Source organism: Arthrobacter sp. Soil736 (assembly GCF_001428005.1).
In the GTDB taxonomy this organism is placed as follows: Bacteria; Actinomycetota; Actinomycetes; order Actinomycetales; family Micrococcaceae; genus Arthrobacter.
On sequence record NZ_LMSB01000045.1, the window covers coordinates 115,343 to 173,013 of the forward strand.

The 57,671-nt window shown below is 65.1% G+C and carries 52 protein-coding genes, 1 other RNA gene and 1 riboswitch (2 of these 54 running past the window's edge); of the genes, 34 read left to right on the forward strand and 19 right to left on the reverse strand.

Going from position 1 to position 57,671, the window contains the following annotated elements; all coding sequences use genetic code 11:
- From ASG92_RS21670 to ASG92_RS21715, 10 genes are all read left to right on the forward strand, one after another.
- A protein-coding gene (locus ASG92_RS21670; RefSeq protein ID WP_056633230.1) for a nucleotide sugar dehydrogenase crosses the window boundary here: on the forward strand, positions 1-675 show its 3' portion. Its footprint begins 615 nt before the window's first position; 675 of the gene's 1,290 nt are visible here — the last part of the coding sequence; its start codon lies off the left edge, out of view; it ends in the stop codon at positions 673-675.
- A 61-nt stretch (positions 676-736) separates the two neighbouring features.
- The gene (locus ASG92_RS21675) at positions 737-1,336 is read left to right on the forward strand and encodes an acyltransferase (RefSeq protein WP_056633233.1); all 600 of its coding nucleotides are present in this window, start codon (positions 737-739) and stop codon (positions 1,334-1,336) included.
- Positions 1,333-2,424, forward strand: coding sequence for a DegT/DnrJ/EryC1/StrS family aminotransferase (locus ASG92_RS21680; RefSeq protein ID WP_056633236.1), 1,092 nt, complete (start codon positions 1,333-1,335; stop codon positions 2,422-2,424). Before ASG92_RS21675 ends, ASG92_RS21680 begins: the two co-directional genes overlap by 4 nt.
- The gene (locus ASG92_RS21685; protein WP_056633239.1) at positions 2,424-3,419 is read left to right on the forward strand and encodes a Gfo/Idh/MocA family oxidoreductase; all 996 of its coding nucleotides are present in this window, start codon (positions 2,424-2,426) and stop codon (positions 3,417-3,419) included. Before ASG92_RS21680 ends, ASG92_RS21685 begins: the two co-directional genes overlap by 1 nt.
- Positions 3,416-4,591 (forward strand): glycosyltransferase family 4 protein, encoded by a 1,176-nt coding sequence (locus ASG92_RS21690; RefSeq protein ID WP_056633242.1) that lies wholly within the window; start codon positions 3,416-3,418, stop codon positions 4,589-4,591. The genes ASG92_RS21685 and ASG92_RS21690 overlap by 4 nt, the downstream gene beginning before the upstream one ends.
- Positions 4,592-4,765: 174 nt before the next feature.
- Complete coding sequence (glf, locus tag ASG92_RS21695) at positions 4,766-5,950, forward strand: UDP-galactopyranose mutase (RefSeq protein ID WP_056633244.1); 1,185 nt, start codon at positions 4,766-4,768, stop codon at positions 5,948-5,950.
- A complete protein-coding gene (locus tag ASG92_RS21700) occupies positions 5,947-7,980 on the forward strand; it encodes a glycosyltransferase (RefSeq protein ID WP_056633248.1) in 2,034 nt (677 codons plus the stop codon). The genes glf and ASG92_RS21700 overlap by 4 nt, the downstream gene beginning before the upstream one ends.
- Positions 7,977-8,882 carry an ABC transporter permease gene (locus tag ASG92_RS21705; protein WP_200952049.1) on the forward strand — a complete coding sequence of 302 codons (906 nt, stop codon included), beginning with the start codon at positions 7,977-7,979 and terminating at the stop codon, positions 8,880-8,882. Before ASG92_RS21700 ends, ASG92_RS21705 begins: the two co-directional genes overlap by 4 nt.
- The gene (locus tag ASG92_RS21710; RefSeq protein ID WP_056633250.1) at positions 8,882-9,610 is read left to right on the forward strand and encodes an ABC transporter ATP-binding protein; all 729 of its coding nucleotides are present in this window, start codon (positions 8,882-8,884) and stop codon (positions 9,608-9,610) included. The genes ASG92_RS21705 and ASG92_RS21710 overlap by 1 nt, the downstream gene beginning before the upstream one ends.
- Before the next feature lie 81 nt (positions 9,611-9,691).
- Positions 9,692-11,683: a DUF6541 family protein gene (locus tag ASG92_RS21715; protein ID WP_056633253.1), complete on the forward strand. Its 1,992-nt coding sequence runs from the start codon at positions 9,692-9,694 to the stop codon at positions 11,681-11,683.
- A gap of 106 nt (positions 11,684-11,789) precedes the next feature.
- On the opposite strand, the gene wecB is transcribed toward ASG92_RS21715, so the two are convergent.
- Positions 11,790-12,854 (reverse strand): UDP-N-acetylglucosamine 2-epimerase (non-hydrolyzing), encoded by a 1,065-nt coding sequence (gene wecB, locus ASG92_RS21720; RefSeq protein ID WP_056633257.1) that lies wholly within the window; start codon positions 12,852-12,854, stop codon positions 11,790-11,792.
- Positions 12,855-12,966: 112 nt separating this feature from the next.
- Here wecB and ASG92_RS21725 point away from each other — a divergent pair, with 112 nt between their 5' ends.
- Positions 12,967-14,085, forward strand: coding sequence for a glycosyltransferase family 4 protein (locus tag ASG92_RS21725; RefSeq protein WP_157372379.1), 1,119 nt, complete (start codon positions 12,967-12,969; stop codon positions 14,083-14,085).
- 12 nt (positions 14,086-14,097) lie between these two features.
- Complete coding sequence (locus tag ASG92_RS21730) at positions 14,098-15,201, forward strand: glycosyltransferase (protein ID WP_157372382.1); 1,104 nt, start codon at positions 14,098-14,100, stop codon at positions 15,199-15,201.
- A 105-nt stretch (positions 15,202-15,306) separates the two neighbouring features.
- Here ASG92_RS21730 and ASG92_RS21735 read toward each other — a convergent pair whose 3' ends face one another.
- The 4 genes from ASG92_RS21735 to ASG92_RS21750 all read right to left on the reverse strand — a co-directional run bounded on the left by ASG92_RS21735 (position 15,307) and on the right by ASG92_RS21750 (position 21,591).
- The gene (locus ASG92_RS21735; RefSeq protein WP_056633266.1) at positions 15,307-16,407 is read right to left on the reverse strand and encodes a glycosyltransferase family A protein; all 1,101 of its coding nucleotides are present in this window, start codon (positions 16,405-16,407) and stop codon (positions 15,307-15,309) included.
- On the reverse strand, positions 16,407-18,194 hold the full coding sequence (locus tag ASG92_RS21740; RefSeq protein WP_056633269.1) for an ABC transporter ATP-binding protein: 1,788 nt from the start codon (positions 18,192-18,194) through the stop codon (positions 16,407-16,409). Before ASG92_RS21740 ends, ASG92_RS21735 begins: the two co-directional genes overlap by 1 nt.
- A gap of 135 nt (positions 18,195-18,329) precedes the next feature.
- Complete coding sequence (locus ASG92_RS21745) at positions 18,330-19,295, reverse strand: hypothetical protein (RefSeq protein WP_056633272.1); 966 nt, start codon at positions 19,293-19,295, stop codon at positions 18,330-18,332.
- 169 nt (positions 19,296-19,464) lie between these two features.
- Positions 19,465-21,591 carry an acyltransferase family protein gene (locus tag ASG92_RS21750; RefSeq protein WP_157372385.1) on the reverse strand — a complete coding sequence of 709 codons (2,127 nt, stop codon included), beginning with the start codon at positions 21,589-21,591 and terminating at the stop codon, positions 19,465-19,467.
- Positions 21,592-21,789: 198 nt separating this feature from the next.
- Here ASG92_RS21750 and ASG92_RS21755 point away from each other — a divergent pair, with 198 nt between their 5' ends.
- From ASG92_RS21755 to ASG92_RS21770, 4 genes are all read left to right on the forward strand, one after another.
- Entirely contained in the window at positions 21,790-22,428 is a 639-nt protein-coding gene (locus tag ASG92_RS21755) for a glycosyltransferase family 2 protein (protein ID WP_056633278.1), read from the forward strand.
- Between the two features lie 4 nt (positions 22,429-22,432).
- The gene (locus tag ASG92_RS21760) at positions 22,433-22,843 is read left to right on the forward strand and encodes a DUF2304 domain-containing protein (protein ID WP_056633280.1); all 411 of its coding nucleotides are present in this window, start codon (positions 22,433-22,435) and stop codon (positions 22,841-22,843) included.
- The gene (locus ASG92_RS21765) at positions 22,840-23,937 is read left to right on the forward strand and encodes an acyltransferase family protein (RefSeq protein WP_056633283.1); all 1,098 of its coding nucleotides are present in this window, start codon (positions 22,840-22,842) and stop codon (positions 23,935-23,937) included. The genes ASG92_RS21760 and ASG92_RS21765 overlap by 4 nt, the downstream gene beginning before the upstream one ends.
- Before the next feature lie 94 nt (positions 23,938-24,031).
- Positions 24,032-25,174, forward strand: coding sequence for a glycosyl transferase (locus ASG92_RS21770; RefSeq protein ID WP_056633286.1), 1,143 nt, complete (start codon positions 24,032-24,034; stop codon positions 25,172-25,174).
- Between the two features lie 71 nt (positions 25,175-25,245).
- Here the strand turns inward: ASG92_RS21770 and ASG92_RS21775 are convergent, their stop codons facing one another.
- Positions 25,246-28,629: a GH25 family lysozyme gene (locus tag ASG92_RS21775; protein ID WP_082579657.1), complete on the reverse strand. Its 3,384-nt coding sequence runs from the start codon at positions 28,627-28,629 to the stop codon at positions 25,246-25,248.
- 250 nt (positions 28,630-28,879) lie between these two features.
- Between ASG92_RS21775 and galE the strand changes: the two genes are divergently transcribed.
- The 15 genes from galE (at position 28,880) to ssrA (ending at position 40,710) form a co-directional block, all read left to right on the forward strand.
- The gene (gene galE, locus ASG92_RS21785) at positions 28,880-29,899 is read left to right on the forward strand and encodes a UDP-glucose 4-epimerase GalE (protein WP_056633813.1); all 1,020 of its coding nucleotides are present in this window, start codon (positions 28,880-28,882) and stop codon (positions 29,897-29,899) included.
- Positions 29,900-30,051: 152 nt separating this feature from the next.
- Positions 30,052-31,275 carry an ATPase, T2SS/T4P/T4SS family gene (locus ASG92_RS21790; protein WP_056633295.1) on the forward strand — a complete coding sequence of 408 codons (1,224 nt, stop codon included), beginning with the start codon at positions 30,052-30,054 and terminating at the stop codon, positions 31,273-31,275.
- A complete protein-coding gene (locus ASG92_RS21795) occupies positions 31,275-32,129 on the forward strand; it encodes a type II secretion system F family protein (protein ID WP_056633298.1) in 855 nt (284 codons plus the stop codon). The genes ASG92_RS21790 and ASG92_RS21795 overlap by 1 nt, the downstream gene beginning before the upstream one ends.
- The gene (locus ASG92_RS21800; protein WP_056633300.1) at positions 32,126-33,067 is read left to right on the forward strand and encodes a type II secretion system F family protein; all 942 of its coding nucleotides are present in this window, start codon (positions 32,126-32,128) and stop codon (positions 33,065-33,067) included. Before ASG92_RS21795 ends, ASG92_RS21800 begins: the two co-directional genes overlap by 4 nt.
- A gap of 131 nt (positions 33,068-33,198) precedes the next feature.
- Positions 33,199-33,405: a hypothetical protein gene (locus tag ASG92_RS21805; RefSeq protein WP_082579671.1), complete on the forward strand. Its 207-nt coding sequence runs from the start codon at positions 33,199-33,201 to the stop codon at positions 33,403-33,405.
- Between the two features lie 13 nt (positions 33,406-33,418).
- A complete protein-coding gene (locus ASG92_RS21810; RefSeq protein ID WP_056633303.1) occupies positions 33,419-33,817 on the forward strand; it encodes a TadE family protein in 399 nt (132 codons plus the stop codon).
- Complete coding sequence (locus ASG92_RS21815; protein ID WP_240987249.1) at positions 33,798-34,403, forward strand: hypothetical protein; 606 nt, start codon at positions 33,798-33,800, stop codon at positions 34,401-34,403. Before ASG92_RS21810 ends, ASG92_RS21815 begins: the two co-directional genes overlap by 20 nt.
- 62 nt (positions 34,404-34,465) lie before the next feature.
- Entirely contained in the window at positions 34,466-34,879 is a 414-nt protein-coding gene (locus tag ASG92_RS21820) for a pilus assembly protein TadG-related protein (protein WP_056633819.1), read from the forward strand.
- Positions 34,880-34,977: 98 nt separating this feature from the next.
- Positions 34,978-36,093, forward strand: coding sequence for a peptide chain release factor 2 (gene prfB / locus ASG92_RS21825; protein ID WP_056633309.1), 1,116 nt, complete (start codon positions 34,978-34,980; stop codon positions 36,091-36,093).
- A 187-nt stretch (positions 36,094-36,280) separates the two neighbouring features.
- Positions 36,281-37,081: a cell division ATP-binding protein FtsE gene (gene ftsE / locus ASG92_RS21830; protein ID WP_056633312.1), complete on the forward strand. Its 801-nt coding sequence runs from the start codon at positions 36,281-36,283 to the stop codon at positions 37,079-37,081.
- Positions 37,078-37,992 (forward strand): permease-like cell division protein FtsX, encoded by a 915-nt coding sequence (ftsX, locus tag ASG92_RS21835; RefSeq protein ID WP_056633315.1) that lies wholly within the window; start codon positions 37,078-37,080, stop codon positions 37,990-37,992. The genes ftsE and ftsX overlap by 4 nt, the downstream gene beginning before the upstream one ends.
- A gap of 2 nt (positions 37,993-37,994) precedes the next feature.
- Entirely contained in the window at positions 37,995-38,252 is a 258-nt protein-coding gene (locus tag ASG92_RS28635; RefSeq protein WP_157372388.1) for a hypothetical protein, read from the forward strand.
- Positions 38,246-39,634 (forward strand): M23 family metallopeptidase, encoded by a 1,389-nt coding sequence (locus tag ASG92_RS21840; protein WP_056633318.1) that lies wholly within the window; start codon positions 38,246-38,248, stop codon positions 39,632-39,634. The genes ASG92_RS28635 and ASG92_RS21840 overlap by 7 nt, the downstream gene beginning before the upstream one ends.
- Before the next feature lie 144 nt (positions 39,635-39,778).
- The gene (smpB, locus tag ASG92_RS21845) at positions 39,779-40,249 is read left to right on the forward strand and encodes an SsrA-binding protein SmpB (protein WP_056633321.1); all 471 of its coding nucleotides are present in this window, start codon (positions 39,779-39,781) and stop codon (positions 40,247-40,249) included.
- 92 nt (positions 40,250-40,341) lie between these two features.
- Positions 40,342-40,710: a transfer-messenger RNA gene (gene ssrA, locus ASG92_RS27715) on the forward strand.
- 105 nt (positions 40,711-40,815) lie between these two features.
- On the opposite strand, the gene ASG92_RS21850 is transcribed toward ssrA, so the two are convergent.
- Positions 40,816-43,230, reverse strand: a complete 2,415-nt coding sequence (locus tag ASG92_RS21850; RefSeq protein ID WP_162256351.1) for a DUF2156 domain-containing protein — start codon at positions 43,228-43,230, stop codon at positions 40,816-40,818.
- Positions 43,231-43,331: 101 nt separating this feature from the next.
- Positions 43,332-44,657, reverse strand: coding sequence for an alpha/beta hydrolase-fold protein (locus ASG92_RS21855; protein WP_056633325.1), 1,326 nt, complete (start codon positions 44,655-44,657; stop codon positions 43,332-43,334).
- 276 nt (positions 44,658-44,933) lie between these two features.
- Between ASG92_RS21855 and ASG92_RS21860 the strand changes: the two genes are divergently transcribed.
- Together ASG92_RS21860 and ASG92_RS21865 are read left to right on the forward strand one after the other, a co-directional pair.
- On the forward strand, positions 44,934-46,391 hold the full coding sequence (locus ASG92_RS21860; protein WP_056633328.1) for an alpha/beta hydrolase-fold protein: 1,458 nt from the start codon (positions 44,934-44,936) through the stop codon (positions 46,389-46,391).
- A gap of 135 nt (positions 46,392-46,526) precedes the next feature.
- Positions 46,527-47,510, forward strand: coding sequence for a trypsin-like peptidase domain-containing protein (locus tag ASG92_RS21865; RefSeq protein ID WP_056633330.1), 984 nt, complete (start codon positions 46,527-46,529; stop codon positions 47,508-47,510).
- A 75-nt stretch (positions 47,511-47,585) separates the two neighbouring features.
- Here the strand turns inward: ASG92_RS21865 and ASG92_RS29350 are convergent, their stop codons facing one another.
- The 11 genes from ASG92_RS29350 to ASG92_RS21915 form a co-directional block, all read right to left on the reverse strand.
- Complete coding sequence (locus ASG92_RS29350; RefSeq protein WP_200952050.1) at positions 47,586-47,723, reverse strand: hypothetical protein; 138 nt, start codon at positions 47,721-47,723, stop codon at positions 47,586-47,588.
- Between the two features lie 100 nt (positions 47,724-47,823).
- Entirely contained in the window at positions 47,824-48,186 is a 363-nt protein-coding gene (locus ASG92_RS21870) for a hypothetical protein (RefSeq protein WP_056633333.1), read from the reverse strand.
- Positions 48,187-48,295: 109 nt separating this feature from the next.
- Positions 48,296-48,661, reverse strand: a complete 366-nt coding sequence (locus tag ASG92_RS21875; protein ID WP_056633336.1) for a CrcB family protein — start codon at positions 48,659-48,661, stop codon at positions 48,296-48,298.
- Positions 48,658-49,077: a CrcB family protein gene (locus ASG92_RS21880; protein ID WP_056633822.1), complete on the reverse strand. Its 420-nt coding sequence runs from the start codon at positions 49,075-49,077 to the stop codon at positions 48,658-48,660. Before ASG92_RS21880 ends, ASG92_RS21875 begins: the two co-directional genes overlap by 4 nt.
- A 98-nt stretch (positions 49,078-49,175) precedes the next feature.
- A complete protein-coding gene (locus ASG92_RS21885) occupies positions 49,176-49,889 on the reverse strand; it encodes a metal-dependent transcriptional regulator (protein ID WP_056633339.1) in 714 nt (237 codons plus the stop codon).
- A 31-nt stretch (positions 49,890-49,920) separates the two neighbouring features.
- Positions 49,921-50,679 carry a class I SAM-dependent methyltransferase gene (locus ASG92_RS21890; protein ID WP_056633342.1) on the reverse strand — a complete coding sequence of 253 codons (759 nt, stop codon included), beginning with the start codon at positions 50,677-50,679 and terminating at the stop codon, positions 49,921-49,923.
- A 94-nt stretch (positions 50,680-50,773) separates the two neighbouring features.
- Positions 50,774-52,183 carry an aminotransferase class V-fold PLP-dependent enzyme gene (locus ASG92_RS21895; protein ID WP_056633345.1) on the reverse strand — a complete coding sequence of 470 codons (1,410 nt, stop codon included), beginning with the start codon at positions 52,181-52,183 and terminating at the stop codon, positions 50,774-50,776.
- 34 nt (positions 52,184-52,217) lie between these two features.
- A riboswitch (SAM riboswitch) is annotated at positions 52,218-52,331 on the reverse strand.
- A gap of 170 nt (positions 52,332-52,501) precedes the next feature.
- Entirely contained in the window at positions 52,502-53,314 is an 813-nt protein-coding gene (hisN, locus tag ASG92_RS21900) for a histidinol-phosphatase (protein ID WP_056633348.1), read from the reverse strand.
- 66 nt (positions 53,315-53,380) lie between these two features.
- Positions 53,381-54,496 carry a ribosome small subunit-dependent GTPase A gene (locus ASG92_RS21905; RefSeq protein WP_056633825.1) on the reverse strand — a complete coding sequence of 372 codons (1,116 nt, stop codon included), beginning with the start codon at positions 54,494-54,496 and terminating at the stop codon, positions 53,381-53,383.
- Positions 54,480-55,874 carry a 3-phosphoshikimate 1-carboxyvinyltransferase gene (gene aroA, locus ASG92_RS21910; protein ID WP_056633351.1) on the reverse strand — a complete coding sequence of 465 codons (1,395 nt, stop codon included), beginning with the start codon at positions 55,872-55,874 and terminating at the stop codon, positions 54,480-54,482. The genes ASG92_RS21905 and aroA overlap by 17 nt, the downstream gene beginning before the upstream one ends.
- Positions 55,875-55,880: 6 nt before the next feature.
- Positions 55,881-56,429, reverse strand: coding sequence for a DoxX family protein (locus tag ASG92_RS21915; RefSeq protein ID WP_056633354.1), 549 nt, complete (start codon positions 56,427-56,429; stop codon positions 55,881-55,883).
- A 516-nt stretch (positions 56,430-56,945) separates the two neighbouring features.
- Here ASG92_RS21915 and ASG92_RS21925 point away from each other — a divergent pair.
- A protein-coding gene (locus ASG92_RS21925; RefSeq protein WP_240987250.1) for a sigma-70 family RNA polymerase sigma factor crosses the window boundary here: on the forward strand, positions 56,946-57,671 show its 5' portion. 18 nt of this gene lie beyond the right edge of the window; the window shows 726 of its 744 coding nt (coding positions 1-726); it begins with the start codon at positions 56,946-56,948; its stop codon lies beyond the right edge, outside the window.

A 57,671-nucleotide genomic window follows, 5' to 3' on the forward strand; every position in this document is an offset into this window, starting at 1 on the left:
GTCTGGGACCTGGGGTCCGCGGAGGCGTCCGAGCTGGCCAAGCTGGCCGAGACGACGTACCGGGACGTCAACATCGGACTGGCCAACCAGTTCGCGCGTTTCGCCGCCACGGCCGGCATTGACATCTACCAGGTCATCGAAGCCTCGAATTCCCAGCCCTACAGCCACATCCACCAGCCGGGCATTGCCGTCGGTGGCCACTGCATCCCCGTTTACCCGCGCCTGTACCTCTGGAATGATCCGGAGGCCACCGTCGTCCGGGCTGCCCGCGCTGCCAACGCCGACATGCCGGACTACACGGTGGGCCTCCTCGAAGGTGCGTACGGTGACCTGACTGGCGCCCGCGTCGTTGTCCTGGGTGCCGCGTACCGCGGCGGCGTGAAGGAGACAGCCTTCTCCGGCGTCTTTGACGCTGTCACGTCGCTTGAGAAGCGCGGCGCCGAGGTGTCGGTCCACGACCCGCTGTACACGGATGCGGAACTGGACAAGCTCGGCTTCGCGGCGTACCACCTTGGAGAGCCCGTTGATGCGGCCGTGGTCCAGGCCGACCACGCCGAGTACAGGGAATTGTCGCCCGCTGACCTGCCGGGCATCAAAGCGTTTATTGACGGCCGTCGCGTGAGCTCCGCTGACCGGTGGGCCGGGGTCACCTACCGCGTCATTGGCAAGGCCTGACCGTCTTGCTGCTGCGGCCCTGGCGGGCTGCGGCGTCAGCACTCTTGAGAGGAACCAAACTATGACTACGACCATTGCTCCGAGCGCCGACGTTTCGGACCAGGCAATACTCGGCGAGGGCACGAAGATCTGGCACCTTGCCCAGGTGCGCGAACAGGCCAACCTTGGCAAGAACTGCATCGTGGGCCGCGGCGCGTACGTCGGCACCGGCGTGCAGATCGGTGAGAACACGAAGATCCAAAACTACGCCCTGGTCTACGAGCCGGCCAAGCTCGGCAAAGGGGTTTTCATCGGCCCTGCAGTGGTGCTGACCAATGACACGTACCCGCGTTCCGTCAGCCCGGACGGCTCGCTGAAGAGCGCCCACGACTGGACGCCTGTGGGCGTCACCATCGAAGACGGCGCCTCGATCGGTGCCCGGGCCGTGTGCGTCGCGCCGCTGACGGTCGGTCGCTGGGCAACGGTTGCGGCCGGCGCCGTGGTCACCAAGGATGTCCCGGCGTTTGCCCTCGTGGCGGGCGTCCCTGCGCGCCGCCTCGGGTGGGTCGGGAAGGCAGGCGAACCGCTGCGGCAAGAGGGCGCCTTCTGGGTGTGTCCTGTCACCGGCGCCAAGTACATTGAAGACGGAAATTCCCTGAAAGAATCTGAGGAGAACGCATGAGCTACGACTTTATCCCTGCCGCGAAGCCGATCATCGGCGACGACGAGCGGGCCGCCGTCGACGCCGTTCTGGCAACAGGAATGCTCGCCCAAGGCACGCAGGTCGCGGAGTTCGAGAAGGAGTTCTCCGAAGTTCTCCTGGACGGCCGCTCCTCCGTAGCCGTGAACTCCGGCACCTCCGGACTGCACCTTGGCCTTCTTGCCTCCGGCGTCGGACCCGGCGACGAAGTCATCGTTCCCTCCTTCACTTTTGCCGCAACCGGCAATTCCGTCGCGCTGACCGGTGCCACCCCCGTGTTTGCCGACATCGAACTGGACCACTACACGCTGGACGTGGACCACGTGGCCTCCCTCATCACGGACAAGACCAAGGGCATCATGCCGGTCCACCTCTACGGCCACCCGTTCGACGTCGAGGGCTTCACCAAGCTCGCTGCGGAGCGCGGCATCGACCTCTACGAGGATGCCGCCCAGGCCCACGGCGCCAGCTTCAAGGGGAAGAAAGTCGGAACGTTCGGCAAGTTCGCCATGTTCAGCCTGTACCCGACCAAGAACATGACCTCCGGCGAGGGCGGCATGGTCTCCACGCCGGACGCCACCGTGGAACGGAACCTGCGGCTCCTGCGGAACCAGGGCATGGAAAAGCAGTACGAAAACGAACTCGTCGGCTTCAACGCCCGGATGACGGACCTACACGCCTCCATCGGGCGCGTGCAGCTCAAGAAGGTTCTCGGCTGGACGGAACAGCGCCAGCAGAATGCCGCATTCCTGACGGACAACCTCGAAGGTGTGGGCACGCCCAAGGTCGCCGAAGGCGCCTCGCACGTCTACCACCAGTACACGATCCGCGTCACCGAGGACCGCGACGGCCTGGCCAAGGCCCTGCGCGAGGAGTACAACATCGGCACCGGCGTGTACTACCCGGTCCCCAACCACCGTCTTCCCTCGTTCAACCGCACCGAGGACCTGCCCAACACCGAAACCGCGGCCCAGGAAGTCCTGTCCCTGCCGGTCCACCCGTCCCTGAGCCAGGCAGACCTGGAACGCATCGTCACGGCGGTCAACAAGCTCGTCCAGGCAGGCGCCTGATGGGAAACCTTCGCGTTGGCCTGATCGGCCTGGGAATGATGGGCCGTCACCACGCCCGCGTGATCCGGGAGCTCGACGGCGTTGACCTGGTGGCCGTCGCGGATTCCTACGGGGATCCCCACGGCGTTGCCGGCCAGCTGGGCTTGCTGTCCTCCGTTGAGGAACTCATCGCCGCGGGCATCGACATGGCAGTCGTTGCCGTGCCCACCGGACTGCACGAGGAAGTGGGGCTGGCGCTGGCCGAGGCCGGCGTCCACACGCTGGTCGAAAAGCCCATCGCCTCGACCACCGAAGCCGGGCAGCGGATGGTTGATGCGTTTGCAGCCAAAGGGCTTGTCGGCGCCGTCGGCCACATCGAGCGGTTCAACCCCGCCCTGCAGTCCCTGCGCAAAAGGATTGAGGCCGGCGAGCTCGGCGAGGTCTACCAGATCGCCACCCGTCGCCAGGGGCCGTTCCCGGCCCGGATTGCCGACGTCGGCGTGGTCAAGGACCTCGGCACGCACGACATCGACCTGACGGCCTGGCTGGCCCAGAGCCGGTTCCAGTCCATATTTGCCCACATCACCACCCGCAGCGGCCGCCCGCACGAGGACATGGTCGCTGCCACCGGACACCTCGAAAACGGCGTCATCACCAACCACCTGGTCAACTGGCTTTCCCCGATGAAGGAACGCCTGACGATTGTCACCGGTGAAAAGGGGGCCTTCGTGGCCGACACCATCACCGCCGACCTGACGTTCTTCGAGAACGGGACCGTCGCCACTGAGTGGGAATCGATGGCCGCCTTCCGCGGAGTCTCCGAGGGCAACGTCACGCGCCTTGCGATCCCCAAGCCCGAACCACTGCGGACCGAACACGAAGCTTTCCGCGACGCTGTCCTCGGGCTGCGGAGCGACGTGGTCACCATGCAGGAAGGTCTGGACACCCTCCGGGTCGCCGAAGCCGTGCTGGAATCAGCCACGAGCCGGCAGATCGTGGAGATTGCCGCTTCGTGACTGACAAGAGACCCCTCAAGGTCACCGTAGCCTCACGGCTGTTCACGCCCGAGGTGGGCGCGGCATCATTCAGGCTGCAGGCGCTGGTGGACGGACTGGTGGCAAACGCCGCGGAGGTCAGTGTGCTGACCACGCGGCCGCCACACGGCTCGCCGGCCTTCACGGCGCCGTACAAACTTTCCCGGTGGCCGGTGCTGCGCGATCCAGGCGGCAACGTGCGGGGCTACGTGCAGTACATGAGCTTCGATCTGCCGGTATTCTTTCGTCTGTTGTTCTCCCAGGCGGATGTCGTGGTCTCCGAACCGCCGCCCACCACGGGGGTCATGGTGGCCTTGAGCTCCGCGCTCAGGCGCAGGCCGTTTGTGTACTACGCGGCCGACATCTGGACTGAAGCATTGTCCGCCACGGACGTGCCGGGCATTGTCATCCGAGTGATGAGGGCTGCCGAAGGCTTCGCGCTGCGCCGTGCCGCCAAGGTCATCGCCATTTCCGACGCCGTCGCGGAGAAGGTCGAGCAGTTTGGCGTCTCCGCGGACCGTGTAGTTGTCGTTGGAAATGGCATTGACACGTCCGTCTTTGGTCCGGCCGGCGAGTCTGCCGGGTCCGGCGATCCGTACTTCGTCTACACGGGAACCATGTCCGAGTGGCAGGGCGCGGACATCTTCATCCGTGCGCTGCCGGCAGTGTTGGCCGAGCACCCCGGCGCCAGTATCCGCTTCTTCGGACAGGGGGCCGATGAGCCCCACCTGAAGGAACTCGCGGAGAAGACAGTTCCGGGCCGCGTGCACTTCGGCGGAGTCATTCCTCCGGCTGAAGCGGCGCGCTGGATCCGCGGGGCATCGGCGGCTCTGGTCAGCATCAAGCCGGACCAGGGCTATGACTTCGCGAAGCCGACCAAGATCTATGCCGCCGCCGGGTGCGGCACCCCTGTGATCTTCGCCGGAACCGGCGATGGCGCAGCGCTCGTCGACGACAACGGACTCGGCGAAGCGGCAAAGTACGACGTTGACAGTGTTGCCGGAGCCATGCGCCGCGTCCTGACATCTCAAAACAACGGCGACGACGACGGCCGGGACGCCAGGGCCGGCTGGGTGGAGCGGCACGCGTCGCTGGCAAACGCCGGTCGGCATGCTGCCGCCGCAGTTCTGGCGGCGGCGAGGTCCGGGCGGTAAAGGGTGGTCAGGGAAGCGCCACGGGCTGCTTTTTCGACGGCCGGCACGGGCTCCGGAGCCACTCGGCCCGCGCTCCGCAGCCACCCCGGAATGCGGGACAAATTTTAACTTCGGGTAGTCTAGACCCGGCAGATAGGGCTGTCTATCCCTGCCACCAAAACACACAGGAGAGTTGTGAACGCTGATCTCGTCGTAGTCGGTTCGGGTTTTTTTGGCCTGACAATCGCGGAACGCGCCGCCACGGAGCTTGGACTTAAGGTTGCGGTCCTGGACCGCCGCCACCACATCGGTGGAAACGCTTACAGCGAAAATGAGGCCAAAACGGGCATCGAAGTCCACCGCTACGGCGCCCACCTCTTCCACACCTCGAACGAGCGGGTCTGGGAGTACGTGAACCGCTTCACTGCGTTCACGAACTACCAGCACAAGGTTTACACCAGCCACAAAGGCGAGGTGTACCAGATGCCCATCAACCTCGGCACCATCAACCAGTTCTTCCGGGCCTCGATGGGGCCGGCGGAAGCAAGGGCGCTGATCCAGGAGCAGGCCGGGGAGCTCGCGGGCACGGACCCGCAGAACCTGAACGACAAAGGCATTCAGCTGATCGGCCGGCCCCTCTACGAGGCGTTCATCAAGTACTACACCGGCAAGCAGTGGCAGACGGACCCGAAGGACCTCCCGGCGGAGATCATTTCCCGCCTCCCGGTCCGCTACAACTACGACAACCGCTACTTCAACGACACCTATGAAGGCCTGCCGGTGGACGGCTACACCGCGTGGATTGAGCGCATGGCCGACCACCCCAACATTGAGGTTCACCTCAACACCGATTTCTTCGACGGCGGCGCGTTCGGCCAGGCGTCGGTGCGCGGCCAGGTTCCCGTCATCTACACGGGACCGGTAGACCGCTACTTCAACTACGCCGAAGGTGACCTCTCCTGGCGCACCATCGACCTTGAGGAAGAGGTCTTGCCCATGGAGGACTTCCAGGGCTGCGCCGTGATGAACTACCCGGACGAAGACGTCCCGTATACCAGGATCCATGAATTCCGGCACTTCCACCCCGAACGTGACTACACGAAGGACGCCACGGTGATTATGCGGGAGTTCTCCCGTTTTGCCGAGAAGGGCGACGAACCGTACTACCCGGTGAACACCGCCGTCGACCGTTCGAAACTGCAGGCATACCGGGACCTGGCCCGCGGCGAGGACTCAGTGCTGTTCGGCGGCCGGCTGGGCACCTACAAGTACCTTGACATGCACATGGCCATCGGATCGGCCCTGAGCATGTTTGACAACAAGATCAAGCCCCACTTCAGCGGCGGGGCGAAGCTGGAAAGCGGAGGAGTAGACGCATGAGCGTAGCGACAGAGTTCCGGCAAGGAACCGGATCCACCACCGACGACACCGTCTGGAAGACAGTTCACCGCGTGGTCTTCCCGGTCGACGGCGACACCGACACCCTTCCGCTGTACGTGGACTTCGACGCCGCGCGCCGCGTCGTCGAAAAGCAGGACTCGAGCTCCAAGCGGGGCATGGCGACCGCATATCCGGTGGCCGCGCAGCGCAGTCAGGTCCGCTCGGACTTCATCCTCGGCCGCCGCCAGCTGTCACTCCCCGCGCACCGCCGGGTTTCCTTTGGAACGTATTTCAATGCGTTCCCTGCCAGCTATTGGCGCGCCCACACGGACGTTCAGCAAGTCCGGCTCAGCATCGAGGTGGATGCCGAGGCAACGGTCATTGTCTACAAGTCCAGCCCGCGCGGCAGCTCAAACCGTGTCCAGAGCATGCATGTAACCGGCGGTGCCACCGCGACGTGCGAGCTGCCCCTGACCACCTTCGCCGACGGCGGCTGGTACTGGTTCGACCTCGTCGCACACGGACACGACGTGACGCTCAAGCAGGCTGACTGGTCGGTTCCCCAGCCAGAAGGCTTTAGCCCGGGGACACTCTCCATTGCGGTCACTACGTTCAACCGCCCGGATTACTGCGTCAAACACCTGCGCACGTTCGCCGAGTCGGAGGACCTGGTGGCAGTCATGGACCGCCTCATCGTCACCGATCAGGGGACCCAGAAAGTCCGTGACGAGCCCGGCTTCGAGGAAGCCGCCGCCGTCCTCGGCGACAAGTTCAGGCTCATCGAGCAGGGTAACCTGGGCGGTTCCGGCGGCTTCGCCCGCGGAATGCAGGAGTCTGTGGAGGACGGCGTGAGCAAGTACGTCATGCTCCTGGACGACGACGTCGTGGTGGAAACGGAGGGTGTGCTCCGCGCCGTCAATTTCGCCGACTTCACCCGCAGCGCCACCATCGTGGGCGGACACATGTTCAATCTCTTTGAGCGTTCAGTGATCCACAACTTCGGCGAGGGCATCAACGAGTACCGGTTCCAGTACGCGCCGATCGGCGAAGGGCAGATCGCCCACGATTTCGCCTCCGAGAACCTTCGCACCACGCCCTGGATGCACCGACGAATCGACGTCGACTACAACGGCTGGTGGATGTGCCTGATCCCGACGTCGATCATCAGGGAGATCGGGCTTGCACTGCCGGTCTTCATCAAGTGGGACGACGTCGAATACGGCATCCGGGCCAAGGCCCACGGGTACACCACTGTGAGCCTTCCGGGGGCGGCCGTATGGCACATGCCCTGGACCGAGAAGGACGACACCATTGACTGGCAGGCCTATTTCCACCAGCGCAACCGGTGGGTCGCAGCCATGCTCTACTCGCAGTACGAGAAGGGCGGCCGGCTGCCCATCGAGAGCTTCCTCCAGGACGTCCGGCATCTGCTCTCGCTGCAGTATTCGGCCGTGGAGCTGCGCAACCGTGCCCTCAAGGACGTGCTCGACGGCCCCTCCCACCTGCACCGGACCATTGGCGGCAAGCTCGCTGAGATCCGCCAGGTCCGCTCGGATTTCCCGGACGCCCAGGTCACCAAGGACATCACAGAGTTTCCCCCTGTCAAGAGGGTGCACCTGCCAAAGTTCGGCATGGTTCCCTCGCGCCCCAAGAACTTCGCGCAGACCATATCCAGCGCGCTGTCCGGTGCGCTTCGCCAGCTGCGCAGCGTAAACGCCGCAGCGTCGCAGAACCCCGAGGCCGTTGTGCCTGCGGCGGATGCACGCTGGTGGCGGCTGTCCCACCTGGATTCGGCCATCGTCTCGGCGTCTGACGGGACAGGAGCATCCTGGTACCGTCGGGACAACGTCCGCTTCCGCAAGCAGTTGCTTCGCAGCCTGACCCTGCACGCCCGCGTGCTGGCGCGCTGGGACGAGCTCTCGGAGTCCTACAAGAATGAACTGTCCAACTTCACGTCTCCGGAGGCCTGGCGCAAGACGTTCGAGTCCATGACCGACTCCGGGCCTGATCAGCGGAAACCCAATCAGTGACTAACGGACGTACCTCCCCGACGGACCAGGACGCCGAGCGTGCCCTGGTGGCACCGGGGACCGGGAACGGGCTTGCTGATGTCTTCCGGTCCCGGTTCCTCCTGAAACTCCTGGTCCGGAAGGAACTCAGGATCAGGTACCGCGGGTCAGTGCTGGGCCTGCTCTGGACCTACGTCAAACCCGGCGTGCAGTTTGTTGCGTTCTATGTTGCCCTCGGCGTCTTCCTGGGGCTGGAGCAGAGCCCGACCAACAGGGGCGGTTTGCCGAACTACGCGGTGTACCTGTTCTCCGGGATTATCCTGGTGAACTTTTTCACCGAGTCCTTGAGCACGGCGACACGGTCGATCGTCAACAACAGCGGCCTGATCAACAAGATCTACCTGCCCCGTGAGCTGTTCCCGGTCTCATCGGTGTGGGTGTCTGCGGTGCATTTCCTGCCGCAGATGTTCGTGTTGGTCGTCGCCTGCCTGTTCAGCGGTTGGCGCCCAGGCCTCGTTGAGGCGTACACCGCCGTCGCGGGCTTCCTGATCATTGCCCTGCTCGCCACCGGGCTGGGACTCTTTTTCGGGGCCGCGAACGTCTATTTCCGGGACTCGGAGAATTTCGTCGACCTGCTGCTGATGGTGGCCACCTGGGTTTCGCCTGTGCTGTACTCCTGGCGGATGGTCCAGGCAAAGGCGGGGGATCTCTGGTTCTCCGTGTACCAGCTCAACCCCATCACGATCGCCGTCGAGTCGTTCCACCATGCGTTTTGGCTTCCCACCACGGCCGGTGCGGAAGGCAGCCCGCCTAATCTGGTCACGCTGTGGATCCCGGTGGGCCTGCTGGTGTCGCTGCTCATTCTGTTCCTCGGCCAGTGGACCTTCCGCAGGCTCGAAGGCCGTTTCGCGCAGGAGCTGTGATGACTACCGCCATAGAAATACGCAACATCAACAAGCAGTTTGTCCTGCGGCACACCAGGTCACTCAAGGAAGCACTCGTGTGGCTGATCCGGGGCCGCAAGGGCGACCTCTCCAAGAAGTTCCACGCCCTTCGGGACCTTTCGATCGACGTCGAACACGGCGAGACAGTGGCGCTCCTGGGCCTTAACGGTTCCGGCAAATCGACGCTGCTCAAGCACATTTCCGGGGTCATGCTGCCCGATTCGGGCACGGTCCGCACCGGCGGCCGGGTGGCAGGGCTGATTGAGGTCGGCGCGGGTTTCCATCCCGACCTGTCGGGACGGGACAACGTCTACCTCAACGGCGCCATCCTTGGCATGACGGAAGCGCAGATCAAGGAAAAGTTCGACTCGATTGTCGAGTTTGCCGAGATCGGCGAATTCATCGACACCGAAGTGAAGTTCTATTCCTCCGGGATGTACCTCCGGCTGGCGTTTTCGGTCGCCGTCCACACGGATCCCGACGTCTTCCTGGTCGACGAGATCCTAGCCGTCGGCGACGAGCCCTTCCAGAAGAAGTGCCTTGCAAAAATCAAGGAGCTGGCGGCAGCGGGGAAGACCCTGATCGTCGTAAGCCATGACCTCGACCTGGTCGCCCATGTCTGTGATCGCGGAATACTGCTTGAACATGGCTCGGTTGTGATGGACGGCCCTGTGGGCGACGTCATCAGCCGGCTGCGGAACCGCTAACGCAACCGCATCACCCGCGAACGACCCCCCGGGCCCGCCGGCGACAACCGGGCCGCCCCTTTTATAACCCTTGGAGGAAATGTGTCCTGGCTGTCCACGCTGCCGGCTCTGCTCGTCGCTGTGGCTGTGGTGCTGCTCCCGGGCGCTGCAGTGGCCTGGTCCCTGGGCATGCGGCGCTCGAGTCTGCTCGGGTTCGCACCGCTCTTCTCGCTTTCCATCGCCGGCGTCGCCGCCGTCCTGGCCCCGTTTGCGGGGATCAGCTGGAATATCTGGGTGGTCGTGGCGGCTACCTTGCTGGTGTCGGGCGCGGCTTACGCAGCCACCCGCACCGCCTGGGTGCGCAGGCAGGTCGCGGCAACCGAAGTTCGCGACAGCTGGGCCGTCCTGGGGGCGACTGCCGCAGCCATCGCCGTGGGCGGTTTCCTGACGGCCCGCCGTGTCATCCAGCTGGTAGGTGCCCCGGACAACATTTCCCAGCGCTACGACAACGTCTTTCATCTGAACGCCGTCCGCTACGTGCTGGATACCGGCAACGCATCGTCCCTGAATCTGGGCAGCATGGCCGGTGGAACCGGCGGACTGTCCTCCGTCTACCCGGCGGAGTGGCATTCCCTGGCCGCGCTCGTCACGCAGCTGACGGGCGCTGGCGTTCCGGTCTCTGTCAACGTGGTGAACCTGGTGGCCTCTGCGGTCATCTGGCCGATCTCCGTCGTCTTCCTGACGAGGGTGGTCGTCGGCCCCAGGCCCATCGGACTCCTGGCGGCCGGAGTGGCGTCGGCGGGCCTCATGGCGTTCCCGTACCTCCTGCTGGTCTGGGGACCCCTCTTTCCCAATCTCCTTTCAGTGAGTGCCCTGCCCGCCGGAATCGCAGCAGTGATTCTCGCGTGCAGGCTGGCCCCCACACTTCAGGAGCCGCCGGTTCGCGCGTTGCCTGCACTGGTGCTGGGAATTCCAGGCCTTGCGCTGTCGCACATGAGTGCCGTCAACGCGCTGCTCGCCTTTAGCGCCCCCATCCTTGTCTGGAAATTGGTCGTGTACGTTCGCGGTCTGATCCGAAACAAAGCCTCCGTTGCCCGGTTCGCCATAACGGCAGCCGCGACAGTCGCCGGTGTGGTCGTTGCACTACTTGCATGGCAGACGCTCCGGCCGGGGGCCTACAACGGCTGGGCTGCACATCAGACAGTTGCCGGATCAATTGGCGAAGTCCTGGCCAATGCACCGATGAAGACTGACGTGGCGCTGGCGATCTCCGTGCTGGCGCTGATCGGAATGGTTCGGATCATCCGGCAGCGGACCCAAATCTGGCTGCTGGGCTGCTATTTTGTGGCGGGGTTCCTCTACGTGGTCGACGCCGGATTCAATGCCGGGTGGGCCAGGGCATTCTTCACCGGCACGTGGTACCAGGACACGAACCGGCTCGCCGCCTATCTGCCGATATTCACCGTGGTGCTCGCCGCTGCGGGCATGCTGGCGGTTGCGGACGTCGCCAAGGCCGCCTTCAGGGAAACCGTGTCAAGACTGCCTCGAAGCAACATGGCCGGGGTGCGCACGGCCGCCGTTGCGGGCCTGGCGGGAACCGTGATCGCCGTTGTGGTGCTTGCCTGGGCTACGCAGACCGGTCCGGTTCGCGATTACGTCGCGTCCGGCCAGGTGTTCTACGAGCGCGATACCAAGGATTCCATCCTGTCCTCGGATGAGTACATGCTCCTGGCACGCATGGGTTCCGAGGTTCCCCAGGACGCGGTCATCGCCGTGAATCCGTGGAACGGCGGTGCCCTGGCCTATGCCTTTGCGGACCGAAAGGTGCTGGAATTCCACATGGGCCAGCGGGAAACGAAGAGCATGCGTGTGGTCGCTGAGGCCCTCGCCAAGGCCGACTCGTCCGCAGGCGTCTGCGATGCGGTGCGCGCGACGAAAGTCTCCTATGCGCTGGATTTCGGCCAGCAGTACCTGCTGAACCACCCGTCCAGCAAGACATACCCGGGTCTCCAGAACTTGGAGTCATCCAAGGCTGTTCAGCTCGTGGATCAGCAGGGAGCCGCCAAGCTGTTCAAAGTGGTGGCCTGCAGCTAGTCCAGGAACAAAGACAAGAGACCTCCGGCACCGGCAGCTTGATTGCTGCGGGCCGGAGGACTTTTTGTTGCCCGGGGTGGCAGTGGCCAACGTGGCCTGAGCGGGATTAGCTGCCGAATGCCTGGAGCAGGGCGGCCACCGTGCGCTCTGCCGCGTGGCCGTCACCGTACGGGGTTGCGTCCGTCGCGGCCGGCGTCGGACGCCGTACGGTGTCGGCGAGGATGCTCAGGTCCTTGCTGACGAGCACGTTCCAACCAAGTTCGACGGTTTCCACCCATTCCGTTTCCGGCCGGATAGTAGTGCACGGCGTGCGGAGCAGGAAGGCTTCCTTCTGGAGCCCGCCGGAGTCGGTGATGACGCCCGCGCTGTTCCGCACAGCGTGGACCAGTTGCGGGTAGGCCAGCGGAGCGGCCACCCGGACAGATCCCTGCTCCAGGTTGAGTCCGTGCTTGGCGGCCAGGCTGACGAGCCGCGGGTGTGCCAGCAGGAATACCGGCTTCTCCAGGCTCGCCAGGGAGCCGATGATGGCAGCGAGGCGCTCCGGGGAGTCGGTGTTGTCGGGCCGGTGGATGGTGCAGACGTAGTACTGGCCAGGTGCCGCGTCGACAGGGAGGGGCTGGTCGCCGGCGTCGAGCAGGTCGCGGACTTTGAAGAGCACGTCCGTCATGACGTCACCTACCAGAACGGTCCTCTCCGCGAGGCCCTCCGTGGCCAGGTGCTTGACTGCCACCTCGGTGGGCGCGAGCAGGAGGTCGGCGCTGTGATCGGTCAGGACGCGGTTGTGCTCTTCGGGCATCCGCCGGTTGAAGGACCGGAGTCCCGCCTCAAGATGCGCGACCGGGATGTGCATCTTGATGGCCGCGATGGAGGCGGCAAGGGTCGAGTTGGTGTCGCCGTAAACAAGGACGCAATCCGGAGCGGACTCCTCCAGGATTCCCTCAAGTCCGTGCAGCATGGCACCGGTCTGGGCGCCGTGCTTGCCGGAGCCAACTCCGAGGTTGAAGTCCGGTGCCGGGATCCCAAGATCCCGGAAGAACACATCACTCATGAGCTCGTCATAGTGCTGGCCGGTGTGGGCGATCAGATGTTCCGCCTGGCCCTCCATGGCCGCCGCGATCGGCGCAAGTTTTACAAACTGGGGACGTGCGCCAACGACGCTGAGAATACGCATGGCTTCTAGTTTAGAGGCAGCCCTCAATTCTTCGTGACTGACCCCTCCGGTACGATTGATTCGGCGTTGTGCCCGGCATGCGGGCTGCGGTTTACACAGTGAGGTCCGGTCCGTGCGAATTCTTGTGGTTACTACGTGGTTCCCCAGCAGGCAGAGACCGACGGAGGCGCCCTTCAACCTGGAGCACGTCAAAGCCATCCAGCGGGGTCACGATGTCCAGGTCCTCCACGTGCGGCTGGGACGATCGCAGGACGTCGAGTCCGGGCAGTACGAGGGCATCCCCGTGACCCGCATCGGCTTCGACCCGCGGCAGCCCCTCACCCTGGTCCGGGCCGTGCGGCAGATTTCATCCGCCCTGCACAACGCGGACGTCCTGCACACCATGGCATTCTCCAGCGCCCTGGTTGCGGCATTGCCCTGGTCTGTCCGCCGGCGGCCCTGGGTCCACACGGAGCACTGGAACGGCGTCACCAACCCGGAAAGCGTCGGCGGGATCTGGCCACGGGTTGCCTGGCTCAGGCACGTACTCCGCCTGCCCCACCACGTGACGGGCGTGACCCGGCAGCTGGCGGATAAACTCAGTGAGTTCTCGCGCCCCCAGGCGGCGTCCGTGGTTCCGTGCGTCGTGCCCAATGGGCGGCCGGTTGCGCCCTACCCGCCGCTGGATCCCCTGCGGCTGGTGGCCGTCGGCGGGCTCATCCCGCGAAAAAGGCCGTTGCTCGCCGTCCAGACGGTTGGCTGGCTTCGTGGACAGGGCCACAACGTACAGCTGGAGTGGGCCGGTGACGGCGGCCAGCGGGCAGAGGTAGAGGCGCTCATTGCGTCGTCGGGACTGTCTCCTTACGTGCGGCTGCTGGGAAACGTGGCCCCGGCGGAAGTGTTCGCCCTCTTCGACCACGCCCATTTGTTCTTCCTGCCGACAGAACAGGAAAACTTCTTCACGTCGGCGGCGGAGGCCATGAGTGCCGGCCGCCCCGTTGTTGCCCCGCACGTGGGCGGTTATGACGACTACGCAACGCCGGAAAACAGCCGGCTCGTTGACGACGTGACGCCCGAGTCGCTAGGCCGGGCGATTCTGGATGTTCGGGACCGGTTTCAGAACGCCGAGCCCGGGGTCATTGCCGAGCCGATCCGTCGCCGGTTCTCCCCGGAAACCGTCGCCGGGCTCTTTGACGACATCTACACGGACGTCAGCGCACGGAGGGCCGGCGGCCGCCGGATAGCGCAGTGATAGCCTGAGCAAGTGCAAAATACGGGTACAGGGTTTACGCCCGCAGTCGACGTCGTCATAGCCGTACATAGTTCCGGCAGGCCGATCGAGCGGGCAGTGACCTCAGCCTTTGACGGCGGCCTGGCGGCGAATCAGGACGGCGGAGTCCGCGTCTCCGTTGTCTGCCACAACATCGAGGCGGAGGCAATCCGCGGACGCCTTCCGGCCGACACCGCCGGGCAGGTGCGCTGGCTGACGTGCCAGGACGGCATTCCCAGCCCCGCAGGCCCGTTCAACGCCGGCATTGCGGCGGCGGACGGCGAGTATGCATGCATCATGGGGAGCGACGACTACCTTGAACCGGGCGCCCTCGCGCAGTGGCTCTCGGTTGCCCGCGCCGGCGGCGCGGCCGCAGTCATTGCTCCGCAGCGGCATGCTGATGGCAACAAGATCCGGACCCCTCCTGTCCGGGCGGGACGCAAGGGCCGGCTCGACCCGGTCCGGGACCGGCTGTCCTACCGCACCGCGCCGCTCGGACTCATCAGCACAAAGGAAATCCAGCGGCACAACCTGACCTTCACCGCGGGACTCAAGACAGGGGAGGACCAGGAGTTCTCGTCGCGGTTGTGGTTCGGCGGCGGACGCATCGACTATGCCAGGGGCGCCGGCCACTACGTTGTCGGCGCGGATGCGCAGGACCGCGTCACATATACCCGCCGGCCCGTCACCGACGAGCTGTCCTTTGCGACGCGCCTGGTAGCCTCCGAGTGGTTCAAGGGGCTCACGGACACGAGCCGGCGGGCCATTGCGGTCAAGCTTCTCAGGGTCCACGTTTTCGGGCTGGTCGGGGTGCGCGCCGACCACGGCGGCTGGTCCGGGACGGACATGGCGGAACTGGCCGCCGTCGCACGCAGTCTGCTTGCGGCTGCCCCCGGGGCAGCGGATCCGATGGCCATCGCTGACCGCCGCCTGCTCGACACCATCCTTGACGGCGGCGCCGAACCCGCTGCGCTCGTGGCTGCGGCGGCAGCGAGGCGCAGGTTTGGGCGGCCCGAGACGCTCTTCGCACGCGGGATCAGGAACAACCTCAACCCGGAGTCCCCGCTCAGGTTCATGGCGGCGTCGCTGCTGGTCTGAGCCTGGCGGTCCGCCGTCCGTGCCTGTCCGCCGTCCGTGCGCCGCCGCCGGTGCGCTGTCGCGCCGTAGCCGGCCTGCCGCCGTCGTCCGGACCCGGGCCGGCCGCTACGGGCGACGCCCGCCAAACAGGGGCGCCGAATAGAGCTTGGTGCGGACCAGATGGCGAAGTGTGCTTTCGCGGAGCAGGTTTGCCCACGGCACGGGCGCCAGGACCTTGCTGACGTACGGCGCCCGCTGATCAGCCTCCAGGGCCTGCCTGATGACTCCCGCCGCACTGGCGCGCCCCGCTGCCAGAATGAGCCCGCGGTCCGCCATGGAAAACGGCCGCAGATATTTTCCGGAAATGTTGGAGATTTTGCTGATGAACTGCTCAAGTGCGGCAAGGTCGGAAGCGGTCCAATCCCAGTCCGCTCCCCGCCTCCGGAGAGCGCCCAGCAGGTGGACCCTGACCAACTTCACGGCAATGGCTGTCCGCGCGGAAGGACGCAGGCCGCCCAGCCAGGCGTCGTCGAGGCCCAGCACGGCGCGGAACTCCTCGGCCAGCGGCAGGACATCCGATGTGACGCGGTCCGAAGCGTCGCCGCAGATCACGTAGCTTGGTGCGCCTGCGGGATACTCGATTTTTGCCCCGGAATACCAGAGGCGCAGCCCGGGATCGAGGTCTTCGCCCGAACGCAGCCCTTCCGTGTACGCGATGCTTTCGGATTTGAGTGTGTCGCGGCGGATCAGCCCCAAGGGAGCTGTGGCGTAGGCCAGGCCGTCGCGGACGGGATCCAGGTTGTGCGTCCGCCGGGGACGGACCCTTGGCGTTCGAATACGGACCTGCCGGTCGGTGAGGAGCGGCGCTGCCACGGCATCCGCGCTCCGGTCATCGAGGACGCGGTGCCAGGCGTGCAGGGCGCCGGACTCGAAATAGTCGTCAGAGTCCAGCACTGCCACAAACGGTGCCGTTGCGAGGCTCAGTCCGTAGTTCCGGGGGCCGGCGGGGGAGTTCCGGTGGTCGTGAAACTCCTCAAACCGGATGGTGCCGTTGGAGGCCGCGCCCACCGTGGGGCTGATCTGGTCGCGGGAGATGTTGTGGCACACCACCGTGACGCGGACCATGCCGCTGGGCATGCCGTCAAAGCAGGAGCGCACTGCGCGGTCAAGCGGACGTTCCGCAGTGTGAACCGGGATAACGACGTCAATCGTCGGCTCTTGCGGCATCAATTGATCAGTCCTGCCAGGGAAGCCTGATGTGCGAAGTCCGGGACGTTTTCGATCAACTCGTCGAATGTGCCGCTGGCGGTGACCCGGCCGCCTGTCATGAAGAAAATCTGGTCGGCGTGGCGGATGGTGGACAGGCGGTGGGCGACCAGCAACACGGTGACCTTGCCGTGAAGATCGCGGATGGCCTGGCTGATGGCGTCCTCAGTTGCCGTATCGAGGGCGCTCGTGGCCTCGTCCATGACCAGCACCAGGGGATCCGCATAGAGGGCGCGGGCGATGCCCAGCCGCTGTCGCTGTCCGCCGGACAGCGACAGGCCACGCTCGCCGAGGGGGCTGTCGAGGCCGCCGTCGCGCTTTTCCACGACGTCGAGCATCTGGGCGGTCTTCAGCGCTTCCTTCACCCGGTCCCGGTCGACGCTGTCAGTCCAGGTCAGCGCGACATTCTGCGCGACAGTGGCATCGAACAGCGATACGTCCTGGGGCACGTAACCGACACGCGAGCGCCAGTCATCCTTGACGGCGCTCAGCGGAATGCCGCCGATCGAAATGGTTCCCCCGGTGGGTTCCACGAGGCCCAGGATGAGGTCCACCAGGGTTGACTTTCCTGCGCCTGATGAGCCCACGAATGCGACGGTTGAGCCGAACGGTACGGTGAGGTTGATGCCGCTGAGGGCCGGCGGCGCGTCCGGAGCATACCGGAACGACACATCGCGGAGATCAAGGCTCGCAGCCGAGACGGCGAGCGTCTCCCCGCTGCGCTCGTGCTGCCGGTCCTCGGAGAAACGCTCGATGGACTTGATGTCTGAGACCACTATGTTCGCGTGGGGGGCGTTGACTGAGGTCTGGGAAATGATGGCCTGGAACCGCTGGATGCTGGGGGCCATGCGGAAGCCTGCAAGCGCGAAGATGGCCACCGAATACATCGCCTGGTTCGTGCCCCCCGCCAGGTATCCCGCCAGTCCGACGACGACGAAACCACCAATGAGCGCGGATTCCAGGACGTACCGCGGAACGATGCTCAGGAACTGGATGTTGGACCGTGCCCGGGAAGTGCTGATGCGGTTCTCGTGGACGACCTGGGCAACTTCGTCCGACTTGTTGCGCAGCGTAATTTCCTTCAGGGCGCCCACCATCTCGGTCAGCAGCTGTGCAACGCGGAACGAGTAGTCCCGGTTGACCCGCCCGGCAACGACCGAACGCCTCGAAACGAAGACGTAGAGGACGCCGCCCACCAGGCCCAGGTAAATCAGGGCCACCGCGGCGGTAAGCGGCTGCGATACGGCCAGGATGATGACGACGACGGCGAAGGTGAGCGCTTCGCCCACCACGGATACCGCCGGCAGCAGGAATCCGGCGATCGTGTTGGCGATGCCCACGTCCGCAATCCGGATGAGGTCCGATGAGTTCCGCCGGAGGCGTTCGACCCAGGGGGCAGCAAGGTAGGCGTTGAACAGCCGGTCACCCATGGCAAGCTCATATTGCGCAAACCGGCGGGTGGCAAACCATTGAAGGATGACGGCGAACACGCCTTTGAGGACGATGATGAGGCAAATGATGCCCACAACGACAAAAAGGCCCGCGCCGGAGATCTCGACGCCGAGGAAGGGGACCTTCCAGCCGGCTCCGTTGATCATGGGGGTCAGAACCAATGCCAGCAGGCCCATCGCGAAGGCATCGAAGAGTGATAGCACGCCCAGAAGCACTGAATAGAGCTTCAGGAATCCGACGCTCTGCGGCGGCAGGATGCTGACGACATTCTTGAATGTGGTCCACAGGGCCTTCACCGGCGCTGCTCCTGCGTGGGAATTTGGACGAATGGGGCGGCGTCGCAGCTGGCAGGGGAACAACTTCGTGGGCTTCGTATCACCATGACATTCTAGCGGGCCGCTGCCGGACCAAGCTGAACACCGGCTTGCCGGTCAGCGGGCGCGGTGATCCGAAGCCGCACCGTAGAGGTCTTGGAGGACGGGGATCCATGTGTCCGCCAGGTGGTTCTTGAGCACCCACTGCCGGGATTCCGTCTGTTCTGCGGCCTTGACGGGGTCCACTAGTACCTCGCGCGCCTGTTCGACCAGTTCGAGCAGCGAACCCTGCAGGACCGGTGGAGTTCCAGCGGGCCCTTCCAGCTGGCGGCCGGGACACGCAACCACCGGGCCAATGCCCATCGCTTCGAGTTCGCTGACGCCGAGCAGGCCCGTGGATTGCCCCACGACCAGGTCCGCGGACGCAAGGTACTCAAGGTAGTCGGCATGGCTCATTTTTGGGACCAGCTCAACCCCCAGCGCCTTGGCGGACGCCGCTCCGGGCCCCCAGTCCAGCCCGACGATCTTCGTCGAATCCGGGACAGCCTTGACCAGCAGTTCAGCGAACTCCAGCTGCGTTTCCAGTCCTTTGGAATCGTCCCAGCGCGAGGCAAACACCACCTTGCGCTTACCGCCCGACTGCGCCTGGGGTGCCCAGCGGGGGAGAGTTTCGGGGCGGAGCAGCGCCGGCATGTACCGCGCATCAGGCCGTGCCGTCAGCGCGTTCTCCGCGGTGTCGAGATTTGAATAGAAAACAGTGTGGGCGCCGTCAATGGCGCGCTGGATCTGCTCGCGGGTGTTCGGCTCGAGCCATTGCTTGCGGATATCGGTGCCGTGTAAATGAAGCAGGTATGGGCGGCGGGGGAGAAAACCGTGCTCCAGAAGTGCGGCGGCCGTCGCGTAGTGGATGTGGATGACATCCGAGGTCAGCAGCATCTTCACGTGGCGGGCCACATACGGCAGCTGGCGCGCCCGCCCCGCTGCCGAGGAGGTGAACCCTTCCGGCGGGCGGACTTTCGACGGTGGAACGAAATTCCAGTGATGGCCCTGCGCGGCTGCCGCCCGGACCAGGGTCAGAGCCACATTTGCGCAGTCGTTAAAATGAGTTACGCGCGGCTCTCCGACTGCAGATTTCACTCGAACAGGCCTCCAGTTCAGCAATTCCAGTGCGTGGCCGGGCGGCCTGCATGACATGACTAGCGTAGCCGCAGGCCGAGCCGATGACGGCGGTGGGGCCGCTGCCCGGCCCGGATCAGGACACGCGCCCGTCCACAAACGGGGCCAGCGCCCGCGAATACTCGGCGCTAATGTGCGAGTAGTCCCGGTAGACGATCACAGCGCCGAGCTGCGGATAGCAGAGCTTCGCGTCGCAGAATTCGCTTCTGAGCGGAATGTGCGTGAATCGCGGCGACTTAAAGGTAGACGCTGCATGGGTTATCGCCGTTCCCTTGGGGAACGCCTGATCCACGGTGGTGGCGCAGGCGAGCGGATCCCGGCTGTTGGCCGCGAGGCAAGTTGGAACATACTGGCCGTTGGTGCGCGGCACGTCGTCGAACGCCACCACGCGCTTGCCGGAAGAGAGCAAGCCCTTCCACGCCGTGGTGAAGCCGTCCTCTGCGGGGTCGCGAAGTTCAACGCCCGGCGCCGGCTTGTACGTGTAGGCGGTCGAATAGGCCGCTGTGAACACGGTGGTGATCTTTGTGTCCGTCGCCAGCTTTTCCTCCACTTTCTTGCCCCATGACGAACAGTCCGACTGGTTTCTGTCCGTCGCTTCCGAGGGCAGGACGCGCAACGCCGCGGTGAGGGGACATGACGCCTTGGTGTAGGTCCTGATGTGCCATTTGTGCCGTTGTGCAAGCACCTCGATCGCCGGCAACCAGGCGGTTGCATGCGAATCACCCACGAGGGCGACGGTGGCTGTGGCCTGGCGTTCCTCCACGCCAAGGTCGCAGGAGACGAGATCAGTTCCGGAGAGGTCGCCCTGGCAGCCCTTGTACAGGGGTTCCTTATTTTGACGGGCAACCACGGCCGGAGCGGGATCCGGAACCCCGGCCCCGGTTACGGGACCGCAGTTATTGGCGGGATTGAGCGCCCCCGGACCGTAGCAGGGGCTGTTCACCTGGGCCGTTTTGCCGTCGCTCCCGGCGAAGGCAAATGACGTCAGCGCAACAGCGAGACCCAGGACGATGGCCATTCCGGATGCGGCGAACGAATACGCGCGAAGGTTCGTGGACAGGAACCGGCCGGTCCGCAGCGGGTCTTCCACGGTGATTTTGGTGAGCCAGGAGAGAAGGACCACCAGGCCAAGGAGGAGGCACTTGTCCAGCAGCCCGGCTGGCCGGCCCATAACGTACGGTGCAACGATCAGGATCGGCCAGTGCCACAGGTAAAGGGAGTAGGAGATGCCGCCCACAAACTGCATTGACTTGGATGACAGCCACCAACGGGCTCCGGCCGGTGTCGCCGTCCCGGCCACCATCAGGATCAGTGCGGTTCCGCCGACGGGAACGATGGCGGTCCAGCCGGGAAACGGCGTTTCGGCCGTGAACGTGAGGGCCGAACCGACAATCAGGCCAATGCCCGCCCAGCCCAGGACGGTGGCGACCCAGCCGTCAAGGGTGCGGTCCACGAAGACCAGGGCCACGAGCGCGCCGGCTGCGAATTCCCAGACACGGGCCGGGCTGACGAAGTACGCCATGGACGGGGCGAGCGCCGTCACCGCGATTGAATACGCCAGGGAGGCTGTCCCGACCACCGCCAGGCCGAGGATGAGAATCGACCGCGGAGATGACACCGTGGACGACGTGCCCTTTGAACGGGCAAATTTCGGAAGGATGTACAGCAGGCCGAGCACCAGCAAAGGCCAGAAGACGTAAAACTGCTCCTCGACGGAAAGCGACCAGTAATGCTGGGCGACGGTCGCATCGTTGTGCTGTGCGGAGTAATCCACCGAGTCTCCGGCCAACACCCAGTTTTGAACATAGAACGCGCTGGCTGCCAACTGCCGCGCCGTGACTTCCCAGACCGTTGACGGCACCCACAGGAATGCTGCCAGCAGCGAAGCGAACAGGACAAGGAAGGAAGCCGGCAGCAGCCGTCTTACGCGCCTGGCCCAGAACTTCAGCAGGCCGATGGAAGATGTCCGCAGGATCTCCCGGTACATGTGGGAGGTGATGAGGTATCCGGAGATGACAAAGAAGATGTCCACGCCCACATACCCGCCGCTTAACCGGTTCGGCCAGAAGTGGTACAGCACGACGGCGGCCACGGCGATCGCGCGCAAGCCCTGGATCTCCGTGCGGAAGGGGGCCTGAGCGGGCCGCTGCACTGTCTCACGGAGTCCAGAAGCCGGGTCATTCACGAGGTTAGTTGCAGACACAACAGGCAATTTTACCGTTGAATGCGGCCGGACCGGTGCGGGACGCCGGCGAGCGGTCCCCGCTCCGGCCGATCCCGGCTGCCTTCCACACCTTCCGCACCTCCCATCCCCACGCCCGTGCCGGGCAGTCCAGGTACCCGGCGCCTGCGTGCCCTATGGAATACTTGACGGGTGAGTCGAACCTGGATAGTCATACCCATGTACAACGAAGCGTCCGTCGTCGGTACCGTCATTGAGGGGCTGAGGGAAGAATTCCCCAACGTTGTGTGTGTCGACGATGGCAGCACCGACGGCTCCCAGGGCGTGGCCCGGGCAGCGGGCGCCGTCGTCGTTCAGCACCCCGTTAACCTGGGCCAGGGGGCCGCGCTCCAGACGGGCATTGAGTATGCGCTCCAGGACCCGGAACTGGATTGCATCATCACTTTCGACGCCGACGGCCAGCACCGCGTCGTGGACGCCCGTGCCATGGCGGACCGAATTCTGTCGGGCGAAGCCGACGTCGTCCTTGGGTCCCGCTTCCTCGATGACCGGACAAAACTTTCCCCCATGAAGCGGCTGGTACTCCGTACGGCCGCCGTGCAGTCACGCCTCGCCACCGGCATGGCCCTGACGGATGCGCACAACGGACTGCGGGCCTTCAGCCCGGGGGTTGCCAGGGGCCTCCACCTGCAGCAGAACCGGATGGCGCACGCCTCCGAACTGGTTCACCAGCTTGCGGAGATGAATCCCCGCTGGGTCGAGCAGCCGGTCGAAATCGTCTACACCGACTATTCAAAGTCCAAAGGCCAGTCCCTGCTGAACTCGGTCAATATCGTTGCTGATCTCTTTTTTAGGTGAAATTGTGCAGATTATTGTCCAGATAGTTCTCGTCCTGGCCGTCGTTGTCATGTCGCTGGCGCTGATGCGCGGCGGATCCAACGCGCGGCATCTCGCCATCCGTCGCATCATGCTGGTCCTGTTCACCTGCGTGGCAGCGTTTTCCATCTTCTTCCCCGAACTGCTGACCCGGGTGGCACACCTCATGGGCATCGGACGCGGGACGGACCTGGTCCTCTATGGCCTCGTGGTCAGCTTCCTGGTGTTCATGGCTACGACGTACCAGCGCTTCCGTCATATGGAAGCCACATTGACCAAGCTGTCCAGGAGGATAGCCCTTGACGAGGTTGCACTGCCGGGCGCAAGGGATGAACAGCAGGGCGGAGCGTCGCAGCCTGACCGGCGACTGACCCCGCCGGCCCATGGGGGACAATGACGTCCGTTCGGGGCGTAACGCTGCAGGCGGACGCCCGCAGCCCTGAAAGCCCCCGGCAACGGGAGTTCGGCCTGGACATCCTCCGGATTGTCAGTATCTGCGGAGTCGTGGCCATTCACGTTTTCGGCCATCTGGTGGGACGGGCACCCCGCGACAGCCGGACCTGGTGGATCTCCGTGACGATCGACATCGCCTGGATCTGGGTGGTTCCTGTCTTCGTGATGATTTCCGGAGCGCTCATCCTTGGCTCCCGGCAACTCGCCGACCCCGGGCTCTTCTACCGCCGGCGGGCCGTCAGGCTGGTTCCTGCACTGATCGCCTGGAACCTCATCTACCTGATCGGTGTGCGGCTGTGGATGCGCGGCGAGGACCTCACCCTGGCGCGTGTCCTGCAGCTCCTCGTGGACGGATCGGTGTTCACCCAGCTCTATTTCCTGTGGCTGATCGCCGGGCTTTACGCCGTGGCGCCAGTGCTGGCCGCTTTCCTGCGCGGCGGAAGCAGGCGCAGGGCCGTTGCCGTTGCCGCAACATTTCTGGCAGCGGCACTGATCTTCTACATGGTGCCCGGAATCCTGAGCCTGTTTGGCATCTCCCGTCCCGTCCAGCTCAACGTTTTTACCCATTGGATGCCGTATGTGGGGTACTTCCTTGCGGGCTACGCCCTGAAGGACGTCCGGCTAGGCGGCTGGAAATTGCTGACCACGGGCGCCGTGACGGTCGGGCTCCTGGCAGCCACCATCTGGCAGTACGGGCACAAGGGATCGTTGCCGCTGCTGGATGCTGCTTTTCCGGTCTCGTACCTGGGATTGCAGGTTGCGCTGGCCGCCATCGGCGTCTTCGTGGTGACGCTCTCCCTGTGTGAGGGTCTCAAGCTGGAACGGGCAGGCAAAGCGACCGTTGCATTGTCCAACGCGACCTTCGGCGTCTTCCTGGTCCACCTCGTCATTTTTGAAGCAATCCGGCTGACAGTTCCGGCTGTGTCTGCCGGAAATTCCCTTGGCGCCATCGCCGGTGCCTATGCCGTGACGTTGGCTGCCAGTTTTGCGGTTTCGCTGGCTGCCAGCCGCGTTCCGCTGCTGAGGAACATTTTCTAGGCCCGGTCAAGTTGCCGACGTCCTGGCCTCCGGGCGCCGCTTGGTGGCGGTTGCCGGACGGAACGCCACGTGGGCGTCTGGGATAATGGGGCATATGACTGAGCTCCCCTCGTTGCTGATCCTGTCCTTTTCCCCCATCCGCTCGGATCCCAGAGTCCTCAAACAGGTGGAGCTGTTCAAAGGCAAGTACCGCGTTACCACATGCGGTTACGGTGAGGCTCCGGAAGGCGTGGATCATCATTTCGAATTGCCGCGTGACGCAAAAGGCTGGCCATCTGACAAGTTAGGGCTGGCCCTCCGTCGATACGAACGTGTCTACAACGGGCTTGGCGCCGTTATGGCTGCGCGGAGCGTCCTCCCACGGGGGGAATTCGACGTCATTCTTGCCAACGATCTGAACACCGTGCCGCTGGCGATTGAACTTCAGCCGAGGCTCGGCGTTCATGCGGATCTTCACGAGTTTGCGCCACGGGAGAAGGAGTCGGACCCCAAGTGGCGGCTTGTCGTGGCGCCCTTTATGCGGTGGCTCTGCCGGCGCTATCTGCCTTTAACCGCGTCCGTGACGACGGTTTCTCAAGGCATCGCCGACGCCTACACGCAGGACTACGGCGTACCCGCTAACGTGGTTACGAATGCCGCGCCATATGCAGACGGAGAGGTGCGCGGGGTCGGCCCGACGGTCAGACTCGTTCACAGCGGAGCCGCGCAGCGCTATCGGCAACTCGGCAGGCTCATAGAGGCGATGGCGGACGCCCCGGATTGGCTGACCTTAGACATGATCGTCATGCCCAACGAACCTGACTACCTGGACGAACTGAAGGAGCTCGCTGCTGCAGTGCCGGCTGTCCGTTTCAGGGATCCCGTTCCCTACAACGAACTCGTGAGTACCATGGGCGAATATGACGTCTCGATAGTCTTCTTCCCTCCGAGTACCTTCAACCTGAAACACACCCTTCCAAACAAGTTCTTTGAGGCGGTTCAGGCCCGGGTTGGGCTGATCACGGGACCTTCTCCAGCCATGGTTCCGCTGATGAAGGAATACGGACTTGGCGCTGTGACTTCCGATTTTTCGGCAGGCTCCCTGCGGGATACGCTCATCAGCCTGACGGCCGACAAGATAATGGAGTGGAAAAAGGCGGCAGACGCCGCAGCCAGGCCCCTCTCGGCCGAGTCCCAGGTGCTGGCCTGGCAGAAGGCCGTGGACGACATTGTGGGTTCCCGGCACGCACGAGCCTAGAACGGCATACTGGCCGGCTGACAAAGAAGGCGGCTCCCCACGGGGAGCCGCCTTCTTGTGCCTTCGGGTGCTTAGCCCGCAGCGGACGAGACTGAAACGAGCGCCGCTGAGCCGACGGTGCCCGCCGTCGATGCCGGGTCCCACTTGCCCCCGGCGGCGATGGGGTAGTAGCGCAACTGCCCAGTGGTCTGCAGGGCCAGCACTCCCTTGCTGGCGGCGCCGGCGAATCCTGCGGTGGCGGAGAACTGCCGGAAGGACTGCCACCCGCTGCCCACAGTCTTCCTTGCTTCCGGGACAAAGCTGCCTGTCCCGGCGGAGCGGTAGAGCTTCATCGAGCCGGAGGAGGCTACGGCCAGAAGGTCCTGGTGCCCGTCAGAATCGAAGTCCACCATGGCCAGCTTCAGTCCGCCCCAGCCGGTGCCGATCCGCACCGGCGCGCTGAGCGAAGCCCCGGATGCGTTGGCCCAGAAGTTGAGCACTCCGTCGCTGCCATAGCCCACCAGGCCGGGGTACCTGCTGCCGGTGACCCACTTGCCCGCGATCAACGTGGCCTGGGAGAAGCCGGCCGTGGCGGCAGTCACCGGTCCGGTGAACCCGCCCGACGCCGATCCCAGGTACGCAGATATCGCGCCGGTGGCCTTTTGGGCGAGGACGTCGGGGACGCCGTCGCTGTTCCAGTCCACAACGTGCAGGGACTTCATTCCTGACCAGCCGACCCCGATCTGGTACGCGCCGGTTATCACGGAGGAACCGGCCGGATGGTTCCAGAGCCTTCCGGAAGCGTCAACGGAGAGCACATCCGCGGTGCTGGTGACCGGCCGCTCGGATACAAGGCGGGCGCTTCCGGAGATCAGGGTATCGGCCCATCCCGGCGTCAGCACCGACTTCTGGCCAAAGGCGCCCTGATTCAGCGGGTAATAGCTCAGCGTTCCCGCGCTGTCGCGCGCCAATATTCCGTTCGAGGACGGTGCCGCGAATCCCTTGGCCGGACTGATGCTGGTCATCGCGTTCCAACCGTTGCCGATGACCTGCCGGGATTCCGCGATGAACGTTCCCGTGCCGTTGGAGCGGAAGAGCGTCATGCGCCCGAGGTAGTCAACGGCGGCAACGTCCTGGTTGCCGTCCCCGTCTGCGTCCGTCATGGTGACGTGCATCCGGGTGAATCCTGACCCGATGCCCGCGGCAGGACCAAGGGCGCCTCCCGAGGAGTTCGCGTGGAACTGCAGGGCGCCGTCTGCCCGGCGGACTACGAGGCCCGGATACTTGGAGGCCTTCAGCCAGGAGCCGAAGGTGATGTCGGCCCCGGAGAGTCCGGAGGCGAGAACGCTGGGTGCGGCAAAGCCCCCGGCGGACAGCCCGGCCCGGATGCTGAGCACTCCGGCGGTGCTGAGGGTCGCCACATCCTGGATGTCGTCAGCGTTCCAGTCGGTCACGTGAACGGAAGCGACGTCGGTAAAGCCGTCACCGATCTTGGTTGCGGCTCCGAGGGAGCCCGCGCCGGTGGAGTGGCGGAAGAGGCCGCCGGCGGCATCGATGGTCACAACGTCCGAGGCTGCCGCGATCGAAGGAGTCGGCTGGGTGGGCGGGGGAGCAACGGCGACGTTGATGGTCTCGCCGCCGGCGATGAGGAAGCCGTTCCAGCCGACGCCGATCGGGACTGACGCGCCCCATGTCGAGTTGCCGGGCACCGGGTAATACGTCAGTTGCCCGTCTCCCTTGCGGGCCATGAGACCGTTGGTTCCTGCCCCCTTGAAGTTGGTCGTGACGGTCACGCTGGTCATCATGTTCCAGCCGCTGCCTATGGTCGGCCGTGCCTCGGCAAGGAATGACCCGCTGCCGCCGGAACGATAGAGCCGAAGCGCCCCGGCGGGGTCCTGGGCGAGGATGTCCTGGTGGCCGTCACCGTCAAAGTCGATCATGGTCAGGTTCAGCCCGGTCCAGCCGTTACCTATGGCCGTCCCCGCGCTAACCCCCGAACCTGAAGCATTCCGCCACAGCCGGAGCGCGCCGGAATCGTCGCGCGTGATGATCTGCGGGAAATAGCTGCTGCTGAGCCAGTAGCCGACCGTGAGCTGGTAGTTGCCCCAACCCGCTGCCGCCAGTTCGGGGCCGGCGGAGAATCCGCCGGTCGAGGCGCCGAGATACACGTTGACGCGGCCTGAGGTCCATTGGGCGACGAGGTCCAGGACGCCGTCGGCGTTCCAGTCGATGGCGTTGACGGATCGTACCTCGGTCCAGCCCTGTCCGATCTGGCGCCGCGTACCGAACGTCCCCGAACCTGTCGCAGGATATTCCCAGAGGACGCCGGAAGAGTCGGCCGCCACCACGTCACCCAGGGACCTTATCGATGGTGTGGGGATGGCGCCGTCGGCCTGGGACGCAAACTTCTGCAGGGTGGCCAGGGTTCCGTTCCAGGCGTTGGAGTCGCCCTCGAAAGGGCCGGTGCTGCTGTACTGCCAGACACTGTATGTTCCCCAGCCGTTGGGCATGGTCCCCACGTAACGCGAATATGAGGCCAGGTGCAGTGGCTGCCTGCTGAAGGCGCCGGAGTTTCCTGTGCACGTGGTCCACCAGTCGGTGGTTGTGTAGATCATGGGAAGGCGGCCGGTCCTGGCCAGCACACGGTTGGAAAAGGCTGCGATCCAGTTGACCATCGCCGCCTGGCTCATGTTGTAGCACGTGTTACCCAGCGACGGGTACGGGTTGTACTCAATGTCCAGAAGCGGGGGCATGGTCTTCCCGTCTCCGGTCCACCCTCCGCCGTTATTGACGAAGTAATCGGCCTGGACTGACGCCGCCGAAACGTTCGGGAGGGCGAAGTGGTACGCCCCGCGAATCATGCCCACGCCTTCCGCGCCACCGTACTGGGATCCGAAGATCGGGTTTCGGTACGTCGTGCCCTCCGTGGCCTTCACGTAGGCAAACCTGGCGCCCATGTTGTACTGGGTCGTCCAGTTGACCGCGGACTGGTGGCTGCTGACGTCCAGCCCCTGGACGCCGGGCGCCATCCACGTGTTGGCGGCCTCTGTGGAGATGGCATTCAGGGACGAGGCCTCCGACTGCTTGGCGAACGTCGAGGCGCGATCCTTCGCGCCTTGGCCCATGTACGCGCCGTCTTTTCCGATTTCGGCGCGAAGTGCCTCCATGTCGATCTGCCCGGTGGACTCTTGCCCTGGGGGCTGAGCCTGGGTGGTGGCGGCCCTCGTCTCGGGGCTCGGTGTGTTCGGGCTCGGTGCGTTCGGGGACGGGGCGGCGGCCGATGACGGAGCGGGACTCGTCGAGGGAGCAGGGGCGTCCGGGCTTCCGGGGCCAGCGGGCGTCGTCGTTGCGAGGGCCGGAAGGCCGCCGCCCGCACACAGCATCGTGGACAGGATTGCGGAAGCCCCTACAAGGCCCAGCCGTTTTATGCTCAACGCGATGACTGCGGAGCGGCTGCTATTTGAGGAACGTTCCATGTGGTACTCCGTAGCCTTGAACTGCTGGCTTAAAACGGCCTCATGGCTGACTTTCCTCGCCGTATTGAGCCCCGCAAAACCAGCGGCGATGTTAGCGGGCCAATCCTAACACCGGAGGTATAGATGTGACTAATGTGGCTCCTGTGGCCAGCGGGGGCATTGAGCTTTCCGGCTGGGGTTGCAAGACCTCTTCCCGACAGCCGGGGCGGGCAGGCATTGGCGCCCCCCGTCTGGACCTAGACTTGTGGCCATGAAAGTTTTGGTTACCGGGGGCGCCGGCTACATCGGATCACACACTGCGCTTTGTCTTCTCGAAGACGGGCATGAGGTTGTAGTACTGGACAACCTCATGAATTCGAGCGTCGAGGCTGTGCGGCGGGTTGAGGAGCTCACCGGCAAGAAAGTGGATTTCCGTGAGGGGGACCTGCTGGACGCGGACGCCGTCGACCAGGTGTTCGCGGAAGGCGGCTTCGACGCCGTCATCCACTTTGCCGGCCTCAAGGCGGTGGGGGAGTCGGTCGAAAAGCCGCTGTGGTACTACAAGAACAACGTCGTCGGCACACTGAACCTGCTGGAGAGCATGGAGAAGGCGGGCGTGCGCCGGCTGGTATTCAGCTCGTCCGCCACGGTTTACGGTGCGTCGGAGCATGTTCCCCTGATCGAAAAGTCGCCCCTGGACGCGACCAATCCCTACGGGCGGACCAAGGAGCAGATCGAGGACATCCTCTCGGACCTCAGCGCCGCCGATCCGCGCTGGAGCATCGCCCTGCTGCGGTACTTCAATCCCGTGGGTGCGCACGAATCGGGCCGCATCGGTGAAGACCCCCGGGGCATACCCAACAACCTGCTGCCGTTCGTGGCCCAGGTGGCCGTGGGCCGCCGGGAGAAGGTCATGGTGTTCGGCAACGACTATCCCACGCACGACGGCACCGGGGTGCGGGACTATATCCACGTCATGGACCTCGCGGCGGGCCACCTGGCCGCGCTGCGCTACCTGGCGACCAAGACCGGCGCTTTCCGCTGGAACCTCGGCACCGGGCGCGGCTCGTCCGTGCTGGAAGTCATCGATGCCTTCGGCGCCGCTGCGGGCCACCCGATTCCCTACGAGTTAGCGCCGCGGCGGCCCGGCGACGCGGCCGTGAGCTACGCCGATGCCTCGGCCGCCCTCGCCGAACTGGGCTGGTCGGCGCACCGTGACCTGGCGCAGATGTGCAAGGACCACTGGCGCTGGCAGAGCTCCAATCCGTTCGGCTACGCGGAGCAGGGCTGACCGCGGGACCTGCGGGTCCAGGACGCAACTTCGACCCGGGGTCCCGCTTATCCACAACTTGTCCGGCATGACTATGCCGACGGGGTAGCATCCCTTAGCTTTAACCCAATTGCACTGCCTCGGCCGGGGGCGGCAGTCGTATTGGGGAATACATGGATGCTGTACGGATAGTCGAGGATGAAGTCCGTGAGCTGATTCGTCGCAGGGGACTTGATCCGCTGCGGCAGGCCGGCGAGGTCAGGCGCCTCGTGGACGCGGCAGTAAGCGACTATGACGAGCGCGCCCTTATGGGGCCGCTTCCCCCTATCGGTCCGCTGGAACCTGCCCGCAGGTTCGTCTTCGACGCAGTAGCCGGCTTCGGCGCCCTCCAGCCGTTGCTGGATGATCCGGATATCGAGGAAATCTGGATCAACGCGCCGACGGAAATCTACGTGGCCCGGAGCGGCGAATCCGAGTTGACGTCCCTCAGCCTCACCGACCAGCAGATCCGGGATTTGGTTGAGCGCATGCTGAAAAGCTCCGGCCGGCGCCTGGACATGTCCTCGCCCTTCGTTGATGCCGCGCTGCCGGACGGATCACGGCTCCATGTGGTCATACCTGACGTCACCAGGCGCCACTGGGCCATCAACATCCGCAAGTTCGTGGTCAAGGCCAGCCGCCTCGAACACCTCGTTGAACTGGGCACTCTGACACCCCAGTCAGCACGGTTTCTCGGAGCCGCCGTGGCCAGCGGGCTCAACATCCTCGTATCGGGGGCCACCCAGGCGGGCAAGACCACAATGCTCAACTGTCTGGCGGCCAGCATCGGGAGCCGCGAGCGCGTGATCACCGTTGAGGAAATCTTCGAGCTCCAGTTTCCGCTGCGCGACGTCGTCGGGCTTCAGTGCCGGCAGCCCAACCTGGAAGGAGAGGGTGAAATCCCGCTGCGCCGGCTGGTCAAGGAAGCCCTCCGGATGCGGCCCGACCGTCTCGTGGTGGGAGAAGTACGGGAGGCCGAGAGCCTCGACATGCTCATCGCTTTGAATTCCGGGCTTCCGGGTATGTGCACGGTCCATGCCAACTCCGCGCACGACGCCGTGACCAAGATCTGCACACTTCCCCTGCTGGCCGGAGACAACATATCGAGCGCTTTTGTTGTCCCGACCGTAGCATCGTGCATTGATCTCGTGGTCCACTGCAGCCGCCAGGCCAACGGGCGCCGGCAGGTGACTGAGATCCTGTCGCTGGGCAGACGGGTAGAGAACGGCATTATCGAGTCGTCCATGATCTTCTCGATGATCGACGGCCAACTGCAGCTGAAAGCCAACTCGATGCCCGCAGCGGAGAAATTCGCGAAGGCGGGTTACGACGTCGCCGCCCTCCTGGAGCCGCGCTGATGGCGCCGCTGCTGGGGGTCCTGGCGGGGGCCGGGCTGTTCCTGATCTGGTGGTCGGCATGGGAAGAGCCTGATCGCGTCAAGAAGCAGCCCGGTACCGGCCGCCTGCAGGACCTGCTGCTTGCCGCCGGCGTCGAGAAGGTTACCGGCGCAGGCCTGGTCGGGAGCTGCCTGGGCCTCGGCGCCTTTGCCGTGCTGGTGTTCTTCGCCGTGAGCAAGTCATGGCCGATTTCGTTCTGCTTCGGACTGTTTGGCGCGTGGCTGCCGGTTGTGGTCGTGAAATGGAGGGCCAAGAGGCGAACTGCCGTCCTGCGGCGGCTCTGGCCCGACGTCGTCGATCACCTCAGGTCCGCCATCAGGGCCGGGTTGTCGCTGCCGGAGGCCCTTATTCAGCTGGGTGAAAAGGGGCCGGAGGAACTGCGCCATGTGTTTCGGGACTTCGGCTCCGACTATCGCTCGGGCGGGCAGTTCGACGCATCGCTCAACAGGCTCAAAGAGCGACTTGCCGACCCGGTTGCCGACCGTATTATCGAGGCACTGAGACTCACCAGGGAAGTGGGAGGCTCAGATCTCGGCAAGCTTCTGGGAACTCTGGCCGAATTCCTCAGGGAGAGTGCCCGGACCCGGAGCGAACTGGAGGCCAGGCAGTCGTGGACCGTCAACGCGGCCCGCCTCGCTGTTGCCGCCCCTTGGCTCGTCATGGTGCTGCTGGCGAGCCGCCCGGAGGCCGTGGCCGCGTACAACACGCCCATGGGGGCTGTGGTCCTGCTCGGCGGGCTTGTCGTTTCCTTGGTCTGTTACTCCGTCATGCTGCGGATAGGGGCCCTGCCTGAAGAAGAGAGGGTGCTGCGATGACAACGGTGCCGGCAGCTGCGATCGTGTGCGGCATGGTTCTCGGGGCCGGGCTCTGGCTCATCCTCGTCCGGCTTCCATTCATGCGGTCCATAAGCCTTGTGGAACGGATTGAGCCGCAGCTGCGATCCCAGAACATCGAATCCAGGCTCCTGCGGACACTGGACCACACCATCACGCCGTTTGGTCCGCTCGAACGCATTCTCCGCCCGCTCATCAAGGATGCCACCGCAAAGCTGGGCAAATTCAACCTCGGCTCGTCAGCCCTTACGCGCAGGCTCGCGCAGGCGGGCATCAGCAAGCCGCCCGTGAACTTCCGGGCAGAACAGTTACTCTGGGCCGTTTCCGGCTTCGCCGCCACGGTCTGTCTCATCGTTCTGGGCGCCCTCGCCGGGAGGTTCAGTCCGGTCCTGGCGGTCGTTGCTGCGGCCGGAAGCGCAGTGGGCGGGTTCCTGTTCCGGGACTACTGGCTGGGTGTGCAGATACGGAAGCGGCAAGAACGGATTATGGCGGAGTTCCCGAGTCTCGCCGAGATGATGGCGCTCGCCGTGAGTGCCGGAGAAAGCGCCACCGGTGCCTTGGACCGGGTGTGCCGGAGCGCACGCGGTGAGCTGGCAAAAGAATTCGGTGAGGTCCTCGCCGCAACCAGGGCAGGCAAGCCGCTCGTGGAAGCGTTGCAGGAGTTCTCGGCCCGGACGGATCTGGGACCACTCGTCCGGTTCGTCGACGGCATCATTGTGGCAGTGGAGCGGGGCACGCCCCTCGCAGAGGTCCTGAGGGCACAGGCCCAGGACGTCCGCGACACTGCGAAACGGGACCTGATGGAGTCAGCCGGAAAGAAGGAAATCGCGATGATGGTTCCCCTCGTGTTCGGTGTCCTGCCGCTGACCGTTGTCTTCGCCGTGTTCCCCGGTCTGGCGGCGCTCAGCCTGAATCTTTGACCTTCGGGCGCGCCCCGGTCCACAGACCCTACGCCAAACCGGGTTTCCGGTGACCACCAATCAGTTCTCAGAGAAAAGGGAAGTACATGACATTCATGGCCAGGCACCGAATGGCAACTGCCAATGCACTGATGGCGCTCATCGGGAGCCCCGCTGGGCTGACCCGGCCGGCGCGTCCCAAAGTTACGGGTAGGCCTGACCACCCGGAGCGGGGAGACGTTCCAGGTTGGGTCATGATTACCCTCATGTCGGCGGTGCTTGTTGCTGCCTTGCTGGCGCTCGCGGGCCCGGCGCTCGAGGCCATGTTCAACCAGGCAATGGACACGGTCGGAAAATAGGCCGGTGACAGTGATGGCCGCGGACCGTTCCGCGGACGCTGCCGGGAGCGAGCGCGGTTCTGCTGTGGTCGACTTTGTACTGGTAGGCGGGCTGCTCACGATGTTCTTCCTCGCCATCATCCAGCTCGCCCTCGTGCTGCACATCCGCAACACGCTGATCGATGCCGCGGCCTCGGGCGCGCGGTACGGAACACTGGCTGACCGCAGTGCCGAGGATGCGCGCCGGCGGACGGGCGAACTGATCGGAACAGCCCTCAGCATGGACTTCGCGCAGGACATCCAGACACGCGAAGTCACGTTCCATGGCCTCCGGACGCTGGAAGTAACCGTGAAGGCTCCAATGCCGGTCATCGGCCTCATTGGCCCCCGGGACATGCTGGAGGTCAAAGGCCATGCCCCCATCAGCGATTAACCCCTCCGTGCCCAGGAGGCGCAAGATCGCCAGCGTTCAGCCGTCGCCTTGGGACGCGGCCCTGTGGCTCGCAGAGCGCTTCTCGGAAGCCCTGTGCCTTGACCACAGGGAACCAGACCGGGGCGGGAACGCGACCGGCGGCCGCGTTGGCGGGCCCTCATTGCCGGGCGGCTCCCGCCAACGGGGGAGCGCTGTCGTGGAGTTCACCTTCCTGGGGCTGCTCCTGATGGTTCCGGTCGTGTACTTCATCATCACCATCGGCCAAATCCAGGGCGGCTCGTTCGCCGTCGTCGGCGCAGCAGACCAGGCCGCGAAGGTTTTTGTGGCCCAGCGCGACGAACCGTCGGGCCGCGCAGCAGCAGAGCAGGCCGCAATCCTGGCCATGGCCGACTACGGGCATCCTGCAGAAAACGCCCGCGTTGACGTCAGCTGCGACCCCGGCGACTGCATGGCCGCGGGGTCCGCGGTCACCGTGACCGTTCATCTGAGCGTGCCGCTTCCCTTCGTGCCATTCAGCGACGCCTTTCGCCTCAACGCCAGCCAACTGAACGCGGCGGCGACTCAGATTGTGGGCAAGTTCCGTTGAGCTTCGAGCCGACGCGCCGGACGCCCGGCGGAGCAGACGCAACCGGAGGCGAGGACGGGCAGATGGCTGTGCTCATCATCGGATTCGTCATGCTGGCACTCCTGGTGAGCACGGTCGTGATGGCGGCGTCCAGCCTATACATCGAGCACAAAAAACTGCTGTCCCTGGCCGACGGCGCATCAGTTGCTGCAGCCGACAGCTACACCCTGGGACAGGTGGAGACAAAGGGCGGAACCCCTTCGGCCGTCCTGAGCGGGGAACGCGTCAGGAGCGTCGCAGGGGATTACCTCAACCGGAACGGTGCCTTCGGTCGGTTCGAAGGGCTGGCCGTCACTGCGGCAACCGGAACACCCGACGGGTCCACCGCCGTCGTGGTCCTTAGCGCCGCGGTGCACCCTCCAGTGGTGAACTTCCTCGTACCGGACGGCATTCGCATCGAGGCGGCATCCACCGCCAGGTCGCGGCTCACACGCTAGACCGCCCCAGGACTCCAGCCACCCCTTCCCCGCCCACAGACTCCAGCCCATCCCGCCCGTGCGGCGGGAGGAGGCGGATAGCGTAGGCTTTAATAACCATGGCCCAAATAGATTTTTCCGCAGAAATCCGCGCATTGCGCGCCACCTACACCTCCATTGAGAACGTCACCAATGTCGAGGCGCTGAAGGAAGACATCGCAGAACTGAGCGAGCGCGCCGGCGAGCCGAACTTGTGGGACGACCCCGCAGCTGCCCAGGTGATCAGCTCCCGCCTGTCCCACCGGCAGTCCGAGCTTGAACGGCTGAACACGCTCGTGTCCCGCATTGACGACCTCGAGGTGCTGGTTGAGCTTGGCCAGGATGAAGACGACGCCGACTCGATGGGCGAAGCCGAAGCCGAACTCGAATCGATCCGGAAGTCGCTCAAGGAACTTGAGGTCGTCACGCTTCTTGCCGGCGAATACGACGAGCGGGAAGCCGTAGTCACCATCCGTTCGGGTGCCGGCGGCGTCGACGCAGCCGACTTCGCGGAAATGCTCCTGCGGATGTACCTGCGCTGGGCCGAACGCCACGGTTACCCCACCACCGTCATGGACACCTCCTATGCGGAGGAGGCCGGGCTCAAGTCCGCCACATTCGAAGTCAACGCGCCCTACGCCTTCGGCACGCTGAGCGTCGAGGCCGGAACGCACCGGCTGGTCAGGATCAGCCCCTTTGACAACCAGGGCCGCAGGCAGACCTCGTTCGCCGCCGTCGAAGTCATTCCGCTCATCGAACAGACGGACTCCGTCGACATCCCGGACAACGAGATCCGCGTGGATGTCTTCCGGTCCTCGGGCCCTGGCGGCCAGTCGGTCAACACGACGGACTCCGCCGTCCGGCTGACCCACATCCCCACGGGGACGGTGGTGTCCATGCAGAACGAAAAGTCGCAGCTGCAGAACCGCGCCGCCGCCATGCGTGTGCTGCAGTCCCGCCTCCTGCTCCTCAAAAAGGAGCAGGAAGACGCCGAGAAGAAGGCCTTCGCCGGTGATGTCAAGGCATCCTGGGGCGACCAGATGCGCTCCTACGTCCTGAACCCCTACCAGATGGTCAAGGACCTCCGGACCGAGCACGAAGTGGGCAACACGTCCGCGGTGTTCGACGGCGCGATCGACGACTTCATCGAAGCCGGCATCCGCTGGCGCACGGATAATCGCAACGCGAAAAAGTAGGCACCCACGAGGCTGATAGGCCAGCCTTTGGGCGCCAATCATGCGACACGCCCCGCTGACTCCCCGGTGAGCGCCGCCGCCCGTGCGTATAGTCGAAGGGCCGGAGCTCTACTTCCCCCAAGAGAAAGCCCCCGCACCGGTTGCAGACCATGCCCACAAAGCCGCGTCCTGCAGGGTATATAGGGCTATGATCCGTTTCGAAAATGTCACCAAGGTCTACGACCAGAACGCCCGGCCTGCGCTGGACTCTGTCAGCCTTGAAATCGACCGTGGTGAATTCGCCTTCCTCGTCGGCGCGTCGGGGTCCGGCAAGTCAACGTTTCTGCGGCTGGTGCTCAAGGAGGACCGCGCCACGTCCGGCATTGTCTACGTCGCGGGCCAAAACGTCGCCAACATCTCCAGCTGGCGGGTGCCGAGGCTCCGCCGGGGGATCGGCGTCGTGTTCCAGGACTTCCGCCTGCTTCCGCAGAAGAACGTCTTCGCGAACGTCGCGTTCGCCATGCAGGTCATCGGCAAGAGCCGCAGCGTCATCCGGGACACCGTCCCCGAAGTCCTCAAGACCGTTGGCCTCGAAGGCAAGGAGCGGCGCATGCCGCACGAACTTTCCGGCGGCGAGCAGCAGCGCGTGGCCATCGCCCGCGCAGTGGTCAACCGGCCCGGCATCCTGCTGGCGGACGAGCCCACCGGCAACCTGGACCCCACCACCTCCATGGGCATCATGGGCGTGCTGGACAAGATCAACCAGAACGGCACCACGGTGGTCATGGCCACGCACGACGACGACATCGTGAACGAAATGCGCAAACGCGTCGTGGAACTCAAGAACGGCAAGGTCATCCGCGACGAAGCCCGGGCCCTTTACACATCGATGATTCCCGTGGTCGGCCAGTCCCGCAGGCTCAAGGACGCCAGCGGACGGGACGACGCCGCGGATACCAGCCCGCCCCTGCCGGACCGCTCCCCGCGCTCAAGGGAGGACCAGCTGTGAGGCTCCAGTTCATCCTCGGCGAGATCGGCAGCGGCCTGCGGCGGAACCTCTCCATGGTGGTTTCCGTCATTCTGGTGACGTTCGTGTCGCTGACCTTCGTGGGCGCCGCCGGAATGCTCCAGCTGCAGATCAACCAAATGAAGGGCTACTGGTACGACAAAGTCCAGGTCGCCATCTTCCTTTGCGGTGAAGGCTCGGCGGCGGCCGGCTGCGCCACGGGACCAGTCACACCTGAGCAGCAGGAAAACCTGCGGACCCTGCTCGAATCACCGGCGGTTTCCCAGTACATCAACGACTTCCAGTTCGAGTCCAAGGAAGATGCCTACAAGCACTTCAAGGAGCAGTTCTCGAACTCGCCCATCGTCGACTCCGTCACCCCCGACCAGCTTCCGGCATCCTTCCGGATCAACATGAAGGATCCGGAAAAGTACCAGATCATCAGCGAGACATTCGCCTCGCAGCCCGGCGTGGAAACGGTCATTGATCAGCGGCAGGTCCTGGAGCGGCTGTTTTCCGTGATGAACGCGGCGTCGCTGGTGGCCGTGAGCATCGCCGGTGTCATGACGGTCTGCGCCATCCTGCTCATCGCCACCACCATCCGGCTCTCGGCGTTCAGCAGGCGGCGAGAGACGGGAATCATGAGGCTCGTGGGCGCCTCAAAGATCGTGATCCAGCTGCCGTTCATCCTTGAAGGCGTGATTGCCGCCGTGATTGGCGCAGCCTTGGCGTCGGGGACGCTGTGGGCCGTGGCCCATTTCTTCCTGGGCGAATTCATGTCCAAGCAATATCCGGACACGGCCTTCATTTCCCCGGCGCAGACGCTGCTCCTGGCTCCCGCCCTTATCGGCCTGGGCGTTGTCCTGGCGGGTACTTCATCTCTGCTGACGCTCCGCCGATACTTGAGGGTGTAGCCATGCACGAACAATTGCTCGAAAACTGGGCAAAACCTGCGCATGAAGAGGGGGCAAACTGGTCAGAATTGGCTGAAGCGCTCGGCATGAGCAAACAGGCAGCCTTGGGAGAAATTCAAATGAGAAATTCAAGGGACAAGATACCGACCACTGGAGGGAATTTCCTCGTCCGAACCAGCTTAATTCTCATTACCCCCGCGACATTGCTCTGGAGTCTCCTTGCGGTGCTCATTGTCGAACCGAAGGAATGCCCATGCTGACGAAGTCCGCCCGGCCCCCGCAAACCGGTCCGGCGGGACGCCAACGCAGGATGATGAGCGCCGCCCTCGCACTGATATTGGCGGCCAGCCTGGGGGCCTCGGCTCCGGCAGCCTTCGCCGACGATCTCGAAGACCAGCAGGCCGCGCTCAAGGCTGAGGCGGCACGCGTCCAGCAGTCGCTGGAGTTCGTGGACGCACGAATCTCCAAGGTGGCCGCCGACCTGGTCGTCTTCCGCGGCCAGCTCCCGGCTGCACAGCAGGCACTGCTTGAGGCGCAGGGCCGTGTGGCCAGCGCAGTGAAAGAGGTGGAGGCACTCGCCGCCCGGGTTGACCTTGCCCAGCAGAACAAGGCCAAGATCACGCAGCAGCTGGATACGGACAAGCAGAAGATCGCCAGCACCAAGAAGCTTATCGGCCAGATTGCCACGCAGGCCTACAAGTCCGGCGGAGTGCCGTCGAACCTGACGCTCTTCTTCGGCTCCAACAACACGGGCAGCCTCACGGACACCATTGACCTGGCAGACCAGGCCATGCGCAGCCAGAACTCGGCCATGGATAAGCTGACCCAGCAGAACGCCACCAACGTGAACTCGCAGGCCCGCCTCGAGGCGGTCGAAGCGGAGATCAAGGACCTCAAGGCCAAGGCCGACGCCGCGCTGGCCAAGGAGAAGGCGGCCCGGGACGAGGCAGCTGCCAAGAAGGCCAAGGTGGACAAGCTGATCGCCGATACCGCCCGGCTCAACAGGGAACTGGAAGCCGCCAGGCCGGGAATTCAGAAGAAGCTCGCGACGGTCAAGGCCCGGCAGGACGCCGTCGCCGCAGATATCGTCGAACGCGACCGGAAGCTGCGTGAAGCCTGGGAGGCGGAGCAGCGCCGCCTGGCGGCCATTGCCGCGGCAGCGGCCAAGGCCAAGGGCGAGGCTCCGAAGCCCTACGCTCCGGTGACCGGTCCGCCGTCGGCCTTCGGACTCCGCCACCCGTTCTCCGACGACGTGCCGATCACGTCGGGATTCGGCTGGCGGGCAACGCCGCCGGGAACCGTCGACTTCTACGGCTCCGGCGGGTACATGCACACCGGCATTGACTTTGGTGCCGCCTGCGGAACCCCTGTCTATGCGCCGGCAGCGGGCACCGTCTTCTCGGCCGGCTGGGCGGACGACGGCGGCGGCAATAACGTCAAGATCTCCCACGGCGTGGTCCAGGGGAACTCGCTGACCACGATCTTCTACCACAACAGCAGCGTCACCGTCTCGCCGGGCCAGCACGTCAGCCAGGGCCAGCTCATCGCCTACTCCGGCACCACCGGAAACTCCACGGGCTGCCACTCGCACTTCGAGACCTGGCTCAACGGAGAAGCGGTGGACCCGATGCGCCTGCTGTGAGGCACGCGTCAGCTGTGAGTTGGGTATCTGCGGCCCGGAGCTGCAGGCGCGCATCCGTGCCCCTGCATCTACTGCCGTAGACTTGTATGACCTGGTTCCGGAGCCTTCGGAACAGCCAAATTTTGAGATCTGAGGAGTTCCACCGTGCCCAAAGAAAGTGGCCGTAAGGTAGTGGCCACCAACCGGAAGGCCCGGCACGACTACCATGTCCTGGACACGTACGAGGCTGGCATCGCCCTCATGGGCACCGAGGTGAAAAGCCTTCGGGAAGGCCATGCCTCCATGGTTGACGGCTTCTGCACCTTCTACAACGATGAGCTGTGGATGGAGGGAATTCATATTCCCGAGTACAACCAGGGGAGCTGGACCAATCACGCCGCCCGCAGGCGCCGCAAACTGCTGCTGCATCGCGAGGAGCTCATCAAGATCTCGCATAAGATCCGGGAATCCGGCTTTACGGTGGTGCCTCTTCAGCTGTACTTCCTGGACGGCCGTGCCAAGGTGGAAATTGGCATCGCCAGAGGCAAGAAGGAGTACGACAAACGCCAGACGCTGCGGGAGCAGCAGGACAAGCGCGAAGCTCTTCGGGTCATGAGGGAACGCAACCGCCGGTAGGAATTTTTCGCCGCCAAGATGCGTTATGATGGGTAGTCCGGCAGGGATCTGGTACTTGTACCGCTGGCCCCGCCGGCTTGGTAACAAAATACGGGGATGATCGGTTTCGACGATGTTAGTCGCGACAGGTGAAGCGGGCCGAGGATGCAGAATTATCTCGTAAACGCTGTCTGCAAACCAATAAGTGCCAATTCTAAGCGCACTGACTTCGCTCTTGCTGCCTAAGCAGTAAGACAGTCCGTCAGCCCGAGGTTGCTATCGCCCCGGATCCTGGCGTCATTTAGATAGCCACTGCTGTTTGCCCCCGTCATCGGGGCAAACGGGACTCTTAGATGACTGGGCCCGGATCAGCCGCCTGTTTGCAGGACGGCTGGGGCCGAGAAATTCCGACGCAAACTGCGCCCGGAGAAGCCCTGACAACACGACATCGGACGGGGGTTCAATTCCCCCCATCTCCACCCTGTGTGGTGAGTCGAGACATCCTTCACGGATGTGTCGGGTCATCGGTGACACCCCGGTCTTCGGACCGGGGTGTTTTTCTTTGTCCGGGTTGGTGCCCGAGGGCCTCAGCCCATGATTTCCCGGAGCAACTTCGCCGTTTGCCGCAGGGACGTGTTCGGCATGTATGCCTCGGTGACCGCCCGGCCGATCCACGGAAGCCACAGCGGGTCCTGGTACATCATGTAGAGCGTGCGGTGCTGCGGCCGGAAACGCGCCTTGAAAGCAGCCAGCGACCGGAAGCCGTACACCGGCTCGAGGCCCCGCCCCAACAGCGCCAGGAATCTGCCCAAGGCATCGATGTTGGCCGCCACCGCAGAATTTCCCCCGGAGCCGGCCGCCGGAGCGACAAGAGGGGACCCGGAGAGTGACAGGACGTCAAGCGACTCTTTGAAGTGGATCACGGCGGAGGCGATCAGGAACTCCATTACGCCCGGGAAACCCTCCTGATTCCGCCGCATGAAATCGAGGGTCCGGCTGACGACCTGGCCGCGCTCGAATACTGGCAGCCAGCTGGTCACGCCGTGCACTTTCCCGTCTGCGTCCACGGCAAGGCCAATAAGTACATTGTCATCCTTGAGTTCTTCAAGGCTGCCCAGCGTGAACCCCATCTCGGGCAGGGCCTTCACAGAGACCCACGCTTCGGATATCTCATGGATTTGCGTGCGAAACCCTACGCTCAGTCCGCCGTAGGTGGACCACCGGGCAGTGATTCCCAGCTTCCGGGCCCTATTGAGCGCGGTACGGACGTTCTGCCATTCTTTTCCCTTGAATTCGATTTCCCGGATTGGCAGCAGTGTCTCCTCCGCGACCGCGACGCGACGGAAGCCGAGCCTCTGCAGATACTCCCAGTTGTCATCGGTGACCGAATACCAGCACGGCGCCAGGGACTGGGCCGCACAGAAGCGCGTGAACTCCTCCGCCGCGCGACTGGCGTCTTTCGGATACCCGAAGGGCGCGCCGATGGTCAAGGCGACGTCGTAGTGCACCTGGTATGCCACGCCCGCCGTCTGGGAAGCGTTGAACCAGTAGCGGTTGTTCGGCCACAGGGCCATCCAAGACAGCGAGCTTCCGCCCTGGCGGATCAGTTCCCTGGCCGTGGAGAATTCGCTGTCCGGTCGGGCGTTCCTCAGCCGGCGGCTGAGGAACAGCAGGAGCACGCTGATGACGGATACGAGCCAGAAGACGGCGCCCCCGTAACTGAAGATCAGCGTGGAAAAGAAGCCGTGCGGGAACACGGAAACCGAATACCGGAACGAGAACGGGTAGGGCAGGAACATCCTCGGAAGGGTGGCCAGCAATGCCAACAGTCCCGCTCGCCGGTGATAGTTGTCCTCCGCGAACCATGCGATCACATAGCCGGTGGCAAAGACGGCAAAGAGCGAGGGCAGCAGAATGGCTGTTCGACGGCGCAGGACAGGATCGGGATCGACGATGAAATGCCGCCGGTTGATGAAAAGCAGCCCGGCGATGACGAACGGCACAGTGACCACCGGCAGCACCTCGACGACCCCTGACTCCACGGGCAGCACCCGGCCTCCGGTGCGCATATAGCTCCCGAACAGCGAAAAGAGCTGCAGGTGGATCGCTGAGAGGACACCGATCACCAGGTGGACGGCGATCGCAGCCCACAGAGCCAAACGGTTTCCCCGCCGCAGACCTTCCGCACAAACGAGCAGCACCAGCAGGGGAACCAGCGCCAGCGCCTCACCTCCCGGGCCGTTAAGGCCGGGGCTGTGAATCACCTGGGCACAGCTCAGGTCGACGGCTGCCCGGCAATTGGCCTGGAGTTGGCTGATGGTCGGAATTGGATTGACGATCAGATCCCGGAGGATAGCCAAGGGCCCGGAAGGTGCCTGCGCCAGGGCTGCCATCGCCGGCCCGGCGGCGAAGACTGCCACCATCATCGACAGCAGCGCCCTGGTCTCGCGGCTCGTGGAGCGGGGCAGATGGGCTCCCGCCGGCCGTCCGTGAAGGATCCGGCCGAGGCCAAGGCCGCACAGGATGCCCAGGAAACTAGCCAACGCCTGCGGATGCCCGACGTAGAGCAGCAGCATGAGGGTGACGGCGACGATGACCGAGCGCAGCCGGCGGCGCCACAGCGCGCTGACGAGCGGACTGGCCGCCATCACGGCGGCCAGCGATCCGGCGAACGGACCGATGATGGCCCCGGGCCGCATGCTGGCGAGCCAGGCGCTCCCCAGAGCCGAACCGGCCAGGACCACAGTGAAATGCAGGACCAGGGCGCCCAGGTGGCCGCCGACGAAGGCCAGTGCCGTCCGCAGGGTGCCCATCGTGGCTTCCGCGAGCCCGACGCATCCCAGGATGATTGCCGTGGCCAGAAGGTAGGAGGCCAGATTTCCCGTAAAGAAGATGGAGAGGAGCGGCGCCCACCAGTCTCCGCGGGCAGCAGAGTCCAGGCTCTCCGCCACCAAGTGCCGCACTTCTGGCGGCGGACCGGACACGACAGAATGGGTTCCCACGGCGGCAGCCCACATGACTGCGGCCAGGAAGGAGGCCAACGGAACGCGGCCCACCAACCGAACGGCCGCCCGCAGCGGAGCCCGCCAACCGGCCCCCTTCGTCACGGAGCCAGCCCCATGGGCCGGGCCAGGAAATCCAACGCAGACTGCATTGAATCCAAGACGACCTTCCACGAGTGTCCGGCACCCGGGACGATGTCCGATTTGACGTGCATTCCGGCCTTGGCAGCGGCCGCGGCCAGAACGACGGCGTTGCCCCGGAACTCGGGATCGTCGGCCCCTGCGGCGAAGAATCCAAAGCTGTCCGGATAATTCCGGTGGGCCAGCAGCGTCAACGGGACCTCTGCAGTGAAGGCAGCGAGGTTTCCGGCGAATGCCTCGTTGGCCGTCTGCTGGCGTGAAATCGCCAGGGCGGGCTCGCGCTCGCCGCCAAAGCTCATGAAGTTGGGGTAGATGCGAGGATGCCGGGTGGCCATCTGGATGGCGCAGGTGCCGCCGAAAGAAAAGCCGCCCACAGCCCAATGCTGTGGGTTCGAGTCCACGTCGAGGTTGTGCTTGATCCATTCGGGTACGTCAACGCTCATGTACGTGTCCGTCTTGGCAATTGTGGTGTCCATGCACATCGTGTTGCCATCCTCGGTCCCGTTGGGGTCAGGAATGACAACCACTGGAGCCAGCCCCTGGTGCCTGGCGGCGAACTCGGCCATCATCCGAACGAGATCCCCGCTGTCGGCCCATACCCCCGGCCAGCCAGGCTGGCTGCCGACCAGAACAAGGACCGGAAGCTTGGGCCGGCTCTTCAGGAGGTACACCGGCGGCAGGTAAATATGGGCGTGGCGGCCATGCCACCCTGAAACCGTCCCCGGGATCTCCGCATGGCGCATGACGCCGGTGGCAGTCAAATGCACTCCGTGCCAGCGGTCGTAGAGCGGGGCGGTTTCGAAGGACATCCGGTCGCCGTGTTTTTTCATGGCGGACTCCAGCGGCAAAAGCGAGGACCCGGAGACGCCGAACAACGTGCCGACCGTCGGGAGCAGGCCGAAGTAGGCGTTGATCTGCTGCCCGCAGAGACTGAGCACCACGAGGGCGGCGACCGGAGCCAGGAGAGCGTGCCGAAGACCGCCAAGGAACATATTTCCGACGGCGACGGTTGCGGCGAAAACTCCGAGACCGGCCCACGCCACTACTTCCGGTGGAAGATCCTCGGGCCACACGAAGAAGACGTGAACCAATAGCCAGGCAAGGCCGAAGCAGCCTGCCATCGAAGCGGCCAGCGAAACGGCGGCAAAGATCCACCAGCGCGGGCGCCGGCGCAGCAACAGGAGGACAATGGAGACAGCGCAGAGGACGGCCAGGGTATCCGGAAACCACCCCTCCAAAAGACTGATTGAATACAGCCAGGTCTGCAACAGAATCCTCCAGGTCATACTTCCGGCGTCTCCACGCTAGCCACGGATTCTGGGCCTTTGCTGGGGATTAACTGGGCATTCGCACGGCGTTCCCGCCGTTGGTTCCTGTCGCTGGTCCCGACGCCGGTTTCTGCCGCTGGCTCCTTGTGAGACTGCCGCAGGGCTGCTTTGGTCAGCCGTAGATGAGGCATGAAATTCTCAGGCGCCAGCACGACAACACTCAGGCGGCTGTAAGGTTCCGGACCTATTGTCATCCTGGGCGGAGCGCAAGGGGGCTGGACGCTAGGAGGCAAAATGCAGCCGCTTTTGGACCTGAATATTCTGCAGAAACCCCTGCTCTACGCATTTGACGCGGCAAGCGTCCTGGCGTTCGTGTACCTGTTGATCCGGCCCGCGCCGCCTGCCCGCAGGCAGCGGGCCCCTGCATCATCCGCCGAAGGCCGGCGTTCGATTCCGCTGCGTTCGATTTTCCGGCGATCCAGTCCCCAGCGGCCCAGTCCGCGGCGCGCCAATCCCCAGGGCCGCCGCGCCTGGCCCCTGGCCGCGGCGGCCGCCGTGGCCGGCGGATCCCTGGCGGGCGTCCTCACCCTCTATGTCTGCGAGACCTGGCTCAACATCTTCGGCCTGCCCCTGGATCCCGACACCCATGCCTGGGTCATAGCCCTCTTCGGCTCGGTGGCGCTGGCCCTGCTGAACCTGTGGCGTTCACACTGGTGGCGCAAGGTTGCGGCCGGGGTTTCCATCCTGATCTTCGCTGCGACGGCGGCCCTCGGCATCAATGCCGCCTATGGCCTGAACGCCACCCTTGGCGCTTTGCTGGATCTCAACTCCGCCCGTCCGCTGGCGCTGCCGAAGCTGAGTTCAAGGCCGGATTCCAGCGGCCCGCTGTGGAAGACGTGGAAAGCCCCTGCTGGCATGCCCGCCGTGGGCCGGGACGGCCCCGTCTCAATCCCCGCCCCTGCGTCCGGCTTCCGCGCCCGTGACGCCCACCTTTACCTGCCGCCGGCGTCGCTGGTCCCGAATCCGCCTGCACTGCCCGTCATTGTCATGATGATGGGGCAGCCCGGCGGTCCCGAACAGGACAGGTCGGCCGTACGGGAACTCGACGCGCTTGCCCGGCAGCACCATGGCCTGGCCCCGCTGCTGCTGACTGTTGACCAGCTCGGCAATCCCTTCCAAAACCCGGTGTGCGTCGATTCGGACAGCGGCAACGTCTACACCTATGTGACCACTGACGTCGTCAACTTCGTCCGCCGGAATCTCAATGTCGACGCCGACCGCACTGAATGGGCCGTCGGAGGGTACTCCAACGGCGGGGAATGTGCGTTGTCGATCGGCGCGAAGCGCCCTGATCTTTTCGCGTCAATTCTGGACATATCAGGCGAACTGGAGCCGCTCAGCGGAACCGAAGCCAACACCGTCAACACTATCTTCAAGGGCAACCACACGGCATTCGCCGCGGAGGAGCCCGCCAACATCCTCAAAGCGCACAGGTATTCCAATGAACTCGCCATCTTCACCAGCGGCTCCTTGGACCACGCCTACACTGCCCAGGTGACGGCAGCAGCGGCCGACGCCCAGGCAGCCGGCATGGCCACCCGGCGATTTCTTGGCAGCGGCATAGGCCATCGGGGCGACGCCCTCGATTACGGCGTGAAGACGGGGCTGCCGCTCCTTTACCCGCGGTTCGGGCTCTCTGCGCCTGATAGCACGACGACGCCTGATACATCGACGCCTGGCGCCAAGAGCTGACAACCGACGCCGTCCTGTTCACCTACGGCTGTTCACCTACGGCGTAGCGCATTCGGGACTAGCCGGGGTGCTGCCGGAGTTGTTTCAGATAGCATTCAATCCTCACCACGTATGACAGGCCAAGGGAGGCGCGCCATGTCCACGGCGCCTGCAAGCTCATCCGATCCCGTCGGCGACGACGGACCGCTGGATGCCTACTCGGAGACGGTAATCAGGGTGGCCCAGACGGTCACGCCGCACGTCGCAGCCATCGAGATGACCGGAAACCGGCGGAACGGCAGATTCCGCGTCGGTGCAGGCTCTGCCGTGCTCTTCACGGAGGACGGATACCTGCTCACCAACGCCCATGTGGTGGCCGGGACACAGAAGGGACGGGCGGTCTTTGCCGACGGTTCCGGAACGGACCTTGAAGTGGTCGGAGCGGATCCGTTGTCGGACCTCGCCGTGATCCGTGGCCGGGCGCCGCATGTGCCTCCGGCGGAATTCGGTGATGCGGAATCCCTCCGCGTGGGTCAGCTGGTCATCGCGGTAGGCAATCCCCTCGGACTGGCAGGCTCCGTGACGGCGGGAGTGGTGAGCGGCCTGGGCCGCGCCATTCCGGTCTGGGCCGGCCGCAACCGGCGGGTCATTGAGGACGTTATCCAAACGGATGCCGCGCTCAACGCCGGCAGTTCGGGGGGTGCGCTGGCCGATGCCCGCAGCCGGATCGTGGGCATAAACACCGCGGTGGCCGGCGCCGGCCTGGGACTGGCAGTACCCATCAACACCACGTCACGACGCATCATCTCGGCGCTACTGGCTGACGGCCGCGTGCGCCGTGCCTACCTGGGTGTGGTCAGCACCCCCATCCGGCTGGGTGCAAGCGCCGTGGTCCGCACAGGGCAGCGCGATGGGCTCCGCGTCGTCGAAGTACTCTCGGGTTCCCCCGCAGAGCAGGCAGGCCTGCGGGCCGGCGACGTGTTGCTCAGGGCAGGCTCCCGGCCGGTCAGCAATGCCGAAAGCCTCCAGAAACTCCTCTTTGCGGAGGCCATCGGGGTGCCCATGGCCATTGCCATACTCCGTGACGGGCACGAACAGGAAATTGTTGCCGTGCCCGGCGAGATGGCGGACAGCATCTAACGAGGCACAGAAAACCAGCCACAAAAAAGCGGGGCCGGAATCCGGCCCCGCTTTCGTATTCGACGTAATCCGCAGTCAGCGTTTCTTCAGATGAGCGACCGGGTCCGGGGCACCTTCAATGGGTCCCTTGGCCTTCTTGTCCGCCCGTTTTTGCTTGATGGTTTTGCCCGCTTTTTTCTGCTGCTGCTGCTGGTGCGGTGTCTTGTCCGGCATGGCGTGCTCCCTCGTATGGAGGGGCACGAGAATGCCCCTCCATACGTAAATTACGCCTGTTTCATGCCAAATGTAACTGCGGGATGCGGGAGCTTCTGAGTCAGGCGGAGACGTCTGCGATGCCCACGAAACGGGTGCCCACGCCGTCGAACTCGTTCCGTACGAACCCGGGCGCCGGCGGCGGGATCTCGGCCGGGCTGTGATGCGCGCAACTGACGTACGTGAAGTCCGGCCACCACTTCTTGGGCCTGGCCGCTTCGGAGTATCCGCAGACGTCGCAGGTCAAATGCACCCAGACCGGCCGCTTCCCGGTTCGGTTGGCGCGGGACTGGAGCAGCCACTGCGGCGGATTGTCCAGGATTTCACCCAGCTCGGCCTCCGACAGGCGCTTGGGTATGCCGTGGCGCTGGGCCATTTCCAGGGGTACATCAAGGGCAATTGCCGCATCGCGTCTGCTAATCATCACAGTCCACGATACGGTAATGCAGGACCGCCGCCGGCCGGAGTGCTCCTCCAAAGCGCCTTCAGGGACAGGTTTTGGCGGCAGGGAAGGCGGCCCCGGTTCCGGCGGCCTACCCGCCGCTAAGCGCGATCCCGGCAGCCGCAGCTGCCAGGCCGGTCAGGAGGTTGGCACCGATGTTGAGGACCGCGGCGAGGTAGCGCTGCTCGCTGACCAGGCGCACGGTGGCGGTGGTCCAGGAGCTGAAAGTGGTCAGGCCGCCTGCGAGCCCGGTGGCCAGCGCGGCATGCCATTCCGGCCCGAACCGGCTGCTGATGCCGATGGACAGCCCGATCATGAGGCATCCGGCGACATTGACGAGCAAGGTGGCCCATGGCCAGTGGCGCCGCGAAGCTGAGCGGCCGGCCAACAGCGTGTCCACGCCAAACCGGATGAGGGCGCCGGCCATGCCGAACAGGCCTACCAAAAGCGCGGTCACGGGCGGTCCCCATTCAAACTTGCCAGCACTTTGCCGACGCGCCAGCCGGCTGCGGCGGCGCCCAGTCCGAGCACCACGGAGAGGCACAGGTAGGCAAGCCATACGCCGTGGAGTCCCTCCCGGGCCAGCCGGTCCACCGAAAGGGCGAGTGCGGAGAACGTGGTGAAGGACCCGAGCACGCCTGGACCGATGGCGGCGCGGAGCCAGAACGCGGTGTGCGGCCGTGCGATCCAGATGGTGGTGAGGGTGCCCAGGACGAAGCTTCCGGCAACGTTGATGCCCAGCGTGGTCCACGGCACTGACCCCTCGGCTTCGGGGAACAGCAGGACCAGCGCGTACCGCAGCTCCGTCCCCAGCAGCCCGCCCGCGGCGACCGCCGCCCAGGGCCGCCACCCGTGGGCGGCGGCAGTCTTCAGCGCGGATGCTCCGTCACCGGCGGCGCGCTTTAGCCGGGGGCCGGATTTCACCTGCGAACCGCCGCCGTGCGGAGGCCGTCCACCCAGAGCCCGTTCACTCAGAGCCCGGCCATCCGGCAGCCGGCATGCGCGGAGTCGCTGTGCACCCACAGCGCGGAGGCGACTTCGTCCGCGAGATCGAAGTCCCGGCTCGTCCCGGCGGAACCGATGCGGACCACGAGGGCGCCGCCGAACGGCTTGCGGCCCCTGACCTCGACGTTCGCGTCAAGGTCAATCTTTTCGGCGGAGAGGTAGCGGAGCAGTTCCGGGTTTTCGTCGCTGATCCGGGTGATCCTGCCGGTGTGCCCGTCGTCGAGTTCACTCATGCGGTGCGCAGAGGGCATCTGCACCGTGCCGTCCGCGGAGGGAATGGGATCACCGTGCGGGTCCCGGGTCGGGTTCCCCAGCCGGGCCGCCATCCGTTCGATGAACGTGTCCGAGACCGCGTGCTCCAGTTGCTCGGCTTCATCGTGGACTTCATCCCAGCTGTAGCCGAGGTCCTGCACGAGGTACGTTTCAATGAGGCGGTGCCGGCGGACCATGGAGAGCGCAAGGCGGACGCCCTCAGCCGTGAGCGTGATGGCGCTGTAAGGCTTGTGCAGCACCAGGCCCTGGTCCTTGAGCTTGCGGACCATCTCGGAGACCGAGGAGTTGGCGACGCCAAGGCGCTGCGCCAGCTGGGTGGAGGTAATGGGCTTGTCCTGCCACTCCGTGAAGGAATAGATGACCTTGACGTAGTCCTCGATCGAGGAGGATGGCGTGCTGGTCTTCACGGATCCAAGCCTACCCGGTGCCGGTGCGGCATCATGCCTTCGCTGCCCGCCATGTCTGGGTGAGATAGGGCAGGAGCAGCAGCTCGCCTTCTGCGTGCCCCAGATGTTCGTGGAGGTACCAGTCGAGGTTGCCGGTGACCTTGGCCCGGGTGGCTTCGTTGGCCCCAAGATAGTAGCTGCGCGACTTGACCAGCTCGAGGATGTCGTCCGGCGTGACCGGATCCTCCCACCGGGTCAGGTGGCTTTCCAGTCCGGTGAATTCCGGGCCTATCCGGGGGCGGAAGTCAGGTTTGTGGACATCGCCTGCGTGCATGATGCGGGAGAGCCGGTGGACCCAGGGCACGGAGGTGTCCAGCTGGTTCCAGATCAGGCCGAGCACGCCGCGCGGTTTGAGGATCCGTGCGATCTCGGCGCTGGCCAGCAGGGGATCGCACCAGTGCCATGCCTGGGCGACTGTGACGATGTCGAAGGCCGCGGCGGGCAGCCCGGTGTTCTCTGCGGTCCCTTCCAGCGCCGCCACCGACGGGAAGTCGAGGCGGAGCTGATCAAGCATGTCCGGCGAGGGGTCCACGGCGCTGACAGCGAGGCCGCGTTCCACAAGGAGCGCGGTGTACTTGCCCGTGCCGGCGCCCAGGTCAGCGGCCGTGCCGGCTCCGGCGGGAATCAGCCAGTCCGCGGAGTCAGCAGGGTAGCCGGGGCGGACGCGGTGGTAGTGCTCGCCGCCGTCCTGGAAGGCTTGCCCGAGCTCCTGCCGCCGCCCGTGATCGAGTTTGGGACCACCCCGTGCCACGCGCAGTCTCCTTAGGCCATGCCGAAAATTTACCCTTCGAATTTACCGCATGCAGCAGTCCGCCGCATTGCCGGCGCCAGTCCCGGGTGCGGCGTCAGTCCTGGGCGCACGGGGCCGCTCCGGCGGTTCCCGGCGTATTGGGTGCCCAGTCCGGGTAGGTGCGGGTGTCATTGGCCGGAACCCAGCGTCCGGAGTCCACCACGTAGTCCCAGCCGAGGCCGGTCCGGCGGAGCTCCTCGATGCCGGCCAGCAGGCGCTGTGCATCCTCGAGCCGCGATCCCACGCCGAAGCTTGCGCGCAGGGATCCGGAGGGGAGGCCGAGGCGCTTGAGGAGCGGGTGGGCGCAGAAGCGGCCGTCCCGGAGTCCCACGCCGTGCTCGGCCGACAGGTAAGCGGCCACCAGGCCGGCGTCGTAACCGGCTAGGGAGAAGTTGACCACGCCGATCGTGTCCGTGTCCGGGTTGGTGTCGGAGAAAATCTGGTGGACGGTGACGCCGTCGATCTTCTGCAGCCCCTCGACAAGGAAGGACCGGATGGCGGCCTCATGCGCGTGCCATTGCTCCGGGTCCAGCGCCGCGACCACCTGGGTTGCACGGGCAAGCGTGGCCGCGCCCAGGACGTTGGGGGAGCCGCCCTCATGGCGAGCGGGGCCGGTGGCCCAGCTGACGCCGTCGAGCCGGGCTTCGCTGACGGCGCCGCCGCCCGCGAGGTGGGGCGTGCCGGCGTCGAGCCAGTCCGGCCGCCCGACCAGCACGCCGGCGCCGAACGGCGCGTAGAGCTTGTGGCCCGAAAAGGCAACGTAGTCGACGTCGTCCGCGGCGATGTTGATCCGGCGGTGCGGCGCGAGCTGCGCCGCATCCACCGCGATCCTGGCACCGAACTCGTGGGCCAGCGCGGCGAGGCGGCGGATGGGCAGGATTTCGCCGGTGACGTTGGAGGCGCCGGTGACGGCGAGGAGGCTGACGTCGCCGTGCTCCAGTTCGGCGCGCAGGGCTGCGATGGTGCCTTCAATCGTTTCGGACGCCACGACGCTGCGGTGCGGCACGCCCTGCCACGGCAGCAGGTTGGCGTGGTGCTCGATGTCGAGGTACAGAACCTCGCCGGTGTGGTGGTGGTCCACCACGGGCAGGCAGCCGGCCAGCAGGTTCAGGGAATCGGTGGTGTTCCGGGTGAAGATCACCGAGTCATCCGCGCGGCCGCCGACGAATTCGCGGACGATGTTCCGGGCATTCTCGTAGACGGAGGTGCTGATCTGCGACGCGTAGCCGGCGCCGCGGTGGACACTGGCGTAGAAGGGCAGGATCTCGTTGAGATAGGCCGACACAACGGACAGCGCCGGTGCGGACGCTCCGTAGTCGAGGTTGGCGTAGCGGACGTGTCCGCCCTGGATCAGCGGCGCCTGGATCTCGGCGCCGGTGACCGCAGCCAGGGGCCGGCCGGCAGCGGCAAAGCGGTCGTCAAGCAGTCCGGTGCCGCTGGTGGAAGGGAAGATTGCAGTCGTCATGGGACCTCGCTCTGAAAGGACCCCTTGTGACGGGGATCCGCGCTTGCCGGGTCCGTTCCGGACCGGCCTGGTCGTCACCCGGGGCACCCCACCGCGAATGGAGGGTTGCCGGCCAGCAAACCGGGGTTTCGCGCTGGCACTCGTGACCTGTTACGAGCCTAGGTCATCACGGCAGGCGATGAAAAAGACGGACGCGAATATTAAGCCGTTTGTTACGGAGGCGCTGAATTGCCCGGTTCGCCGAATATACGGCGGCGGACGCCTCCCTGAGGGGCGCCCGCCGTCGTAATATTTTCTTTTGAAGGATCCGGAAATGACCTAGAGCAGATCATCCAGCTGCGGATTGAGGCGCCTGAGGACCTCCGAATGCAGGATGGAGTTCGTGGCCAGGGCGTTGCCGCCGAACGGGCCGTCGGTGCCTTCCAGCGAGGTGAAGCGGCCGCCCGCTTCCGTGACGATGGGCACCAGTGCAGCCATGTCATACAGGTTCAGTTCCGGCTCGCAGGCGATGTCGACAGCGCCTTCAGCCACCAGGCAGTAGGACCAGAAATCACCGAAGGCGCGTGTCCGCCATACGTCCTCGGTAAGGCCGAGGAACTCGTCCAGGTTTCCCCGCTCCTTCCAGCCGCCGAGGCTGGAATAGGACAGCGAGGCGTCCGACAGTTTCGAGACATTCGAGACCTTGAGCCGGGTGGCGGCGGCAAGCGAACGGCCCATGTAGGCGCCGGCCCCCTTGGCAGCCCACCAGCGCTTGCCGAGTGCCGGCGCGCTCACCACGCCCACTACGGGCTCGCCCTCATCGACGAGGGCGATCAGCGTGGCCCAGACGGGAACCCCGCGGACGAAGTTCTTGGTCCCGTCGATGGGGTCGATGATCCAGCGCCGGGAGCCGTGGCCGGAACTGCCGAACTCCTCGCCGAGGACGGCATCGCGGGGGCGGGAACGGGAAAGTTGGCCGCGGATGGACTCCTCGGCGGCCTTGTCAGCATCGGTGACCGGCGTCAGATCTGGCTTGGTTTCGATCTGAAGGTCAAGCGCCTTGAACCGGCTCATGGTCTGGTCATCCACGGAATCCGCCAGCACATGGGCCAGTCGCAGGTCATCGTTGTAGCTCGAAGCGGGTTGGGTCATGGTTCCAAACTACCGTCAAAGGCCCGGCCGGGCGGGGATGTCTGCCTGCGGGAGGCGCCGCGGAGCCTAGCTGACGCTGCCGAGCTCCTTCGTTTCCTGCGCCTCCATGCGGGGATCGGTGCCAAGCAGGCGGCGCAGCGACGCGAGCCGGGCAGCTCCGGAGGGGCCCGCGTGGCCGGCCGAAACCCAGGCGTCCACGCCGCAGTTGACAGCGGTGGCATCGTGTTTGCAGCCGCGTTCGCAGGCCTCTGTGCCAGGCGCCAGGTCGGGGAACGAATGGAGGATCCGGTCCGGGTCAACGTGCGCCAGGCCGAAGGAGCGGATGCCGGGGGTGTCAATGATCCAGCTTCCCGTGGGGGCGTCGGCCAGTTTGAGTGCCAGGGCCGACGACGACGTGTGCCGGCCGCGCCCCGTGACGGCGTTAACGCCGCCGGTGGCCCGTTCCGCCCCGGTCAGGGCGTTGACCATGGTGGATTTGCCGACGCCGGAGTGGCCCAGCATCACCGTGACCTTGCCGTCCAGGTGGGCGCGGAGCTGCGAGACCGCCTCGACGTCAAGCCGGGCGGACAGGCCGTCGTCGGACCGGGCATCGATGCCCGACGCCGCGGAGTCGGCCGTGCGGCTAATGATGACGGGGAAGTCGAGGTGCCGGTAGTTGTCGAGCAGATCGGCCGGGTCTTTGACGTCCGCCTTGGTGACGAGCAGCAGCGGCTCGATGCCGGCGTCGTACGCTGCGACGAGGGCGCGGTCAATGAAGCCGGTGCGCGGTTCCGGGTTGGCGGCGGCCACGACCACCACCAACTGGTCCGCGTTGGCCACTACCGCGCGTTCGATCGGGTCCGTGTCGTCGGCGCTGCGGCGCAGGAGCGTCTTCCGGTCCTGGATCCTCACGAGGCGCGCAAGCGTGTCCGGGTCGCCGGACACGTCGCCCACGAGGGACACGAAGTCGCCGGCCACCACAGGGGAGCGGCGGAGTTCGCGGGCCCGGGCGGCGATGACCGTCCGCTCATGGCCGGAGTCCTCGCCCACCACGGCCGTGTAGCGCCCTCGGTCAACGGTGATGATGCGCCCGGTGACGGCGTCCTCATAGGCGGGACGGTCCTTGGTGCGGGGCCGCGACCCCTTCTTGTTGGGGCGGATCCTGACATCGGACTCGTCCCAGGAGTCAGTGCTGCGTGCCACCGGGAGTCCCTGCGCCGTTCCCATGGGCAGGGGCGCTGCCCTGCGCGAGCATGTCCGCCCACAGCTGCGGGAAGTCCGGCATGGTCTTCGCCGTCGTGGCGATGTCCTGCACTTCGATGCCGTGCACGGCCAGGCCGAGGATCGCACCCGCCGTGGCCATCCGGTGGTCCGCGTAGCTGTACACGACGCCGGCACGGAGGGGCGCGGGCCGGATGATGAGTCCGTCGGCTGTTTCTTCGGCGTCGCCGCCGAGCCGGTTGATTTCAGTGACCAGCGCCGCGAGCCTGTCCGTTTCGTGCCCGCGCAGGTGGGCGATGCCGCTCAGCCGCGAGGGGCCGGTGGCCAGCGCGCAGAGCGCGGCGACGGTGGGAGCGAGCTCGCTGGTTTCCGCGAAGTTGCCGCCCTTGATTTCACTGCCGCCGGTGACCGTGAGCGTTCCGGCCTCCAAAGTCACGGTTGCCCCCATGTCGCTGAGGATGCTCCGCCAGAGATCGCCCACCTGGGTGGTGTGTTCTGGCCAGTCCGGGATCCGGACGGTACCGCGCGACGCGAGGGCGGCGGCCAGGAAGGGCCCGGCGTTCGAGAGGTCCTGCTCGATTCTTTGATCGAAGGCGCGGATTGCCCCCGGGCTGACGATCCAGTGGTTCGGTGTGGAGTCGTCCACGGAGACGCCGACTCCGCGCAGCACGGCCACCGTCATGTTGATGTGGTCCAGGCTCGGCACGGCGCTTCCCGCATGCTCAAGGTGCAGTCCCTCGGTGAACCGTGCCCCGACGAGCAGCAGGGCCGAGACGAACTGGGAGGACGCGCTGGCATCAATGACGAGGTGTCCGCCGCGGACCTCGCCCGTGCCGGCAACACGGAACGGCAGGGAGGCGGGCATTCCGCCGGATTCACCGCTCACGGCGACGCCGAGCGCAACGAGGGCTTCGATGATGGTTCCCATCGGCCGTTCCCGGGCGTGGGGATCGCCGTCGAAAACGGTGGTGCCGCTCCGCAGGGCCGCCAGCGGCGGGACGAAGCGCATGACCGTGCCGGCCAGTCCGCAGTCGATGTCCGCTTCCTGGCCGCCGGAACGCGGCGGGATGGGCGTTACCTCGAGGTCCGGGCCGAAGGCGCCGTCGCCCGGCACCTCGCGGACGTCTGCGCCGAGTTGGCGCAGCGCCCCGATCATCAGGGCGGAATCACGGGAATGCAGCGGGGCCCGCAGCCGGCACGGACCGTCGGCCAGCGCGGCGAGCACGAGATACCTGTTGGTCAGGGACTTCGAACCGGGGACGCGGACAGTTGCGTCCACGGGCCGGTCCGCAAACGGCGCCGGCCAATGCGGCGTGACCCCGGTGTTTTCGTCGGGCACGCCCGTGATGGATCCTGTCATTCCTGCTTATGCCCCCACTGCGTGGTCAACGGCCTTGCGAACTGCCTTATCCGCCTTGTGGAGCTTCTTGCCGGTGGTTTTGCGGGCGTCCGCAGCCAGGTGGCTTGCCGTCTTCCGGGCGTCGGCGGCGAGGTGCTCCGCGCGCCAGGCCAGGCTGGGCTTGCCGGCCGTGTCCACCGAGGCCAGCAGCACTCCGCCGGCGAGCGTGACGTTCTTCAGCAACTGGGTGCGGCGCGCGTCCCTGCCTTCCTTGCTGCTGATATCCGCGCTGCGCCATTCAACGTACGCGTTCAGCGCCGAGATAACCGCCAGGAGAGTCGCCGAAAACCGCGCGAACTTGCCGAGGGCGAAGAGGACGCCGGCACCCACCTGGGTCCCGCCGATGAGCCGCGCCAGGACCTTCTCGTCGGCCTGGAAGGGAAGGGTGTCAGCGGCACGGCGCAGGAGGGGTGACAACTGTTCCACAGTGTCGTCCGCATTCCTGAGCTTGTCCACGCCGGCGAGGACGAAACTTGAGGCCAGCATCGGCCGGGCGAGAAAACGGACAAAGGACATGAATTTCCTCCTGGATGGACGAGCCACGGTTTCTGCGGCGGAGTCGGTTCTAGTCTTGCACTTTTGTGGAATATTTGCCTGCCACGCGTCGTTGTCGAATACAGGCCCGGAACAGCCTTTTCGGACAATGGTCCTGGGCGGTTGCCGGGATTGCATCGTGACCGGGGCGTTGCCCCGGCCGGCCCTATCGCAGTTCCATGCACGCGGGCTGGCCTGCGGCCGCGGCGTGCCGGACACGTGGGTGCTTGATACGAGCTTGATACGCGGGAACAGTCCTGTAGCGCGGGACAGTGGAGTGGAGATGGAGCTTTGACTTTGGTGAAGGATGCTGTGGGGCTGCGAAGTCCCTCCCTGCTGCGCCCCTTTGAGGCGGCGGAGCTCAAGTTTGAGGCGGCTGAGGTCAGGATGTTTGACGTCCCGGAGTTTGACGTGCCCGGGGCAGGGTCCGCCGGGGCGGTATCTGGCGGCGGGCGCGACTCAGGGCCGCTTCCGCGGATCACAGTAGACTTGAACGCAATGAGCACCGTTGATCCGGCCCTAGAGGCCACACAGGAGGAGGACGCCCGAGACGGCGCCCAGGTCATCACCACGTCGGCGGCCCGCGAGCAGGCACTTGAGCAGGCCGAGGAAATCGACGTCGCATCCGAGAGCCCTGAAGCCCGCCGGATCCGTTTTGAGCGCGACGCGATGCAATACGTTGACCAGCTGTATTCAGCGGCAATGCGGATGGCCAGGAACCCGGCAGACGCCGAGGACCTGGTCCAGGAGGCCTACACTAAGGCGTTTTCGGCGTTTCACCAGTACAAACCGGGCACAAATCTGAAGGCCTGGCTGTACAGGATCCTGACAAATACATACATCAACCTCTACCGGAAGCGGCAGCGCGAGCCGCTGCAGTCGAATTCGGACACCATCGAGGACTGGCAGCTCGCCCGGGCCGAATCCCACACCTCCAGCGGACTCCGCTCGGCTGAGGCGGAGGCCCTGGACCACCTGCCTGATTCGGACGTCAAGCGGGCGCTGCAGGCCATCCCGGAGGAGTTCCGGCTCGCTGTCTACTTCGCCGACGTCGAGGGCTTCGCGTACAAGGAAATTTCAGACATCATGAACACGCCCATCGGCACTGTCATGTCCCGGTTGCACCGGGGCCGAAAGATGCTGCGGGACATGTTGGCGGATTACGCCGCCGAACGGGGATTCAAAGCTGCTCCGGACACCAATGCGGCAGCGGAAAGCAACAAT

Coding starts and splice junctions, on each gene's coding strand:
- ASG92_RS21865 (WP_056633330.1), top strand. CDS start 46,527: ATGTCCACGGCGCCTGCAAGCTCATCCGATCCCGTCGGCGACGACGGA.
- ASG92_RS21810 (WP_056633303.1), top strand. CDS start 33,419: ATGGCCGCGGACCGTTCCGCGGACGCTGCCGGGAGCGAGCGCGGTTCT.
- ASG92_RS21775 (WP_082579657.1), bottom strand. CDS start 28,629: ATGGAACGTTCCTCAAATAGCAGCCGCTCCGCAGTCATCGCGTTGAGC.
- hisN (WP_056633348.1), bottom strand. CDS start 53,314: ATGACCCAACCCGCTTCGAGCTACAACGATGACCTGCGACTGGCCCAT.
- ASG92_RS29350 (WP_200952050.1), bottom strand. CDS start 47,723: ATGCCGGACAAGACACCGCACCAGCAGCAGCAGCAGAAAAAAGCGGGC.
- ASG92_RS21765 (WP_056633283.1), top strand. CDS start 22,840: ATGACGTCCGTTCGGGGCGTAACGCTGCAGGCGGACGCCCGCAGCCCT.
- prfB (WP_056633309.1), top strand. CDS start 34,978: ATGGCCCAAATAGATTTTTCCGCAGAAATCCGCGCATTGCGCGCCACC.
- ASG92_RS21675 (WP_056633233.1), top strand. CDS start 737: ATGACTACGACCATTGCTCCGAGCGCCGACGTTTCGGACCAGGCAATA.
- ASG92_RS21915 (WP_056633354.1), bottom strand. CDS start 56,429: ATGTCCTTTGTCCGTTTTCTCGCCCGGCCGATGCTGGCCTCAAGTTTC.
- ASG92_RS21855 (WP_056633325.1), bottom strand. CDS start 44,657: ATGACCTGGAGGATTCTGTTGCAGACCTGGCTGTATTCAATCAGTCTT.
- ASG92_RS21815 (WP_240987249.1), top strand. CDS start 33,798: ATGCCCCCATCAGCGATTAACCCCTCCGTGCCCAGGAGGCGCAAGATC.
- aroA (WP_056633351.1), bottom strand. CDS start 55,874: ATGACAGGATCCATCACGGGCGTGCCCGACGAAAACACCGGGGTCACG.
- ASG92_RS21895 (WP_056633345.1), bottom strand. CDS start 52,183: ATGACGACTGCAATCTTCCCTTCCACCAGCGGCACCGGACTGCTTGAC.
- ASG92_RS21820 (WP_056633819.1), top strand. CDS start 34,466: ATGGCTGTGCTCATCATCGGATTCGTCATGCTGGCACTCCTGGTGAGC.
- galE (WP_056633813.1), top strand. CDS start 28,880: ATGAAAGTTTTGGTTACCGGGGGCGCCGGCTACATCGGATCACACACT.
- ASG92_RS21805 (WP_082579671.1), top strand. CDS start 33,199: ATGGCGCTCATCGGGAGCCCCGCTGGGCTGACCCGGCCGGCGCGTCCC.
- ASG92_RS21685 (WP_056633239.1), top strand. CDS start 2,424: ATGGGAAACCTTCGCGTTGGCCTGATCGGCCTGGGAATGATGGGCCGT.
- ASG92_RS21795 (WP_056633298.1), top strand. CDS start 31,275: ATGGCGCCGCTGCTGGGGGTCCTGGCGGGGGCCGGGCTGTTCCTGATC.
- ASG92_RS21860 (WP_056633328.1), top strand. CDS start 44,934: ATGCAGCCGCTTTTGGACCTGAATATTCTGCAGAAACCCCTGCTCTAC.
- ASG92_RS21755 (WP_056633278.1), top strand. CDS start 21,790: ATGTACAACGAAGCGTCCGTCGTCGGTACCGTCATTGAGGGGCTGAGG.
- ASG92_RS21700 (WP_056633248.1), top strand. CDS start 5,947: ATGAGCGTAGCGACAGAGTTCCGGCAAGGAACCGGATCCACCACCGAC.
- ASG92_RS28635 (WP_157372388.1), top strand. CDS start 37,995: ATGCACGAACAATTGCTCGAAAACTGGGCAAAACCTGCGCATGAAGAG.
- ASG92_RS21870 (WP_056633333.1), bottom strand. CDS start 48,186: ATGATTAGCAGACGCGATGCGGCAATTGCCCTTGATGTACCCCTGGAA.
- ASG92_RS21770 (WP_056633286.1), top strand. CDS start 24,032: ATGACTGAGCTCCCCTCGTTGCTGATCCTGTCCTTTTCCCCCATCCGC.
- ASG92_RS21790 (WP_056633295.1), top strand. CDS start 30,052: ATGGATGCTGTACGGATAGTCGAGGATGAAGTCCGTGAGCTGATTCGT.
- ftsE (WP_056633312.1), top strand. CDS start 36,281: ATGATCCGTTTCGAAAATGTCACCAAGGTCTACGACCAGAACGCCCGG.
- ASG92_RS21710 (WP_056633250.1), top strand. CDS start 8,882: ATGACTACCGCCATAGAAATACGCAACATCAACAAGCAGTTTGTCCTG.
- ASG92_RS21735 (WP_056633266.1), bottom strand. CDS start 16,407: ATGCCGCAAGAGCCGACGATTGACGTCGTTATCCCGGTTCACACTGCG.
- ASG92_RS21800 (WP_056633300.1), top strand. CDS start 32,126: ATGACAACGGTGCCGGCAGCTGCGATCGTGTGCGGCATGGTTCTCGGG.
- ASG92_RS21840 (WP_056633318.1), top strand. CDS start 38,246: ATGCTGACGAAGTCCGCCCGGCCCCCGCAAACCGGTCCGGCGGGACGC.
- ASG92_RS21680 (WP_056633236.1), top strand. CDS start 1,333: ATGAGCTACGACTTTATCCCTGCCGCGAAGCCGATCATCGGCGACGAC.
- wecB (WP_056633257.1), bottom strand. CDS start 12,854: ATGCGTATTCTCAGCGTCGTTGGCGCACGTCCCCAGTTTGTAAAACTT.